This is a genomic window from Streptomyces mutabilis, from assembly GCF_014649815.1.
GTDB classification, from domain to species: Bacteria; Actinomycetota; Actinomycetes; order Streptomycetales; family Streptomycetaceae; genus Streptomyces; species Streptomyces mutabilis.
Map to the genome: position 1 here is coordinate 57,063 of NZ_BMTT01000007.1, position 55,681 is coordinate 112,743.

General features: G+C 71.2%; 54 protein-coding genes, 1 tRNA gene and 3 pseudogenes (1 of these 58 running past the window's edge). 28 read left to right on the top strand and 30 right to left on the bottom strand.

Translation table 11 applies throughout. The features are described from left to right. Window positions 1-33: 33 nt before the first annotated feature. From IE142_RS16760 to IE142_RS16770, 3 genes and pseudogenes are all read right to left on the bottom strand, one after another. Window positions 34-525: pseudogene (locus IE142_RS16760) on the bottom strand (DUF2637 domain-containing protein); the annotation flags it as partial. Window positions 526-614: 89 nt separating this feature from the next. After that, complete coding sequence (locus tag IE142_RS16765) at window positions 615-1,502, bottom strand: DUF3558 family protein (protein ID WP_229830585.1); 888 nt, start codon at window positions 1,500-1,502, stop codon at window positions 615-617. A 117-nt stretch (window positions 1,503-1,619) separates the two neighbouring features. Continuing rightward, entirely contained in the window at window positions 1,620-2,498 is an 879-nt protein-coding gene (locus IE142_RS16770; RefSeq protein ID WP_191886526.1) for a DUF3558 domain-containing protein, read from the bottom strand. A gap of 204 nt (window positions 2,499-2,702) precedes the next feature. Here IE142_RS16770 and IE142_RS16775 point away from each other — a divergent pair, with 204 nt between their 5' ends. After that, the gene (locus IE142_RS16775; RefSeq protein WP_191886527.1) at window positions 2,703-3,896 is read left to right on the top strand and encodes an RtcB family protein; all 1,194 of its coding nucleotides are present in this window, start codon (window positions 2,703-2,705) and stop codon (window positions 3,894-3,896) included. A 12-nt stretch (window positions 3,897-3,908) separates the two neighbouring features. On the opposite strand, the gene IE142_RS16780 is transcribed toward IE142_RS16775, so the two are convergent. Continuing rightward, complete coding sequence (locus IE142_RS16780) at window positions 3,909-4,688, bottom strand: SDR family NAD(P)-dependent oxidoreductase (protein ID WP_191886528.1); 780 nt, start codon at window positions 4,686-4,688, stop codon at window positions 3,909-3,911. 54 nt (window positions 4,689-4,742) lie between these two features. Beyond that, the gene (locus tag IE142_RS16785; protein WP_043372042.1) at window positions 4,743-5,081 is read right to left on the bottom strand and encodes a YnfA family protein; all 339 of its coding nucleotides are present in this window, start codon (window positions 5,079-5,081) and stop codon (window positions 4,743-4,745) included. A gap of 104 nt (window positions 5,082-5,185) precedes the next feature. Here IE142_RS16785 and IE142_RS16790 point away from each other — a divergent pair, with 104 nt between their 5' ends. From IE142_RS16790 to IE142_RS16820, 7 genes and pseudogenes are all read left to right on the top strand, one after another. Then, window positions 5,186-6,295, top strand: a complete 1,110-nt coding sequence (locus tag IE142_RS16790) for an LLM class flavin-dependent oxidoreductase (RefSeq protein ID WP_191886529.1) — start codon at window positions 5,186-5,188, stop codon at window positions 6,293-6,295. Then, window positions 6,292-6,906, top strand: coding sequence for a CE1759 family FMN reductase (locus tag IE142_RS16795; protein WP_191886530.1), 615 nt, complete (start codon window positions 6,292-6,294; stop codon window positions 6,904-6,906). The genes IE142_RS16790 and IE142_RS16795 overlap by 4 nt, the downstream gene beginning before the upstream one ends. Before the next feature lie 61 nt (window positions 6,907-6,967). Beyond that, entirely contained in the window at window positions 6,968-7,690 is a 723-nt protein-coding gene (locus IE142_RS16800) for a response regulator transcription factor (protein WP_191886531.1), read from the top strand. Continuing rightward, complete coding sequence (locus IE142_RS16805) at window positions 7,691-9,124, top strand: sensor histidine kinase (RefSeq protein ID WP_191886532.1); 1,434 nt, start codon at window positions 7,691-7,693, stop codon at window positions 9,122-9,124. 200 nt (window positions 9,125-9,324) lie between these two features. Next, window positions 9,325-10,446: pseudogene (locus IE142_RS16810) on the top strand (IS630 family transposase). Window positions 10,447-10,534: 88 nt separating this feature from the next. Beyond that, window positions 10,535-11,065, top strand: coding sequence for a S1 RNA-binding domain-containing protein (locus IE142_RS16815; RefSeq protein ID WP_229830588.1), 531 nt, complete (start codon window positions 10,535-10,537; stop codon window positions 11,063-11,065). Window positions 11,066-11,565: 500 nt separating this feature from the next. Beyond that, window positions 11,566-11,844, top strand: coding sequence for a heavy-metal-associated domain-containing protein (locus tag IE142_RS16820; RefSeq protein WP_191886534.1), 279 nt, complete (start codon window positions 11,566-11,568; stop codon window positions 11,842-11,844). A 72-nt stretch (window positions 11,845-11,916) separates the two neighbouring features. On the opposite strand, the gene IE142_RS16825 is transcribed toward IE142_RS16820, so the two are convergent. From IE142_RS16825 to IE142_RS16835, 3 genes are all read right to left on the bottom strand, one after another. Continuing rightward, window positions 11,917-12,423, bottom strand: coding sequence for a DUF4396 domain-containing protein (locus IE142_RS16825; protein WP_191886535.1), 507 nt, complete (start codon window positions 12,421-12,423; stop codon window positions 11,917-11,919). 111 nt (window positions 12,424-12,534) lie between these two features. Further along, on the bottom strand, window positions 12,535-13,218 hold the full coding sequence (locus IE142_RS16830; protein ID WP_191886536.1) for a DUF305 domain-containing protein: 684 nt from the start codon (window positions 13,216-13,218) through the stop codon (window positions 12,535-12,537). Between the two features lie 140 nt (window positions 13,219-13,358). Next, window positions 13,359-13,811, bottom strand: a complete 453-nt coding sequence (locus IE142_RS16835; protein WP_440862272.1) for a DUF6153 family protein — start codon at window positions 13,809-13,811, stop codon at window positions 13,359-13,361. 270 nt (window positions 13,812-14,081) lie between these two features. Here IE142_RS16835 and IE142_RS16840 point away from each other — a divergent pair, with 270 nt between their 5' ends. Continuing rightward, the gene (locus IE142_RS16840; RefSeq protein WP_191886538.1) at window positions 14,082-15,356 is read left to right on the top strand and encodes an APC family permease; all 1,275 of its coding nucleotides are present in this window, start codon (window positions 14,082-14,084) and stop codon (window positions 15,354-15,356) included. Between the two features lie 35 nt (window positions 15,357-15,391). On the opposite strand, the gene IE142_RS16845 is transcribed toward IE142_RS16840, so the two are convergent. Next, on the bottom strand, window positions 15,392-15,775 hold the full coding sequence (locus tag IE142_RS16845; protein ID WP_229830590.1) for an Rv3488 family transcriptional regulator: 384 nt from the start codon (window positions 15,773-15,775) through the stop codon (window positions 15,392-15,394). Window positions 15,776-16,085: 310 nt separating this feature from the next. Between IE142_RS16845 and crcB (IE142_RS16850) the strand changes: the two genes are divergently transcribed. Together crcB (IE142_RS16850) and crcB (IE142_RS16855) are read left to right on the top strand one after the other, a co-directional pair. Continuing rightward, window positions 16,086-16,571 carry a fluoride efflux transporter CrcB gene (gene crcB, locus IE142_RS16850; protein ID WP_191886692.1) on the top strand — a complete coding sequence of 162 codons (486 nt, stop codon included), beginning with the start codon at window positions 16,086-16,088 and terminating at the stop codon, window positions 16,569-16,571. Further along, on the top strand, window positions 16,568-16,942 hold the full coding sequence (crcB, locus tag IE142_RS16855) for a fluoride efflux transporter CrcB (RefSeq protein ID WP_191886539.1): 375 nt from the start codon (window positions 16,568-16,570) through the stop codon (window positions 16,940-16,942). The genes crcB (IE142_RS16850) and crcB (IE142_RS16855) overlap by 4 nt, the downstream gene beginning before the upstream one ends. A 115-nt stretch (window positions 16,943-17,057) precedes the next feature. Here the strand turns inward: crcB (IE142_RS16855) and IE142_RS16860 are convergent, their stop codons facing one another. The 7 genes from IE142_RS16860 to IE142_RS16890 all read right to left on the bottom strand — a co-directional run bounded on the left by IE142_RS16860 (window position 17,058) and on the right by IE142_RS16890 (window position 24,442). Continuing rightward, on the bottom strand, window positions 17,058-18,578 hold the full coding sequence (locus IE142_RS16860; RefSeq protein WP_191886540.1) for an alanine/glycine:cation symporter family protein: 1,521 nt from the start codon (window positions 18,576-18,578) through the stop codon (window positions 17,058-17,060). Window positions 18,579-19,561: 983 nt separating this feature from the next. Then, on the bottom strand, window positions 19,562-20,149 hold the full coding sequence (locus IE142_RS16865; protein ID WP_191886541.1) for a hemerythrin domain-containing protein: 588 nt from the start codon (window positions 20,147-20,149) through the stop codon (window positions 19,562-19,564). A gap of 12 nt (window positions 20,150-20,161) precedes the next feature. Continuing rightward, window positions 20,162-21,361 (bottom strand): hypothetical protein, encoded by a 1,200-nt coding sequence (locus IE142_RS16870; protein WP_191886542.1) that lies wholly within the window; start codon window positions 21,359-21,361, stop codon window positions 20,162-20,164. 345 nt (window positions 21,362-21,706) lie between these two features. Next, window positions 21,707-21,982: an Lrp/AsnC ligand binding domain-containing protein gene (locus IE142_RS36715; RefSeq protein ID WP_229830592.1), complete on the bottom strand. Its 276-nt coding sequence runs from the start codon at window positions 21,980-21,982 to the stop codon at window positions 21,707-21,709. 62 nt (window positions 21,983-22,044) lie between these two features. Continuing rightward, window positions 22,045-22,383: an STAS domain-containing protein gene (locus IE142_RS16880; RefSeq protein ID WP_043372068.1), complete on the bottom strand. Its 339-nt coding sequence runs from the start codon at window positions 22,381-22,383 to the stop codon at window positions 22,045-22,047. Then, complete coding sequence (locus tag IE142_RS16885; RefSeq protein ID WP_191886543.1) at window positions 22,380-23,639, bottom strand: PP2C family protein-serine/threonine phosphatase; 1,260 nt, start codon at window positions 23,637-23,639, stop codon at window positions 22,380-22,382. The genes IE142_RS16880 and IE142_RS16885 overlap by 4 nt, the downstream gene beginning before the upstream one ends. Then, entirely contained in the window at window positions 23,639-24,442 is an 804-nt protein-coding gene (locus IE142_RS16890; RefSeq protein ID WP_043372072.1) for an alpha/beta fold hydrolase, read from the bottom strand. Before IE142_RS16890 ends, IE142_RS16885 begins: the two co-directional genes overlap by 1 nt. Before the next feature lie 445 nt (window positions 24,443-24,887). Here IE142_RS16890 and IE142_RS16895 point away from each other — a divergent pair, with 445 nt between their 5' ends. The 6 genes from IE142_RS16895 (at window position 24,888) to IE142_RS16920 (ending at window position 31,148) form a co-directional block, all read left to right on the top strand. Continuing rightward, window positions 24,888-25,091, top strand: a complete 204-nt coding sequence (locus tag IE142_RS16895) for a cold-shock protein (RefSeq protein WP_191886544.1) — start codon at window positions 24,888-24,890, stop codon at window positions 25,089-25,091. Window positions 25,092-25,712: 621 nt separating this feature from the next. Then, complete coding sequence (gene ctaD, locus IE142_RS16900; protein WP_191886545.1) at window positions 25,713-27,422, top strand: aa3-type cytochrome oxidase subunit I; 1,710 nt, start codon at window positions 25,713-25,715, stop codon at window positions 27,420-27,422. Continuing rightward, window positions 27,419-27,793: a hypothetical protein gene (locus IE142_RS16905; protein ID WP_191886546.1), complete on the top strand. Its 375-nt coding sequence runs from the start codon at window positions 27,419-27,421 to the stop codon at window positions 27,791-27,793. Before ctaD ends, IE142_RS16905 begins: the two co-directional genes overlap by 4 nt. 156 nt (window positions 27,794-27,949) lie before the next feature. Next, window positions 27,950-28,483: a hypothetical protein gene (locus IE142_RS16910; protein WP_191886547.1), complete on the top strand. Its 534-nt coding sequence runs from the start codon at window positions 27,950-27,952 to the stop codon at window positions 28,481-28,483. Window positions 28,484-28,948: 465 nt separating this feature from the next. Then, window positions 28,949-30,196, top strand: coding sequence for a hypothetical protein (locus IE142_RS16915; RefSeq protein WP_229830595.1), 1,248 nt, complete (start codon window positions 28,949-28,951; stop codon window positions 30,194-30,196). A gap of 751 nt (window positions 30,197-30,947) precedes the next feature. After that, window positions 30,948-31,148: a hypothetical protein gene (locus IE142_RS16920; RefSeq protein ID WP_229830597.1), complete on the top strand. Its 201-nt coding sequence runs from the start codon at window positions 30,948-30,950 to the stop codon at window positions 31,146-31,148. A gap of 615 nt (window positions 31,149-31,763) precedes the next feature. Here IE142_RS16920 and IE142_RS16925 read toward each other — a convergent pair. From IE142_RS16925 to IE142_RS16935, 3 genes are all read right to left on the bottom strand, one after another. After that, window positions 31,764-31,836: transfer RNA gene (locus IE142_RS16925), tRNA-Arg, on the bottom strand. Window positions 31,837-31,880: 44 nt separating this feature from the next. Beyond that, window positions 31,881-33,497, bottom strand: coding sequence for an IclR family transcriptional regulator domain-containing protein (locus tag IE142_RS16930; RefSeq protein WP_191886548.1), 1,617 nt, complete (start codon window positions 33,495-33,497; stop codon window positions 31,881-31,883). A 68-nt stretch (window positions 33,498-33,565) separates the two neighbouring features. Continuing rightward, window positions 33,566-34,855, bottom strand: coding sequence for a M6 family metalloprotease domain-containing protein (locus IE142_RS16935; protein ID WP_191886549.1), 1,290 nt, complete (start codon window positions 34,853-34,855; stop codon window positions 33,566-33,568). Between the two features lie 290 nt (window positions 34,856-35,145). Between IE142_RS16935 and IE142_RS16940 the strand changes: the two genes are divergently transcribed. Further along, on the top strand, window positions 35,146-35,799 hold the full coding sequence (locus IE142_RS16940; RefSeq protein WP_191886550.1) for a TetR/AcrR family transcriptional regulator: 654 nt from the start codon (window positions 35,146-35,148) through the stop codon (window positions 35,797-35,799). 158 nt (window positions 35,800-35,957) lie between these two features. Continuing rightward, complete coding sequence (locus IE142_RS16945) at window positions 35,958-37,502, top strand: MFS transporter (RefSeq protein WP_191886551.1); 1,545 nt, start codon at window positions 35,958-35,960, stop codon at window positions 37,500-37,502. A gap of 100 nt (window positions 37,503-37,602) precedes the next feature. Here the strand turns inward: IE142_RS16945 and IE142_RS16950 are convergent, their stop codons facing one another. Beyond that, complete coding sequence (locus IE142_RS16950) at window positions 37,603-38,127, bottom strand: MarR family winged helix-turn-helix transcriptional regulator (protein ID WP_370466361.1); 525 nt, start codon at window positions 38,125-38,127, stop codon at window positions 37,603-37,605. A gap of 107 nt (window positions 38,128-38,234) precedes the next feature. On the opposite strand from IE142_RS16950, the gene IE142_RS16955 reads away from it, so the two are divergent. Beyond that, window positions 38,235-38,996 (top strand): dioxygenase family protein, encoded by a 762-nt coding sequence (locus IE142_RS16955; protein ID WP_191886694.1) that lies wholly within the window; start codon window positions 38,235-38,237, stop codon window positions 38,994-38,996. A 21-nt stretch (window positions 38,997-39,017) separates the two neighbouring features. Here the strand turns inward: IE142_RS16955 and IE142_RS16960 are convergent, their stop codons facing one another. Further along, entirely contained in the window at window positions 39,018-39,536 is a 519-nt protein-coding gene (locus IE142_RS16960; RefSeq protein WP_191886695.1) for a GNAT family N-acetyltransferase, read from the bottom strand. Between the two features lie 222 nt (window positions 39,537-39,758). Between IE142_RS16960 and IE142_RS16965 the strand changes: the two genes are divergently transcribed. Then, window positions 39,759-40,757, top strand: a complete 999-nt coding sequence (locus tag IE142_RS16965; protein ID WP_191886553.1) for a sigma-70 family RNA polymerase sigma factor — start codon at window positions 39,759-39,761, stop codon at window positions 40,755-40,757. Between the two features lie 445 nt (window positions 40,758-41,202). Beyond that, the gene (locus tag IE142_RS16970; protein ID WP_370466362.1) at window positions 41,203-41,898 is read left to right on the top strand and encodes a TetR/AcrR family transcriptional regulator; all 696 of its coding nucleotides are present in this window, start codon (window positions 41,203-41,205) and stop codon (window positions 41,896-41,898) included. 159 nt (window positions 41,899-42,057) lie between these two features. Here the strand turns inward: IE142_RS16970 and IE142_RS16975 are convergent, their stop codons facing one another. After that, window positions 42,058-43,029, bottom strand: coding sequence for a helix-turn-helix transcriptional regulator (locus IE142_RS16975; protein WP_191886554.1), 972 nt, complete (start codon window positions 43,027-43,029; stop codon window positions 42,058-42,060). A 63-nt stretch (window positions 43,030-43,092) separates the two neighbouring features. On the opposite strand from IE142_RS16975, the gene IE142_RS16980 reads away from it, so the two are divergent. The 5 genes from IE142_RS16980 to IE142_RS17000 all read left to right on the top strand — a co-directional run bounded on the left by IE142_RS16980 (window position 43,093) and on the right by IE142_RS17000 (window position 48,949). Beyond that, window positions 43,093-44,634 (top strand): MFS transporter, encoded by a 1,542-nt coding sequence (locus IE142_RS16980; RefSeq protein ID WP_191886555.1) that lies wholly within the window; start codon window positions 43,093-43,095, stop codon window positions 44,632-44,634. A 226-nt stretch (window positions 44,635-44,860) separates the two neighbouring features. Further along, window positions 44,861-45,622: a DeoR/GlpR family DNA-binding transcription regulator gene (locus IE142_RS16985; protein WP_191886556.1), complete on the top strand. Its 762-nt coding sequence runs from the start codon at window positions 44,861-44,863 to the stop codon at window positions 45,620-45,622. Beyond that, window positions 45,619-46,566, top strand: a complete 948-nt coding sequence (gene pfkB / locus IE142_RS16990; protein WP_191886557.1) for a 1-phosphofructokinase — start codon at window positions 45,619-45,621, stop codon at window positions 46,564-46,566. The genes IE142_RS16985 and pfkB overlap by 4 nt, the downstream gene beginning before the upstream one ends. Next, the gene (locus IE142_RS16995) at window positions 46,563-46,862 is read left to right on the top strand and encodes a hypothetical protein (RefSeq protein WP_191886558.1); all 300 of its coding nucleotides are present in this window, start codon (window positions 46,563-46,565) and stop codon (window positions 46,860-46,862) included. The genes pfkB and IE142_RS16995 overlap by 4 nt, the downstream gene beginning before the upstream one ends. Next, window positions 46,859-48,949, top strand: a complete 2,091-nt coding sequence (locus IE142_RS17000; RefSeq protein ID WP_191886559.1) for a PTS fructose transporter subunit IIABC — start codon at window positions 46,859-46,861, stop codon at window positions 48,947-48,949. The genes IE142_RS16995 and IE142_RS17000 overlap by 4 nt, the downstream gene beginning before the upstream one ends. 92 nt (window positions 48,950-49,041) lie before the next feature. Here the strand turns inward: IE142_RS17000 and IE142_RS17005 are convergent. From IE142_RS17005 to IE142_RS17015, 3 genes and pseudogenes are all read right to left on the bottom strand, one after another. Beyond that, window positions 49,042-49,792: pseudogene (locus tag IE142_RS17005) on the bottom strand (DUF6227 family protein). A 177-nt stretch (window positions 49,793-49,969) separates the two neighbouring features. After that, complete coding sequence (locus tag IE142_RS17010) at window positions 49,970-51,193, bottom strand: L,D-transpeptidase (protein ID WP_191886560.1); 1,224 nt, start codon at window positions 51,191-51,193, stop codon at window positions 49,970-49,972. 147 nt (window positions 51,194-51,340) lie between these two features. Further along, complete coding sequence (locus IE142_RS17015; RefSeq protein WP_191886561.1) at window positions 51,341-52,372, bottom strand: P1 family peptidase; 1,032 nt, start codon at window positions 52,370-52,372, stop codon at window positions 51,341-51,343. Between the two features lie 357 nt (window positions 52,373-52,729). On the opposite strand from IE142_RS17015, the gene IE142_RS17020 reads away from it, so the two are divergent. Then, a complete protein-coding gene (locus IE142_RS17020) occupies window positions 52,730-52,906 on the top strand; it encodes a hypothetical protein (protein ID WP_191886562.1) in 177 nt (58 codons plus the stop codon). A 19-nt stretch (window positions 52,907-52,925) separates the two neighbouring features. On the opposite strand, the gene mscL is transcribed toward IE142_RS17020, so the two are convergent. The 5 genes from mscL to IE142_RS17045 form a co-directional block, all read right to left on the bottom strand. Beyond that, window positions 52,926-53,396, bottom strand: coding sequence for a large conductance mechanosensitive channel protein MscL (mscL, locus tag IE142_RS17025; RefSeq protein ID WP_191886563.1), 471 nt, complete (start codon window positions 53,394-53,396; stop codon window positions 52,926-52,928). Window positions 53,397-53,507: 111 nt separating this feature from the next. Further along, entirely contained in the window at window positions 53,508-53,987 is a 480-nt protein-coding gene (locus IE142_RS17030; protein ID WP_191886697.1) for a hypothetical protein, read from the bottom strand. A gap of 351 nt (window positions 53,988-54,338) precedes the next feature. Beyond that, window positions 54,339-55,181 (bottom strand): S-methyl-5'-thioadenosine phosphorylase, encoded by an 843-nt coding sequence (locus IE142_RS17035; RefSeq protein WP_191886564.1) that lies wholly within the window; start codon window positions 55,179-55,181, stop codon window positions 54,339-54,341. Window positions 55,182-55,263: 82 nt separating this feature from the next. Next, window positions 55,264-55,587, bottom strand: coding sequence for an FmdB family zinc ribbon protein (locus IE142_RS17040; RefSeq protein WP_191886565.1), 324 nt, complete (start codon window positions 55,585-55,587; stop codon window positions 55,264-55,266). Window positions 55,588-55,655: 68 nt separating this feature from the next. Next, window positions 55,656-55,681, bottom strand: the 3' end of a protein-coding gene (locus tag IE142_RS17045) for an MFS transporter (RefSeq protein ID WP_191886566.1). 1,291 nt of this gene lie beyond the right edge of the window; 26 of the gene's 1,317 nt are visible here — the last part of the coding sequence; its start codon lies beyond the right edge, outside the window; it ends in the stop codon at window positions 55,656-55,658.

Here is a 55,681-nt window from a genome sequence, read left to right on the forward strand (position 1 = left end):
CCGAATGTCCCTGGCAGGTCAGATTGGCATAGAGATATTCATGCGCCGCCACAGCAGGAAGGTCGGCCCCGGCGAGAGGATCCAGCGGGTGAGGCGGACGCCCTCCATGTGCTTGTCGGCGGTGATGTCCGCGATCCGCCCGATCGCGTGCCGGGCGGCCTCGACGGACACCACGAACAGCACCGGGATCACCCCGTGCATGCCCACACCCAGTGGGTCGGGCCAGGCCGCCGCGCCGTTGAACGCGATCGTCGCCGCCGTCAGCAGCCAGGCCGTCTGCCGCAGCAGCGGGAAGGGGATGCGGATCCAGGTCAGCAGCAGGTCGAGCGCCAGCAGTACGCAGATGCCCGCGTCGATGCCGATCGGGAAGACGTAGCTGAAGTTCCCGAAGCCCTTCTGCAGGGCCAGTTCCCGCACCGCCGCGTACGAACCCGCGAAGCCGATCCCGGCGATGATGACGGCGCCGAAGACGACCATGCCGATGAGAACGCGATGCGTCCGGGTCAGCTGTAGTGGCGCGGCCACCCGTACTCCCTTCCCAGTGCCGGTTGTTGCGCGCAACAGGGTGGCACATGTGTGCGGGGGACGGGTGGCCGGTGGGGCGGTACGGCCCGTCAGCTCCTCTTCGACGAGGACTTGCCCGACTGCGCATCCGAGTCGGAGTCGGAACCCGTGTCGGAGCCGGAGCCCGAACCAGAGCCCGAGCCGGCGCTCGACTCGGACGGCGAGGAACTCGACGAGCCGGCGCCGTTGGCCTTCATCACCGAGGCCACCGCCTCCTTGGCCGCCTTCTGCGCGTCCTTGCCCAGGTCGCCCGCGTCCGGCGTCTCGTCGCCCGCCAGGCCCGCGCCGTTGTAGTCGACCGTGACGACGACGTTCTCGACGCGCGCCACGACCGTCTGCTGCTTGAAGGTGCCTTCCTTCTTCTTCAGGTCGTAGCTGACGATCGCGGCCTCGTCGCCCGTGCGGCTCACCGGTGTCGTCTTCACGCCCTTCGCGTTCTCGGTGCTCTGGGCGTCCTGCAGCTGCTTCGTGTAGTAGTCCCGCGCCAGCTTGTCGCCCGCGCCGCGCGTCTGGTCCGACTCGAAGCGCAGCATCGACACACTCAGCCAGCGGAACTGGGAGCCCTTCACGCCGTTGTCGTCGAGGCTGTCCCAGGAGCAACCGCCGCGCGTCGCCGTGTCGTTCGAGGCGCCCTCCTTGCCGTCGTCGGCCTTCGGCACCAGCTCTTCCAGAGTCTTCTTCGCCAGCACCGAGCACGGCTCCGGAAGCTTCCCGTACGCCGCCGCCTGGACCGTCGGGGACGGCTTCGCGGACTCGGAGGCGGTCGGCTTCTGAGCCGCCTCGTCCTTGCCGGCGTCGGAGCCGGAGTCCGAGGAGCAGCCGGCTGCCACCAGCATCACGGGGACGGCGGCCGCGCAGACAAGGGCGCGGGTGAGTCGCTTCGCACGCTGATTCTGCTGGTCACGCTGGGCTCGTCGCTGCATGGTTCCTTCACTCATGGCACTCGTGGTTCCTGCGTTCGGAACGGGTCCGAGGGGTCACGGTACGCGGTGAGGAAACCGTGTGGTTCCTCTTCAGGTGCTTCACGCGCGGCCACAGGGAAGCCCTCGCCGCGCTCAGCCACCCAGTGAATCGGCCAGCTGAGAAGCCAGTTTCCGCGCCTTGTCCTGCATTTCCTCGCTGTCCGGCACGACTCCGAGCGTCGCCGACTGCTCCGCGTACTCGACGGTCACCACGACGTTCGACGTGCGGAACGCCACAGTCACCGTGCGCCGCTTCGCCGTGGAACCCGAGCTGCTCAGTTGGTCGTCCACGAACGCCTCGTCACCCAGGTCGTCGAGGAGCCGGGGCTGGAGTTCGGCGGGCGTGGCATCGGCGGAAGCGCTCGACGAGGGCGCGGTGGCCGAACCGGAACCCGAGGCGGCGGGGGCGGAGGGCGTGCCGCTCGGGCCGGCGGTCGATTCCCCGGACGACGGGGCGCCGGAGGAAGGGGACCCGGACGGGGACGAGGAGCCGGAGGCGGACCCGGAGCCCGAGGCCACCGGCTCGGGCAGGTCGGCCTCCTCCACCTGCTCCGCGAAGAGCTGCTCGGCCTCGCTGTCGTCGCTCACGGAGTTGTCGTACGACACGATCCGCTGGAGGTCCACGAAGAGGTGGTTGGTGGCGTCCGCCGACTCCACCTTCCAGCGGCAGCCCACCTTGCGGTCCGTGTCGTAGGCGAGCGTCGGCTCACCCGCGTACGCCTTCCGGCGCTGTTCCTCGTCCGCGATCTCCTTGATGCCCGGCAGCAGCGAGTCGAGCGCCTTGTCGCCGACCGCGCCGCACGGCTCGGGGAGGGTGCGGTACCTGCCGGGCTCGGCCGCCTCGGTCGCGACGCCGGGCCGGCCCGGGTTGGAGTCGTCCGCCGTGGCGCCGTCACCCGAGCCGCCGGTGCAGCCGGCCAGCAGCACCGCCAAGCAGACGGCGACGCCGGGTACGTAGGCCTTCCGCTGCACGGTGCGGCTCCTCTCGCCGGTGTGGCTGTGGTCGGTACTCCAGTGTCCCCGCTGGTTATTCGCTTGCCGCGCGGGGGCGCCCCCTGGAGACAATGTGTATCGCACGCGTCGCCGTGAACGCCGGTCAGCCGTCCCTTTGGCTGCCCTTGGCGCCGGTATTTCGCTTTGAGACTTCTGATTGTTTTCCGGGGGAATGAGGACGATATGTCGTACGTGGAGATGCCGGGCGCGAAGGTGCCGATCCGCATGTGGACCGACCCGGCGACGGTCGAGGAGGGCGCGCTCCAGCAGCTGCGCAACGTCGCGACCCTGCCGTGGATCAAGGGCCTCGCGGTCATGCCGGACGTGCACTACGGCAAGGGCGCGACGGTCGGGTCCGTGATCGCGATGCGGGGCGCGGTGTGCCCGGCGGCGGTCGGCGTGGACATCGGCTGCGGGATGTCGGCCGTGAAGACGTCCCTGACGGCCAACGACCTGCCGGGCGACCTGTCGCGGCTGCGCTCGAAGATCGAGCAGGCGATTCCGGTGGGGCGGGGGATGCACGACAGTCCCGTCGATCCGGGGCGCATCCACGGGCTCGCGACGGCCGGGTGGGACGACTTCTGGGGGCGGTTCGACGGGGTGGCGGAGGCGGTCAAATTCCGTCATGAGCGGGCCGAGAGGCAGATGGGAACGCTCGGAAGTGGCAACCATTTCGTCGAAGTTTGCACGGATACGAACGGTTCTGTGTGGCTCATGCTCCACTCCGGCTCCCGCAACATCGGCAAGGAACTCGCCGAGCACCACATCGGCATCGCCCGGAAGCTTCCGCACAACCAAGGTCTGATCGACCGCGACCTCGCTGTGTTCGTCGCGGACACCCCGCAGATGGCGGCTTACCGCAACGACCTGTTCTGGGCGCAGGAGTACGCGAAGTACAACCGCACGCTGATGATGGGGCTCCTCAAGGACGTGGTCCGCAAGGAGTTCAAGAAGGCCAAGCCGGTCTTCGAGCCGGAGATCAGCGCGCACCACAACTACGTGGCCGAGGAGCGCTATGACGGGATGGACCTGCTCGTCACCCGCAAGGGCGCGATCCGGGCCGGTTCCGGCGAGTACGGGATCATCCCCGGCTCCATGGGCACGGGTTCGTACATCGTGAAGGGACTGGGGAACGCCGAGTCCTTCAACTCCGCCTCCCACGGCGCCGGCCGGCGCATGAGCCGGAACGCCGCCAAGCGCCGCTTCTCCGCCAAGGACCTGGAGGAGCAGACGCGGGGCGTGGAGTGCCGCAAGGACTCCGGAGTCGTGGACGAGATCCCGGGCGCGTACAAGCCGATCGAGCAGGTCATCGACCAGCAGCGCGACCTGGTCGAGGTCGTGGCGAAGCTGAAGCAGGTCGTCTGTGTGAAGGGCTGACGCGGGGCGCCGCTACGCCTCCCGGTGCACCTTCGTGTTCGAGGCCTGGGCGCGGGGGCGGACCACCAGGAGGTCGATGTTGACGTGGGCGGGGCGGGTGACCGCCCATGTGATGGTGTCGGCGACGTCGTCGGCGGTCAGGGGGGCCGGGACGCCGGCGTAGACCTTGGCCGCCTTTTCCTCGTCGCCGCTGAAGCGGGTGAGGGCGAACTCGTCGGTCTTGACCATGCCGGGCGCGATCTCGACGACGCGGACCGGACGGCCGACGATCTCCAGGCGCAGGGTCTCGGCGAGGACGTGTTCGGCGTGCTTGGCGGCGACGTAGCCGGCGCCGCCCTCGTAGGTGGCGAAGCCGGCGGTGGAGGAGACGACGACCACCGTGCCGTCGCCGCTCGCCTCCAGCTTGGGGAGCAGTGCCTGGGTGAGGTTCAAGGTGCCGAGGACGTTCGTCTCGTACATGCGGCGCCAGTCCTCGGGGTCGCCGGTGGCCACCGGGTCGGCGCCGAGCGCTCCGCCGGCGTTGTTGACGAGGACGCCGATCGTCTTGAAGGCGGTGGCGAACTCGTCGACGGCCGCGCGATCGGTGACGTCCAGCGGGTAGGCCGTGGCCTTGTGGCCGGCCGCCTGGATCTCCTCCGCCAACGCCTCGATGCGGTCCTTGCGGCGGGCGGTGAGGACGACGCGGTACCCGGCGGCGGCGAGCTGCCGGGCCGTGGCGGCGCCGATGCCGCTGCTCGCACCGGTGACGACGGCGATGCGGGAGGCGGCGGACGGGGCGGCTGCGGTGGCCATGGGCTGCTCCTGTTGCGTGACGGGTGCGGTGCGGACGGTCGCCGACCAGGGTAGTCAGCCGCCGTTGCGGGGCGCCCACATGATCACGGCCATCCCCGCGAGGCAGACCAGTGCTCCGGTGATGTCCCAGCGGTCGGGGCGGTAGCCGTCCGCGACCACGCCCCACAGGATGGAGCCGGCCACGAAGATCCCGCCGTACGCGGCGAGGATGCGGCCGAAGTGGGCGTCGGGCTGGAAGGTGGCGACGAAGCCGTAGGCGCCGAGGGCGAGGACCCCGCCGGTGGCCCACAGCCAGCCGCGCTGTTCGCGCACGCCCTGCCAGACCAGCCAGGCGCCGCCGATCTCGAAGAGGGCGGCGACGACGAAGAGGGCGGCGGAGCGGAGGACCAGCATGGGGGCAGCTTGGCACGGGGAGGAACGGGGGGCGGAATAACGTCCGGGGGTCCACCGTTCCACGAGTATAGTTGAACCGTCAACAACTCGGAGGTTGAGCGACCATGCAGTTCGGCATCTTCACCGTCGGCGACGTCACCCCGGACCCGACCACGGGCCGGACGCCGACGGAACGTGAGCGGATCAAGGCCATGGTCGCCATCGCGCTGAAGGCCGAGGAGGTCGGCCTGGACGTCTTCGCGACCGGCGAGCACCACAACCCGCCCTTCGTGCCCTCGTCCCCGACCACGATGCTCGGCTACATCGCGGCCCGCACCGAGAAGCTGATCCTGTCCACCTCCACCACCCTCATCACCACGAACGACCCGGTGAAGATCGCCGAGGACTTCGCGATGCTCCAGCACCTGGCCGACGGCCGGGTGGACCTGATGATGGGGCGCGGCAACACCGGGCCGGTGTACCCGTGGTTCGGCAAGGACATCCGCGAGGGCATCAACCTCGCGGTCGAGAACTACGCCCTGCTGCACCGCCTGTGGCGCGAGGACGTCGTGAACTGGGAGGGGAAGTTCCGCACCCCGCTGCAGGGCTTCACGTCCACGCCCCGCCCGTTGGACGGAATCGCGCCGTTCGTCTGGCACGGCTCGATCCGCTCGCCGGAGATCGCCGAGCAGGCCGCGTACTACGGCGACGGCTTCTTCCACAACAACATCTTCTGGCCCGCCGACCACACCAAGCGCATGGTCGAGCTGTACCGCAACCGCTACGCCCACTACGGGCACGGCACCCCGGAGCAGGCGATCGTCGGCCTGGGCGGGCAGGTGTTCATGCGGAAGAACAGCCAGGACGCGGTGCGCGAGTTCCGCCCGTACTTCGACGTCGCCCCCGTCTACGGGCACGGGCCGTCGCTGGAGGACTTCACCGCGCAGACGCCGCTCACCGTGGGCTCGCCCCAGCAGGTGATCGAGAAGACGCTCGCCTTCCGCGACTACGCCGGTGACTACCAGCGCCAGCTGTTCCTGATGGACCACGCAGGACTGCCCCTGAAGACCGTCCTGGAGCAGCTCGACCTGCTCGGCGAGGAGGTCGTACCGGTACTGCGCGAGGAGTTCGCCAAGAACCGCCCGGCGAACGTGCCGGACGCCCCCACGCACGCCTCCCTGCTGGCCACCGCCCGCAAGGAGCGCGAGGACCGACAGGAAGGAGTACGGGCATGAAGCTCGTCGTCGTCTCGGCGGGACTGAGCGTCCCGTCCGCCACCCGGCTGCTCGCCGACCGCCTGGCCGCCGCCACCGCCGACCGGGCACCGGCCGAGGTCCAGGTGGTCGAGCTGCGTGACCTCGCCGTGGAGATCGCCCACACCTTCACGAACGGCTTCCCGGGCCGCAACCTCGCCGCCGCCTTCGACGCGGTGGCGGCGGCCGACGGCCTGATCGCGGTCACGCCGGTGTTCTCCGCGTCGTACAGCGGGCTGTTCAAGTCCTTCTTCGACGCGCTGAGCGTCACCGACGAGAACGCCCTCGCCGGGAAGCCGGTGCTGATCGGCGCGACCGGGGGCACGGCCCGGCACTCCCTGGTCCTGGACCACGCCCTGCGGCCGCTCTTCGCCTACCTCAGGGCCGTCGTCGTCCCGACCGGCGTGTACGCCGCCTCGGAGGACTGGGGCGCCGAGGGCCTGGACGGGCGGATCGCGCGGGCGGCCGCCGAGCTGGCCACGCTGTCGGGCGGGCTGTCGGCGGCCCCGGAACCGGCCGGGAAGCCGGCGGACGACGCCGTCGAGGTCGTCCCCTTCGAGGAACGCCTCGCGGCGCTGCGGCCCGCAGGGTGAGAACCCGGTGAGAACCCCGGCCGTCCGGTCGTGGGCCCGATCGCCTTGGCAGACTGGACGCGTGCCCCGGACTGTTCTGCTCGCCGAAGACGACCGCGCGATCCGGCACGCCCTGGAGCGTGCCCTCACCCTGGAGGGCTACCGGGTCACCGCGGTCGCCGACGGCACCGAGGCGCTGGCCCAGGCGCACAGCGGCCGGCCGGACGTGCTCGTGCTGGACGTGATGATGCCGGGCATCGACGGCCTCCAGGTCTGCCGGGAGCTGCGCGCCGAGGGCGACCCCACGCCGATCCTGATGCTGACGGCGCTGGTGGAGACCGCCGACCGGATCGCGGGCCTGGACGCGGGCGCCGACGACTACGTGGTGAAGCCCTTCGACGTCGAGGAGGTCTTCGCCCGGCTGCGCGCCCTGCTGCGCCGCACCGACCGTGAGGAGACGGACACCGCCTCCCCGGGGGCGGACCCGGAGCGCGAGCCGGACGCCCGCTACCTGGAGGCGGCCGGGCTGCGCATGGACCCGCAGGCCCGCCGCGCCTGGCGGGACGAGCGCGAGCTGGAGCTGACCCGCACCGAGTTCGAGCTGCTGGAACTGCTGGTGCGCAACGCGGGCATCGTGCTCGACCACGCCACGATCTACGACCGCATCTGGGGCTACGACTTCGGGCCCGGCTCCAAGAACCTCGCCGTCTACGTCGGCTACCTGCGCCGCAAGCTGGACCAGCCGGGCGCGCCGCAGCCGATCCAGACCGTGCGCGGGGTGGGTTACGTGCTGCGGGAGGACTGAGTGGGCCCCTCCCCGCTCGGGCGCCGGCCCCGGCTGCTGTCGCTGCGGACGACGTTCGCGGTGTCGTTCGCGGCGGTCACCGCCGTGGTCACGGTCCTGGTCGGGGTGCTGTCGTACAACGCGGCGGCCCGGCTGGTGCGGGTGGACCAGGAGTCCGTCTTCGCGCAGGTCGTGCAGGACCTGCGGGCCGAGGTGCGGGAGCGGCGGATGTCGCCCGGCGACTTCTCCTCCTCCGCGCCGGGCCACGAGATCGTCCGCCCGGCCCGCACCGACGTGCAGGTCCTAGGGCCGGACGGTGAGGTCTCCGACTCGGCCGTTCCGCGACTGCCGGTCACCGACGCCGACCGGCGGAGGGCCCACGCCGCCGCGGCCGGGCGGACGGTCGAGCACGAGGACGTCGGCGTCGGCGACGACGTCTTCCGTGTCGCGACGGTGTCCCTGGGCGGCGGCCGGGGCGCCGTGCAGGTGGCGCAGGAGTTCAGCGACACCGAGGACCTGCTGCGGGCGCTGCAGCGGCGGACGCTGCTGCTCATGGCCGCGGTGGTGACGGCCGCCGGGCTGTTCGGCTGGTGGCTGGCGCGGCGCATGACCCGGCGGTTGGTGCTCCTCACCTCCGCCGCCGAGGACGTCGCCCGTACTCGCCGGCTCGGTGTCGAGGTGCCGGTCACCGGCCCCGACGAGGTGGGCCGCCTGGGCCGCGCCATCGACCTGATGCTGGTCCGCCTCGCCCAGTCGGAGGAGGACCAGCGGCGTCTGGTCCAGGACGCGGGCCACGAGTTGCGGACGCCGCTGACCTCGCTGCGGACGAACATCTCGCTGTTGCGCAGGATGGACGAGCTGCCGCCCGGCGCACGCGAGGAACTCGTCGCCGACCTGGGCCAGGAGGCCCGCGAGCTGACCGACCTGGTCAACGAACTGGTCGAGCTGGCCGCCGGGCAGTCCGCCGGTGAGCCCCCGCAGCGGGTCGACCTGGCCCGGATCGCCCGCGACGTGGCGAGCCTTGCCCGGCGCCGTACCGGGCGGGAGATCGGGGTGAGCGTCCGGGGCGAGACGGTGACGGAGGGCCGGCCCGCGATGCTGACCCGTGCGCTGTCCAACCTGGTGGAGAACGCCGCGAAGTTCGACCCGGGCGGAACCGGCCCCATCGAGGTCGCCGTCGCCGGGCCGGCCCTGGAGGGCCCGGTCCGCGTCGAGGTCCGCGACCGCGGACCGGGCATCGCCGAAGCCGATCTGACCCGGGTCTTCGACCGCTTCTTCCGCACCGCCGGCGCCCGCTCCCGGCCCGGTTCCGGCCTCGGGCTGTCCATCGTGCGGGAGGTGGCACTGGCGCACGGGGGAGCGACGTTCGCCTTCCGGAGGGACGGAGGCGGGTCGGTGGTCGGGTTCACGGTGGGCGGGTGGCCCGCGGGGGGCCGGGTCGGGGACGGTGACTGAGGGCAGGGCGTCCCTAGTGACGGGGCGCTACTGGTGGCGGGGGTTCGGGGCGTCCGTGGTGACCTGAGGCGCCGTCGCCGGAAAGGCCGTGGTCACTGGTCGTGCCGTAGCCGCTAGTGCTCTGGCCGCATAGGTTGGCCGGTTTGGTGATCGCGGCGGTTGGATGGGGGGTGACGTCCGTTCTGACCGCTGGAGGTGCGATGGCCGAGCCTGTTCGTGTGCGCAGACTGACCGACCAGGAAGGGCAGAAACTGCAGCAGATCGTGCGCCGGGGCAGCACCAACTCGGTGCGCTACCGGCGCGCGATGATGCTGCTGGCCTCGGCCGGCGGGAACCGGGTGCCCGTGATCGCCCAGCTGGTGCAGGCTGACGAGGACACCGTCCGGGACGTGATCCACCGGTTCAACGAGATCGGCCTGGCCTGCCTGGACCCTCGGTGGGCGGGAGGCCGTCCCCGCCAGCTCAGCCCTGACGACGAGGACTTCGTCATCCAGACGGCCATCACCCGCCCGACCAAACTCGGCCAGCCCTTCACCCGCTGGTCCCTGCGCAAGGTCGTCGCCTACCTGCGCAAAGCCCACGGTCACGTGATCCGGATCGGCCGCGAGGCGTTACGCTGCCTGCTCGCCCGCCGCGGCGTGACCTTCCAGCGCACCAAAACGTGGAAGGAATCCCCGGACCCTGACCGCGAGGCGAAGCTGGACCGGATCGAGGAGGTCCTCGACCGCTTTCTCGACCGGGTCTTCGCCTTCGACGAGTTCGGCCCACTCGGGATCCGTCCCACCGCGGGCTCGGGCTGGGCCGAGCAGAAGCGCCCCGACCGGCTGCCCGCCACCTACCATCGCACCCACGGCGTGCGGTACTTCCACGGCTGCTACTCGGTCGGCGACGACACCCTGTGGGGCGTCAACCGCCGCAGAAAGGGCGCCGCCAACACGCTGGCCGCGCTGAAGTCGATCCGTGCCGCCCGACCCGACGGCGCCCCGATCTACGTGATCTAGGACAACCTGTCCGCCCACAAAGGTGCCGACATCCGTCGCTGGGCGGGGAAGAACAAGGTCGAGCTGTGCTTCACCCCGACCTATGCATCCTGGGCGAATCCGATCGAAGCCCACTTCGGACCGCTGCGGCAGTTCACCATCGCCAACTCCCACCACCCCAACCACACCGTCCAGACACGGGCCCTGCACGCCTACCTGCGCTGGCGCAACGCCAACGCCCGCCACCGTGACGTCCTGGCTGCCGAACGCAAGGAACGCGCCCGCATCCGCAGCGAGAAAGGCATCCGCTGGGGCGGACGTCCTCTCAAGACCGCAGCGTGAGCGCACTTCCTACCCACTGCGCAGCTCCTCGTGAAAGGCTTGGAGCATGATGGGTGGACCGTCTGAGAACCCAGAACTCTGGGCATTCTTGGAGTCACTGCGCCGCGGCGAGTTCCTTTCCGGCACCGTCACAGCGATCGAACAGTTCGGAGTGTTCGTGGCGCTGGATGACGGACCCGACCACCCGGTCTTCCCCGGCGTCGGGTTCATCTCCTTCGCTGAACTGTCCTGGCGCCGCTTCGAGGCAGCCACCGACGTCGTGCAGGTCGGGCAGCGCGTCTCATGCGAGTTCCTGCAGTTCGACACATGGAACCTGGAGGCCAGACTGTCCTTGAAAGCCACACAGCCGGACCCCTTTCAGGTATTCGCCGACACCATCGCGGTGGGGCAGAAACTGCCTGGTCGGGTCACCGCGCTGATCCCATTCGGCGTCTTCGTCCAGGTCGCCGACGGGATCGAGGGACTGGTTCACCTGCGCGAGCTCGCCTGGACACCGGTGGAGACTCCAGCAGATGTCGTCCAGGTCGGTGACGAGATCACGGTGGTCGTCACCGAAATCGACCCAGAGCGACGCAGGCTATCCCTCTCCCGACGGCAAAGCTCATCCGCCGGCGTGTGACGCGTTGCGTTCCTGCTCGACGGTTCCCTTGCGAGAGTGCTCCTGAACGTCTGCTCAGCCAAAGGAAGACATACGCCCCAGGCCGGTGAACCTTTGCGGTCACAGCACTAGCCGCCGGTGGTGCACCTGACGTGCCGTCGGTCGTGCCACCCGGCAGGCCGTCGGTCGTGCCGTAGGCGCCGTCCGTCCCGTCGGACGAGTCGTCGTCGGTCCCGCCGGGTCCCCGCTGAAGGCGCCGCCCAGCGTGCCGCAACGTCGAAGCCGCCGGAGGACGACACCGTGTCGCCGCCGCCGGCCGTGCCGAAGGCGACGACGAGGACCGCTGCCAGGAGGAACGGGGCGCCGACGGCGACCAGCGCCCGGTCGCGGATCCGTCCTGGCGCGGGCGCGAGGCCCGGGGCGGGGCAAAAACCGGTGTCGCGGGTACCCCCTAGGGGTATACATTAGAGGCGTCCACTGTACCCCTGGGGGGTACCGCCGATCGTTTGTCCGGAGGAACCATGTCCTGCTGCACTCCTGACGGCAGCTGCTCCACCGCCGCCACCACCGCCACGGCCGCCGAGGGTGTCACCACCGTGTACGCCGTCTCCGGCATGACCTGCGGACACTGCGAGGCCACGCTCACCGAGGAGATCGGCGCCCTGGACGGCGTACGGGCGGTCGAGGTCGACCGCGGGGCGGGCCGGGTCTCCGTCACCACCGCGGGTGAGCCCGACGACGCGCTGCTGGCCCGGGTCGTCGACGACGCCGGGTACGAGCTCACCGGTCGCGCGGTCTGAGGGGCCCGACCCGCACAGAAGCCGGGCCCGCTCCCGGGCCCGGCTTCCTCGTCCGGCGACGCGGCGGTCGGGTCAGTGGTAGGCGTGGACCACGGCGTGGCCCTTGCCGCGGCCGATCATCCACTTGTTGACCGGCGTGGTGATCAGGAACGCCACGGCGAACCCGCCGATCAGCGCGTACCAGAACAGTCCGTCCGACAGGTGTGCGTCCAGCGCCCCCGGCGTCAGCGCGATGATGCCGTTGTCGACCAGCTCCATCACCGCGATGGACACGGTGTCGGCGGCCAGCGCCACCTTCACCGCGGCCTTCAGGGACACTCCCGCGCGGACCACGGCGAAGAGGGTGAAGGAGTAACCGAACACGAAGGCGAGGGAGATCGCCAGGATCATCGTCGGCGCGTTGCCCCACATGAGGGCCGTGCCGATGACCATGCCGAGGATCTCGCCGATGGCGCACCCGGTGAGGCAGTGCAGGGTCGCCCGCACCGCCGTCGCCCAGGTCGCGCCGTGCGCGGTGCCGGAGTGGTGCCCCCGGTGCGCGGGGGTGTGCTGCTCCTGGCGCGTGTGGTGATGCTCCATGACCGTTCAACCCCAATCGACGTCCCGTGGGGCGGGGTGGGCCCCACGGGCGGGAACCATATACCCCCTAGGGGTATTCCGTACTCCCGTGACGGATGCCTTGGCGGCGGATCATCCCTTGCCGAGCAGCCGCTTCATGCGCTCGATCTCGGCGCTCTGGGACGTGATGATCTCTCCGGCCATCCTCTTGGCCGGCGCGTGCGCGCCGTCGGCCTGCTCGGCCCTCGCCATCGCGACCGCGCCTTCGTGATGCCTGATCATCAGCTCCAGGAAGGCGGTGTCGAACGCCTCGCCCGAAGCGTTTTCGAGCCCACGCATCTCCCGGTCCGTCATCATGCCGTCCATGCCCTCCATGCCCTCCATGCCGTCCATGCCGTGCGTGGAGTGGTCCATGGCGGCGCCGTCGGCGGGCACCTCCTCGCCCCACGACGTGAGCCAGCCGGACAGTGTCCTGATCTCCGGGTCCTGGGCCTTCTTGATCTCTGCGGCCAGCTTCTCGACCTCGGGGGACCCCGCCCGCTCGGGCGCGAGGTCGGCCATCTCGACGGCCTGGCGGTGGTGGGGGACCATCCCCTTCGCGAAGGCAACGTCGGCGGCGTTGTGCCGGCCCTGCGAGTCGGGCGCGGAGGCCGAGGCCGAGGGTGAAGCGGAGGCCGAGCCGTTGTGGCCGCCGTGTCCGGCGGAACCGCCGGTGTCGCCGTCGTCGGCTCCGCCACAGGCGGCCAGGACCATTGCCGCCGCGCCGGCGGTGACTGCGGCGGCGGTACGGCGTACGAGGGAACGCTTGCGCTTCATAATGGTGCGACTCCTTCCCGCGCGCCGTTCGCGGCGCGCGGTCGAGCGGATGTGAGGGCGTGCGGCGGCACGGCACCCGTCACCCGGTGGAAGCCGGGACAGCCGGAGATCACCGGTGCGTGGGATGCCGTGCGGCCGCTCTATATCCGCAGGAGCTGGAGTTCGGAGAGGTCGGGCGGCCCCCGCACGTCCCCGGGCGCTCGCACGGCCGCCACGGCGGGCGAAGCGGCGGCCGGTGCGTCGGAGGCGGCGCCGGTAAGGGCCGGCGGCGTGTAGGCGGAGGCGGTCCCGGTGGCCGCGCACGTCCCGTCGGCGTGAACGACATGACCCGTTCCACCGTCCGTGTGCGCGCAGGCCCGATCCGCGTACGGCGCACCGTCGGTGCCGTACGTCTGCCGCGCACCGTCCGTGCCGTGTGCACCGAACGCTTGCGGCGCATCGTCCGTCCCGGGTGCTCTGCCCTCGTGCGGTACACCGTCCACGGCGCTCATCGCCCGCACGCGTCCGGGGTCCGTGTGTCCGGGGTCCGCGTGTCCCGTCGGCACCCCGGGGGCCAGGCCGTGCATGCCGAGCAGGCCGGCCAGTACCGCCATCACCAGCAGCGTGAGCAGCCGCCCGGCCGGGCGGCTGATCGACGGCGCGCTTCTGGTCACGCAAGCCATGCTACGGGTCCGGGCCGGGAAGCACGCGGCGGCCGGCGGGCACTCCGCCGCGGCCGGTCCCGAGGGGGGAAGTCCGAGAGGAGAGGGGGAACGACGTACTGGTTCGGCACCGGAAGTTCACCGTCGAGTCGTGCGGCTCCTATATCGTCAGCCGATATCGGGGGCCGTAAGACATGGGGCCGGGCCGTGAGGAGTGGGCCGATGGGTGAGTCTTCGACCGCCACGGGAACGCCGGACGAGCTGCGGCGGCGGCTGGGCGTGTCCGACGCCGTGACGATCGGGCTGGGCTCGATGATCGGCGCGGGCATCTTCGCGGCCCTCGCCCCGGCCGCCCGCGCGGCCGGCTCCGGGCTCCTGATCGGGCTGGCGGTGGCCGCCGTGGTGGCGTACTGCAACGCCACCTCGTCCGCCCGGCTCGCCGCCCGTTACCCGGCCTCCGGCGGAACCTACGTCTACGGCCGGGAACGCCTCGGGCCGTTCTGGGGCCACCTCGCCGGCTGGGCCTTCGTCGTGGGCAAGACCGCCTCCTGCGCGGCCATGGCCCTGACCGTCGGCGCGTACGTCTGGCCCGGCCAGGCGCACGCCGTCGCGGTCGCCGCGGTGGTGGCGCTGACCGCGGTGAACTACGCCGGGGTGCAGAAGTCGGCGTGGCTGACCCGCGCGATCGTCGCCGTGGTCCTGGCGGTGCTCGCCGCCGTGGTGATCGCGTCCCTCGGTTCCGGCGCCGCGGACCCGGCACGCTGGGACGTCGGGGGCGACGCCACCGCCGGCGGGGTGCTGGAGGCGGCGGGCCTGCTGTTCTTCGCCTTCGCCGGGTACGCGCGCATCGCCACCCTGGGCGAGGAGGTCCGCGACCCGGCCCGCACCATCCCCCGCGCCGTTCCGCTCGCGCTGGGCATCGCGCTCGCCGTGTACGTCCTCGTGGCACTCGCCGTCCTGTCGGTGCTCGGCCCCGAGGGGCTGGCGGAGTCCGCCGCTCCGTTGGCGGACGCCGTACGGGCCGCGGGCGCCGACTGGCTGGCACCGGTCGTGCGGGCGGGAGCCGCGGTGGCCGCGCTCGGCTCGCTGCTGGCACTGATCCTCGGCGTCTCGCGCACCACCCTGGCCATGGCCCGCGACCGGCACCTGCCGCACGTGCTGGCCGCCGTCCACCCGCGGTTCGAGGTCCCGCACCGTGCCGAGCTGCTGGTCGGCGCCGTGGTGGCCGTGCTCGCCGCGACGACGGACCTGCGCGGGGCGATCGGCTTCTCGTCCTTCGCGGTCCTCGCGTACTACGCCGTCGCCAACGCCGCCGCGTGGACGCTGACCCCCGGGGAGGGCCGCCCGCGGCGCGCGGTTCCGGCGGCCGGGCTCGCGGGCTGTCTGCTGCTGGCGTTCACCCTGCCGGTCTCCTCCGTGATCTCCGGGGCGGCGGTGCTCGCCGTGGGCGTCACCGCGTACGGCGTCCGCCGCGCGCTCGCCTCCCGCGGCGCGTAGCCACGTCGGGCCCCCGGCGCGGCGCCCAGCCGGCCTCAGGTCCCCGGCCGGCACGCAGCCACGTCAGTCCCCGGCGCGCGGCCGGGTCGGGGCCGCTCGTCGCCGAGCACCTCGCGGGCCAGCTCCTCCAGGGCCCTGCGGGCCTCGGCGAGGGCCGCCCTCCCCGCCTCGGTCGCCCGATAGACGCGGCGCGTGCGGCCGTCCACCACGCGCTGCTCCGAGGTGAGCAGTCCGTCCGCCTCCAGGCGATGCAGCGTCGGGTACAGGGTGCCGGGACTGATCCGGTACCCGTGCCGGACCAGTTCGCCGGTCATCCATGCGCCGTGGATCTCCTCCCGGGCCGCGTGGTGCAGGATGTGCAGCCGCACCGCGCCCCGCTGGAACTCCCGCACCCGGCCCACCTCCGGCAGTGACGACACCGATATCGGACATCGAGTCTACGAGGCCCGGGGCGCCCGGCCCGGGCCTCGCGCGGGCGAGCTGGGCTACCCTGGGGCGGCAGCGGCCGGCCCGGTCCGGGCGGTCGCGCGGCGGTGGGGCTCGCCGTACCCGAACCGCGGCACCGACGCCGCCAACAGTCCCTACTGGTGACCAGGACCGTCCGCATGCCCGGGCGGCCGCACGAGTAGGAGAGCCGCGTTGCCGAAAGCTCCTCGCAAGCCCCGCGCCGCGAGCCACGACAGCCCCGAACTCGTCGAACCCGCAGAGGCGGTCGACTCCTCGGAGGTGATCGACTCCTCCGAGCCGATCGCCCCCTCGGAGCCCATCGACCCCGACATCGACCTGTCGGTGCCCGCCCAGCGGCGCGAACTCGTCGACGGACAGGCCCCCGTCCTCGCGGCGGTCGCGGTCGGCGGCGCCCTGGGTGCCGCGGCCCGCTACGGCGCCTCGCTGCTGTGGCCCACGGCGGCCGGTGCCTTCCCCTTGACCACCTTGCTGGTCAACGTGACCGGTTGCGCGGTGATCGGCGTCTTCATGGTGCTCATCACCGACGTATGGGCCGCCCACCGGCTGGTACGCCCCTTCTTCGGCACCGGCGTCCTGGGCGGATTCACCACCTTCTCCACCTACGCCGTGGACGTCCAGCACCTGATCGGCTCCGCCGAGGCCGGCACGGGCCTGGCCCACCTGGCCGCCACCGTCATCGCCGCCCTCGCGGCGGTGTGGTGCTCGGCGAGCCTCACCCGCCGCCTGATCTCCCGGAGGCAGAAGTGAACTGGCTGCTCGTCATGGCCGGTGCCATGGCCGGGGCACCGCTGCGGTACCTGGCCGACCGCGCGCTCCAGACCCGGCACGACGGCGTCTTCCCGTGGGGCACCTTCACGGTCAACGTCGTCGGCTGCCTGATCCTCGGCACGCTCGCCGGCGCGGCCACCCACGGCGCCGCCTCCGACTCGCTCCAGCTGCTGGTCGGCACCGGGTTCTGCGGAGCGCTGACCACCTACTCCACGTTCTCCTACGAGACTGTGCGGCTGGCCGAGAAGGGCGCGAGGTTCCTCGCCGCCGCCAACGTCGTCGCCGGGGTCGTCGCCGGCCTGGGCGCCGCCTTCCTCGGAGCCGCCGTCGCGGACGCCGTGTGGGGCTGACCCGTTCGCCGGGTACGGCGAGAGGGCCCGTGCTCACCAAGGCGCGGGGTGAGCACGGGCCCTCCCCCCAGCCTTCGGCCGGGGGTGCCCGAGGAGCCGGTCCGCGTGAGGCGGATCAGACGGTGGTCTTCTCCGGCTCCTGGTCGTCGCCGCCCCCGGTGCCGCCGCCCGCCTTGCGGGCCCGGACGAACTCCGTGAACGAGTCGAGTTCGCGCTTGACGACGGGGGCGAGGAGGTAGAGCCCGATGATGTTGATGACGGCGAGCGAGAACAGGACCGCGTCGGCCAGGTCGATCAGGGTCTGCAGCGTCAGCAGCGATCCGGCGATGGCGAAGACGGTGTAGAGGATCTTGTACGTGACCTCGCTGGTCCGGCTGCGGCCGAAGAGGTACGTCCACGCCTTGAGGCCGTAGTACCCCCACGTGAGCACCGTGGAGATGGCGAACAGCATCACCGCGACGGTCAGGACGTACGGGAACCAGGGCATCACCGTCTCGAAGGCGTCGGAGGTGATGGTGACGCCGCCGATGTCCTCGCCGAGAGAGGCCGGGTTGGCGATGACGATGGTCAGCGCGGTCATGGTGCAGATGACGACGGTGTCGATGAACGGTTCCAGCAGGGCGACCAGACCCTCGCTCGCGGGGTGCTTGGTCTTGACCGCGGAGTGGGCGATCGGGGCGGAGCCCAGGCCCGCCTCGTTGGAGAAGGCGGCTCGCTTGAAGCCGATGATCAGCGCGCCGAGCACACCGCCGGCGACACCCTGGGGGTTGAAGGCGCGTTCGACGATGGCGGTGACGGCGTCCGGGACGGCGGTGACGTTCGCCAGGATCACGACCAGGCAGGCGACGATGTAGATGCCGGCCATGGCGGGAACGAGCCTGCTGGTGACGTTGGCGATGGAGCGGATGCCGCCGAGGAGCACGATGCCGACCAGCGCGGCGACCAGGATGCCGAAGAACAGGGCGCCGGCGGAGGAGCCGATGGCGCCGTCCTCGCCGCCGGTGACGGAGACCAGCTGCGCGTAGGACTGGTTGACCTGGAAGAGGTTGCCGCCGAAGAGGCCGAAGAAGAGGATCATGAAGGAGGCGAGGACCGCGAGGACCTTGCCGAGGGTCCGGCCGTTCTTGCCGAAGCGCTCGGCCAGGCCCTTGGGCAGGTAGTGCATCGGGCCGCCGGACACGGTGCCGTCGGCGTGCACCTCGCGGTACTTCACGCCGAGGGTGACCTCGACGAACTTGGTGGCCATGCCGAGCAGGCCGCACAGGATCATCCAGAACGTGGCGCCGGGGCCGCCGATGGAGACGGCGACGGCCACGCCGGCGATGTTGCCGAGGCCGACCGTGCCGGAGACGGCGGCGGTCAGCGCCTGGAAGTGGTTGACCTCGCCGGCCGAGCCCTTCTCGTCGTACTTCCCCCTCACCACGTCGACGGCGAGTCGGAACTTGCGGATCTGGATGAACCCGAACCAGCCGGTGAAGACCAGGCCGGCGACGACGAGCCAGGTGACGATGAGGGGCAGGTCGGTGCCGCCGACGGGAACGGCGTAGAAGACGACCTCTCCCAGCCAACTGGCTATGGGTTCGAAGAATCCGCTGACGGCTTCGTCGACGGACTTGGTGACGGATTCGAGTGACACTTGGCTACCTCGTGGAGCGGTGCCGACGGGCCGGGGGCTCCCGCCGGGGGAGGGGAAGGGCGGTCTCTGAGCGAACGTCGTTGTCCGGTGGGCGAACCCGGCCGCACGGTGCGGTTCCGGACCGTGATCTCGCCGGGTGGTGCTGCTGATGGCTGCCGTCCCTCCACAGCGTGGTGGTGGGCCCAGTCACCTGCGGAGTTGCGACGTTCTACCACGACTTTGCCGAGAGTTTAGTGATACAAGTCACATAACCAACCGTGACCAGCCAAAATCTCGGTACGTGAGACCGGACCGTTATGGGGACGCCGGGATACGTGCAATGCACACTTATGTCTCCCCGGGCGTCGATCTCGGCGGCGAGGGCCTCGATGCCGGTACTGGTCGCATCGCGGATGGGGTCCGACGGCCCTCTGCCCGTGTCCGGGGCGCGAGGGAGCCCGTCAAGGAGGGGCCGAGGCCGCCCGTTCTGCCCGCCTCGGCACCCGTGCGAACCTTCGCTGAGCCGGGACGAGGCCAACCGGCTGCTTGGTCTGGTGTCCCGGCATGGGGCGGGAGCAGGGAACGAGCACGCCGCCCGGACCCCGCAGGATCCGTCGCTCCCGTGCTGTTCGAAGAGGCGGTCAACGCCCCGGACGACGCTGTACGTGCCTGTGCTGCGTCGGCGTCCGACACACCTGCCCTCGACATCGCACCGCGCGTGGCATGGGCTGATCGCGACACCGGGCGGTCTGCGGGACGCGGCGGAACACGCGCCACAGGGCGAGGGCGCCGGGTGACCCTGCCGCATGGTCGGCCGAGGAGTGGACCACGCGCGCCTTCAGGACGTGATGGCAGGCCGGCGGCGATCCGACGGTGCGGCGAGGAGCTCTCGGATCAGTGACTCGTCGATTTCATGAGCTTCTCCCCTCCACGGTCCGTCTGCGGACCGTGGAGGGGAGCGTCCCGGGCCCATGAGCCCGGCCCGGGACGCGGATGTGCCGAACCTACTTGCCCATGGCTTTGCGGACGGTGTCCTTGGTGCGGTCCATGAGTGCAGCGACCGGTCCCAGGGCCATGTTCTTCGCTCCTGACTCGACGCCCGGGTGGGGCCGGGTAGGGGCCATCGCCTCGGCGGCCTTGATGGCCTTCGCCATCGCGGCGAGACCGGTGACGTCGGTGCTGCGGCGGATGTGGGTGAACTCGTAGCGTTCCTCGGCCCGGGCGTGGGCCTGGACGTCCTGGCGCAGCCTGAGCAGCCGGGGCATGAACTTCGGGTCGTCGGTGTCCATCTCGTCGAGCCCGGCCAGCGTCTCCTTGGCCGCCTTCTCCTCGGCGAGACGGTCCTTCACCACCTGCTCGCCGCCGGGAAAGCCCTTACGGGCGAAGGGGTGCACGACCTCTTCCTCGGCGGTCTCGTGCACCGCCAGCAGCCGCACCAGGCGGCGGAAGGCGTCCCGGCGTTCCTCACCCGTGCTCGCCTCGACCTCGTCGAAGAGGTTGCGGATGTCACCGTGCTGGCGCATCAGCAACGCGACGACGTCATCGTCCCTGGCCATGTCGTCCCCGGCCTGCGGGGTGTGCAGCTCGGACATGTCGACCCTCCCCTACTTCTCGCGCTGCGTCGGGTCGGGGTGCTCGCCCTCGGTCTGGACGCGGTACTCGCGGCCGAACATCTCGTCGTGCTCGGTCATGACCCGGTCGCTCGGAGGTGCCTCGCCGCCGTGGATCTGCTCCTGCATCTTCTCGAACCGCTCGTGCGCCTCACGTACGTAGCCGGCGCCGAGCGTGGTCAGGTCCATCTGCGTGTCGAGCAGCTCGCGCAGGTAGCCCTTGTTCGGCTCGAAGGTGAGCACGTTGGGCAGCTCGGGGGCGAGCACGGAGGCGGGATCGCGGCCGTCATGGCGGCGCATCAGGTCGCAGGCGGCGTGCAGGTGCTCCAGCTCCATGTTCAGGTGCAGCTCCCAGATCGCCTTGACCTTGGGGTCGCTCTCCTGCTCCATGAAGGAGTAGTAGAGGTAGCACTCGTTGTACTCGTGGTTGACCAGCTGCTCCCACCACGTCTCCCCCGGGTCCACGAGGGACTCGTAGTGCGTGACGTGCTCCTCCTCGATCAGCCCGATCTCCTGGTAGAGCTGACGGGCGATCGGCTCCATGTAGGTGGGGCCGGTGTTCATGTAGAAGTTCATGGTCTGCTGCTCCGCCGACATGATCGTCAGCGCGTGCAGCTTCGAGAGCGGGTCGGTCTGGTCCTTGGCGTACGGGTCGCGGACGTTGTCGACCGGGTTCCGGTGGTGGAACCGGGTGGGCCGGCCGGGCATGACCTCGGTCAGGTTGTCGACGATCGACTCCGCCTTGCGGTGCTCGATCATCTCGTACAGGTTCGCGTACCGGTACAGATGGTCGAAGTCCTCCAGCACACCGAACTGGTACGCCTGCTTCAGGTACGGGTCCGGCTCCATCCGCGCCACCCACGCCGTCAGGTCCACCGCGACCTGCTCGTACGCGATCGTCGTCTCCAGCACCGAGGAGACACCCGGCAGCAGCCAGTTCACCACCTTCTGCTGCTGTGCCTCGATGTAGCGCACCCGCGCCAGCTGCCGCTTGACCTCCGGATCGACCGTGTTCCGCGCCAGCTGGTGGCTGAACAGGATCGCCTCCACCTCGATCCCGTTCATCGTGATGATCCGGCAGCGGGTGTACGGGTCGCAGTGGTCCGGGTCGATCGGATCCACGTTCAGCTCACGCCAGCTGCGTAGCTGGCGGTCCAGCGGGATACCCCGCTGCTCCAGGGGATTGAACGTCATGGGGCGTGCCTCCTGAGAACGAGGGGGATCCGCGCGCCGCTGGGGGTACCCCGTTTCAGGCGACGAGCACAGACGTGGTCCTCAGTCTGTTCACGACGGGCACTTTCCAGCCACCGCACACACCCGCAGGCCGCTCGGTTCCCCCTCTAGTGGGCCAATAGAGCGTGCGGTGCCGTGCTCATCGGCGAGCGTGTCCGCGCCTCACCGGCTCATGGACGGCAGCCGGTCGTCGACCTCCCGACGCCGACTGCTCAAGCGGCTGCGGCCGGTGGTCGGGGATCGGGGTGGTGACTGCCCGGGCGGGTGGTCTGTCCTGGACGACGTCCTTCATGACGAGGGTGCAGGTCAGACACTGGACGCCGGAAAACCGGGCGAGCTGCTGGTCGACAGCTCCTGTGAGGAGGCCAGGTCCGTGGCCGTGACGCGCAGGAGGTGGTCGGGCTCGCCGAACAGGCGCTGGGCCCGCGGGACGTGCGGGACGGCGGTCACGGCCTTCGCGAAGGCTGTGACGGTGGCGGGCGCCGGCGCCCTGTTGGTCGTGGTGACGGATCCGGTGCCGGAGGGTGGCCGCGACGGCGACGAGGAGCTGCCTGCCAGCCGCCCGCCAACAGCCCTGACCACCGCAGTTGCCCCCGCTCGATCGTCAGACCCCCGCTCATCGAAGTCGTGTCGTCTTCCGCGGTTCAGGGCCGGGTGGCGGCGTCGCTGTCGGGGTGGAGGGGGAAGATCTGGTCGAGGCCGACCATGCGCAGCACACGGAGGGTGTTGGCGGGTACGGCGGCGAGTGCGATGTCGGCATGGAAGGCATCGGCGTGGTTGCGGGCTGCGATCAGGGCGGTGATGCCGCTGGAGTCGCAGAACGTCATCCCGGCCAGGTCGAGGACGAGGCGCTGGCCTGGGCGGAGGGTGAGTGCGGTGAGCCGTTCGCGCAGCTCACCGACGGTGGTGTAGTCGAGGTCCCCGAAGATGCCCAGTACGGGACCGGTGGCGGCGTCTCGGGTGGTGATCCTCATCGGGTTCATGCGTTTCTTCTTGTCGGTGGAGGTGAGGCGGGCACGCCGAGGGCGAGGAGAGCGGTGTCGTCGTCGAGGCCGTCACCCAAGTCGTCCAGCAGGTCCGTCAATGCGCGGATGACGGATGGCGCGGACTTGCCCGCGTGACTGGAGGCGAACTCGAGCAGGGCCTCGTCCCCGTAGAGGGAGGTGCGGTCCTCGCCCGTGCGGGCCTCGGTCAGTCCGTCGGTGTACAGAACAAGGGCGTCGCCGGGGCCGAGCGTGGTGGTGGCGGCGGTGAAGGGTGCGGTCGGCAGGACGCCGACGAGGAGGCCGCCGGGGGTGGGCAGGTAGTCGGCGCGCAGGACGAGCGCCGGCGGGTGGCCGCCGGAGGCGATGCGGACGGTGGCTTCTCCCGTTGTGGGGTGGGGCTCGAGAGTGCCGAAGATGGTGGTGCAGTAGCGCGGGTCGTCACCGGTGTAGCGCTCGTGAAGTACGTGGTTCAGCGTCTTCAGCGCGGCAACGGGATCGGGGTCGTGCAGGGCTGCGGCCCGCAGGGTGTAGCGGATCAGTGAGGTGACGGCGGCAGCCTGTGGGCCCTTGCCGCACACGTCGCCGAGGAAGAAGGCGAAGCGATCGCCGGCGATGGCGAAGAGGTCGTAGAAATCGCCGCCGAGCCGATCCGGAGAGGCGGTGCGGTAATGGGCTGCCGCTTCCATCCCAGGCACCGAGGGCAGGGTGGCGGGCAGCAGCGACTGCTGCAGTACCGCCAGCGCGTCCTGCAGCCGGGCCCGGTCGGCCTCCGCCTGCTTGTGTGCCTGCTCGGCCGCTCTACGGGCCCGCAGGAGCTCCTGCTCGTACGCACGGCGGTCCCGGGCGTCGAAGACCGTGGTGCGGATCAGCAAGGGCTCGCCGTTCCCGCCGTGCTTGACCACGGAGGACACGAGTACTGGGATACGGCCGCCTCCGGCCTGCTTGATCTCCAGGGCTATGCCGCTGATCTCGCCCCGCATCTGCAGCAGGGGGGCGAAGTGCGTCTCGTGGTACAGCTTGCCGCCCACGGTCAGCAGGTCGGTGAAGTGCATCCGGCCCACCACCGCGTCGGCCTCCAGGCCGATCCAGTCCAGGAGGGTCGCGTTGATCTTGGCGATGGTGCCGTCCATCAGCGTGGACAGATAACCGCAGGGCGCGTTCTCGTACAGTTCCTCGACGCTGTCCTCCAGCAGGGCGGCGAATGGCGCAGACGACTTCTTCCCGCAGTCGGGGTCCGGCCCGTTGCGGCACATCACCGCAGGCGCGCAAGGAAGTCGGTGATCGCCCCGTTGGTGGCCTCGGGCGCGGAAAGGTGTGGACAGTGCCCCGTGGCATCGAGCGTGACCAGCTCGGAGCCCGCGATCATCTGGTGAACGAAGGCGCCGACCTCCCGGGGGGCGATCACATCCTGGGTGCACTCCAGGATCAGTGTCGGCACCGTCACGGCCTTCAGGTCGTCCCGCGAATCGGACAGGAACGTGGTGCGGGCGAAGACCCGTGCCATGTCCGGGTCGGTGGCGCAGAAGCTGTTCGTCAGTTCCTCACCGAGCTCGGGCCGGTCCGCGTTCCCCATGATCACGGGCGCCATCGCAGCCGACCAGCCCAGGTAGTTCGATTCCAGGGACTCCAGCAGTTCGTCGATGTCTTCCGCACTGAAGCCGCCCCGGTAGCTCGCGTCGTCGATGTACCGCGGAGACGGCGCGACCATCACCAGCGCCCCGATGCGCTCCGGAGCCGTTCCGGCGGCCAGCACGCCGATCATCGCGCTGACCGAGTGGCCCACGAACACCGCATCGCGCAGATCGAGCGCTTCGCACACCTCCACCACATCACGGGCGTAACCGTCCAATGAGGCGTAACGGCTTTCGGAGAACGCGGACAGGTCGGAGCGGCCCGCACCGACGTAGTCGAACAGCACCACCCGGTAGTCCTCAGCCAGAGCAGGCACGGTCAGACGCCACATGTTCTGATCACAACCGAACCCATGAGCCAGCACCACCGCCCGGCCACGGGGGTTGCCGGTGACGGTGACATTGTTGCGGCGTTCGATATCCATGTCCCCACTCTCTCAGGCTCCGGCCCGCTCTTCCGCACAGCAGCCGATCACCGGGCGCCAGTAGCCTTCGCCCGACATGGCGCCCTGTGGAACTGCGCATCGTTCGGTGTAACTCCCGATCATGGAAAATGCGGCGATGACCAGTGAGAACGTGTGTCCGAGCCCGCAGCGGCCTCGGTGCTGGGCGCTTTCGGGCAGCAGGGAGTCAACGCGTCGACCCGGTCAGCGCCGACGGCCCGCAATCAGGTGGATGAGGTTCGTCCGGCACTCGGTGCCGGATGCTGACCATGGCCAGAGGCCCGCCAGTAGCAATCATCTGCAGGTTCACATCCGAACCGGGTAGGCGGGACCTCAAGGGGTACTCGAAGATGCAGCTCCTGTTACCCAGGGGCTGGAACACGCTCGGAGCTGGGCTGTTCCCGGGAATGAATGAAGGATCGACAGTATGGCCAGCGGCACCGTGAAGTGGTTCAACTCTGAAAAGGGCTTCGGTTTCATCGAGCAGGACGGCGGAGGCCCGGATGTCTTCGCGCACTATTCCGAGATCAGCGGCAGTGGGTACCGCGAACTGACAGAAGGAGAGCACGTCACCTTCGAGATGGGGCAGGGGCAGAAGGGCCCGCAGGCGCAGAACATCGTCCGAGGCTGACCGGTGGGTTGATCCGGCGAGGCGGTCCGGTGGTCCGGCGGCCGCCTCGTCGGCGTTGCGGCGACCAGAGCGGCTCGTCCTGAAGACCAACTTGACGAACCCCAGCTCGGGGCCACACGTGGGGCGCCGCTGCCATCCTGTCGAAGGGTGGCTTGCAGGTGGAGCAGGGGCCTGTTGGGCGGCGGCGATCTGCTGGTCGTGATGGCCTGGTCGTGGTGGCGGAGCAGGTGCCAGCGGGTGGCCGCGATGGTGACCGGGAACGCGGTTCGAGAAGCGTCGCCGGCGACGGACCGTCGCTTGGTGCGGGCTCGCGGAGCGTCGCCCGTGTGGCGCTTCGCAGGGCGCGGGCGTGGTCGTATTCCGCCCGGGCATCTGCCGACCGACGGGGCCGGTTCGGGGCGAGGCGGGGCCGTGAAGTGCGAGGAGCCCTCCGGCACGTCACCCGCCCGACTGAAATATGCGGCCGTTCGGCCCGAGATGGGCCGCGTGCGGGCGCGGTCGCGTACCGGACGGGACTAGGTTCCACGAGGGTTGGCTCAGCGCTGCCCGAAACGCGGGGCCGGAGAGGCGGACCGTCGCCGTCGAACGGCCGACCAGGCGCTCTGTCGAGTGAGGAACGTGATGGCGACCCATACCGAGCCGGTGGCTCCCGTCCCGGTGGCCGAGCGCCGTGGCCGGGGCCACGTGGTGGTCACTTGGTTGACCACGACCGACCACAAGAAGATCGGTCACCTTTACCTGATCACCTCGTTCGCGTTCTTCCTGGTCGGGGGAGTGCTGGCGATGATCGTGCGGGCGGAGCTGGCGCGGCCCGGGCTCCAGATCGTGTCGGCCGAGCAGTACAACCAGTCGTTCACCATGCACGGCACGATCATGCTGCTGCTGTTCGCCACTCCCACGTTCGCCGGTTTCGCCAACGCGATCATGCCGTTGCAGATCGGGTCCCCGGACGTCGCGTTCCCGAGGCTGAACATGCTGTCGTACTGGCTGTTCGCCTTCGGCGGCCTGATCGTGCTCGGCAGCTTCCTCACCACGCAGGGCGCCGCCGACTTCGGCTGGACCGCCTACCCCCCGCTGAGCGGGGGCGAGCGCACCCCGTACACCGGGGGCGACCTGTGGATCATGGGACTGGCGCTGTCCGGTTTCGGCACCATCCTCGGTGCGGTCAACTTCATCACGACCATCATCTGCATGCGGGCGCCCGGCGTGACCATGTTCCGGATGCCGATCTTCACCTGGAACGTGCTGCTGACTTCGGTGCTCGTCCTGCTGGCCTTCCCGGTGCTGGCGGCCGCCCTGCTGGTACTGGAGGCGGACCGCCAGTTCGGCGCCCACGTCTTCGATCCGGAGACTGGCGGGGCGATCCTCTGGCAGCACCTCTTCTGGTTCTTCGGTCACCCCGAGGTGTACATCCTCGCCCTGCCCTTCTTCGGGGTGATCACCGAGATCATCCCGGTCTTCTCGCGGAAGCCGATCTTCGGTTACATGGGCCTGATCGGTGCCACCATCGCCATCACCGGCCTGTCGGTGACGGTGTGGGCGCACCACATGTTCGCCACCGGAGCCGTGCTGCTGCCGTTCTTCTCGTTCATGAGCTTCCTGATCGCCGTCCCCACCGGGGTGAAGTTCTTCAACTGGATCGGCACGATGTGGCGGGGCTCCCTGTCGTTCGAGCCGCCGATGCTGTGGGCGGCCGGCTTCCTGGTCACGTTCCTCTTCGGCGGCCTGACCGGCGTGCTGCTGGCCTCCCCGCCGATCGACTTCCACGTCACCGACAGCTATTTCGTCGTGGCCCACTTCCACTACGTCCTCTTCGGCACGATCGTGTTCGCGATGTTCGCGGGGTTCAGCTTCTGGTGGCCGAAGATGACGGGCACCATGCTCGACACCCGGCTGGAGAAAGTGCACTTCTGGACACTGTTCGTGGGCTTCCACACGACGTTCCTGGTCCAGCACTGGCTCGGCACCGAGGGCATGCCCCGCCGCTACGCCGACTACCTCGCCGCCGACGGCTTCACCGCACTCAACACCATCTCCTCCATCGGTGCCTTCCTCCTGGGCCTGTCCACGCTGCCCTTCCTCTACAACGTGTGGAAGACCGCCAAGCACGGCAAGCGGATCGAGGTCGACGACCCCTGGGGGTACGGACGCTCGCTGGAGTGGGCCACCTCCTGCCCGCCGCCCCGCCACAACTTCGTCACCCTTCCCCGGGTGCGCTCCGAGTCTCCCGCCTTCGACCTGCACCACCCCCACCTGGCCAGCCTCGACCAGGCGGAGAACACCGGGCAACGCGACGCGCTGGACACGAGCGGTCACAAGGGCGAGAGATGACGAACCCGGACGTCCGTGGTCCGTTCCCCGGTCCGGCCTCGGCCATCGCGGCGGAGGCGGAGGGCTTCCTCTTGGCCCGGCAACACCGGCACGACGCACACCGGGAGGCTCAGGCACTCTGCCAAGCCCTGCCCTGGCTGACCACCGCCCAGGCGGAGGACCTCACGCGGCACTACGTCAGCCGCCGCCTGCGCCTCTCGCGTCAGCTGTTCGAGGCAAGCCTGGAACGTGCCGAGGAGCTGAGACGGGAGTACGAGGACCGGTACCTCCAACTGCGACGCGACCTGCTCAGACGGTATTGCGTCTGGGCGTCGTGCGGGCTGGCCTGCGCGGCAGGTGTCAGCGGTGTGCTGTGCACTTTGGCCCGATGAGCGGGCGCGGGACGGCCTGCCTCCGTCTGTGAATGCCCTCCGCATCCGTGACTCGCGGCCGCCGTCCGGCCGCCCGCGGCCTCCCGGACAAGCCGCTGGCGGCCTGACGAGGCCGGGGAGTAGGTGAGCCGGGGCGCGCTGGGTACTCGCTGCGGCATGATGAAGCGCGCGTTGTGGCAGGGGCTGCTGGCCGGTACGACCGGAGTGCTGGTGATGACGCTGGGCGAGAAGGCGGAGCAACGGCTGACCGGCCGGCCCGACTCCCACGTCCCCGCCCGCACCCTGAGACGCCTCACCGGCATGCGGGAGAACCCGGGTCGCCAGCCCGTGCCGGTGAACCTGGCCATGCACGTCGGCCAGGGCGCCCTCCTCGGCGTGCTGCGGTCGGTGATGGCACACGCCGGGCTGCGCGGGCCCTGGTCGTCGGGGAAGTTCGCCGTCGTCCGGCTCACCAGCGACCAGATCCTGGAGAACGCCACCGGCGTCGGCGCCCCACCCGAAACCTGGCCGCGCCGCGAACTGGTCGTCGACCTGCTGCACAAGACGGTGTACGCCTTCGCCACCGGTGCCGTCGCCGATGCCCTGGCCGCGCGGTCGGGCCCCGGCCCGGGGCAGCGTCATGCGTCGGTTCACACCGGCCGCCACGCGGACATCGGTCCCGTGCCGCGCGACCAGGGCCGGGGGCGGTAGCGCCGCCCGAGGGCTGATGGCGGTCGTGCCGCCTCGGTAACGGGCCCAGGGACGCGCGAGGTACTGCGAGAGGTTCGTCCCGGTCGAGCGGGCCCCGGCACCCGGGGTGTCGGGTGACGACGGAACAGGCATCCGTGATCACCTGATCGGCGGTCCAGCCGAAGGGTGCGGTCTCCGTCATCAGCGCTTCGTTGTCCGGTCCGCGGGCCGTCGCCGAGCCGTGCGCAGAAGCCAGGTCGGGTCCATGCGTCCTTGACGTGCGGCAGGTGTCAGCAGTCGTACAGTCGCCGGGCGACCCAGACCCGCACGGGGCCGCTCCCCCGACCAGCCATCGCGATCCAGCGGGCTGGCCGACGGGCCCGGCAGCTTGATCCCGGTCGGATCGTTCGTACTCGTCAAGACTGCTGAACGTCGGCAGGCCGACGGTCTTGATCATGGTGGGATGGTGCCGGTGGCAGTGAGGCGGTGGACAGAAGGGAGTCGTTCCCCGGTACGCGCTCCGGGCAACCGGTGGCAGGCTGCGACGAGGGCGGCGTCAACGTCGCACGCATCGCTCACGCGCTGCCGGCGCTGAGCAGCGGCGTGGGTCAGACCTGGCCGAGGTCCATCTCCACCGGGAAGGTGGCCGTCACCCGGGGAACCGGTCCGCACACCGCGGCGTCGGTTACGCATGTGACTGAAGTGACGCCCACCCTGCCCGCCGACCACAGCGAACTGATCTCCGACCTTTCAGGGATCATCAGCGACTACCCCTCTGTGGACCCGGAACCGGCCCTCGCTGTCCTTGCCGGTGACGCGGCGGAGACGCTCGACCGCAACGGCACTCCGGAAGGACGCCGGGAGCTGACCGGGTACACGATCCTGCTGTATGCCACCTGCGGGTACGTCTCGGCACGCATCTTCAGCAAGTCGCTGTACACGACGTACACGGAGGTCCTGGACGGGATCCGCGCCACGCTCGACCCGACGTCCTGTACCTGCCCGGCCGGAGCCCACCCTGCGGATCTGGACTCGGAGTACGGTGCCGAGGCCGGGGTGAGCATGCTGACCGAGGCCGGCCGCGCCGTATTCGCCGAGGACTGCGGTCTCAATGACGAGGAACTGGCCGCGTTCGACTGCGAGGGGTTCCTCGCCGGCCTCGCCGACCAGGCCGCCGCCCACATACGCGAGGCACACCAGGAGATATTCGGCGACATCGACGTCTCCCACCTCGACGCGCAGTTCATCCGCGACGGCGGCGGCGTGGACGTCGTCGCCATGCAGGAGTCGATCCGGCGTACCTGGGAGGACAACACCGGCCCAGTCGCCTTGTGGTCCGCCCGCCGCTGGCTGTCCGGGCAGGTGCGGGACGAGGAACGGCTCGGCCTGTTCCTGTGCATGTGGATGGGCATCGCCCAGACGTACGAGGGGCTGCCGCCCTCGTACGCCCGCGATCTGGCCGCGGCCCTCGACACCATCGACCTGGACGTCTCCTGCGAGCACTCCCGTCACCCCTGGTCCACCGCCGAGGCCACCGTGCAGTCCCGGTACCGCGCGGTGGTCCACCTGTACGCGCCCGAGGAACACCCGGACACCCCCGTACCCGCCGAACTCTCGGCCCGCGAGCTGTGGGACTGCCCGGGGCAGTACGCCGAGCTGGCACGCAGCGCACTGGTGAATGTCAAGGGTTGGCGTCACATGCGCGGCGGCGAGGACGAGGACTGGGAAGGCTGAGCGGTTCCGGTGCACCACCGGTCGCGTGAAGCTGCCTGAACCCCTCCTCGTGCTGTTCCCGGGATGTTCCCATCGAGCGAAGGGCCCTCCGTGGTGTCCACGGAGGTCCCATGGTGGCCTCTGACCTGTGTTTCTCTGTGCGCCTTCGTGAGTCGCTTCCGCACCTGCCGGTATAATTGGGGAATTGACCCCGGGTCAGCGCCGTGACGCGTTGTGCCCCCGGCAGGGTTCGAACCTGCGACACCCGCGTCAGGAGTTCGGTCCGAGCCCGTCCCAACTGCTGTTGTGGACTGGTGCGGCGGCCGGACAGAGACGCTGATGTACGTCGCTGACCGGCCTCGTTGATGACAGCCGTGGATGTCGATCCGAGCGATCCAGGCTTCACCTCTTGCTCCTCATCTGGGTTGGTAGTCCCAGAAGCAATAGGCGCACGCGCCACGTCCCTCCGCCGTTGCTTCGGCCAACGCGACACGACGCCGAGGATGAGTGTCCATACCCACACTCAGGGCGTACTCCTGCCCATCCTCCAGGGCCTTACAGGCCGAAGAGCGGTGGAAGACCTCGCCCCCGGCTGTGATGTAGACGAACTTGACCAGGCCCTCGGGGACAGGAGCGCAGTCCACGCACTGTTGGACAACTAAGTCGTGCATGCATCGCTCGTCCATGCCGCCAGGTTAGTCAGCGGGTCTGACGGGACCATCACGACTACCTCCACCGCTACTTCGAGATTACCGCCCGCGCCATCGACGGATTGGAGAAGGCCCTGGCCGGCCTCGGCCTCCTGGACGACGCCCTCGCCCTGGACCTGCGCAAACCCCAGGACTACTTCCACCGCGTGTGGTCCACGGCCTTCCGCGCCGCCGACCTCGCCGACGCGGGCAACGACGAGCAGGACGAGTACAGCGATACGTGCACAACCGAAGGCGACGCTCTCGAACAGGACATCGCATGAAGACCGCAGTGGTTCCATAACCCCGCACGGCCGCTGCCCTGGCCGCCCGCTGCCACGAGACCGAGACTGCCCTCCAGCGGGTCCGCGAAGCCATCACCCGACTCCGGCGCGAGAAGGCCCAGGTCAGCGTCGCCGCCGTCACCCGATCGTGCGGCAGACTCTCTCGTCGGCGGGTGGTACATGTGAGGCGTGGTCTGCAGGAAGCTGCCAAGCGGCTCCAGCATCAGGACGCCGCGGCCGCTAAGCAGGCGCTTACGAATGGCATCGACCTTGCTGAACTGCGTAACAAGGCGCAAGAGGCAGGCTTGGATCCGAATGAGGTTGTTGCCGGATACGAGGAGTTGCGGGACTCACAGTGTCTGTTGAGGACGTGCTCAAGATGTTGAGCCGGGCTCCCATCACAGGCTGAACAACTCGGCTCCGCCTACGGATCCTCGCCATTCGCGAGGTGCGTGAGTGGCGGCCCCTCATGAGGCGATCATGCTTGTGGGCCAAGTTTCTCGGCGCGGTTGCTCTCAACTCGTGAGTGCGCGTACTGGCACGCGTGTGGCACGACCCCGGACACGACGAAGGGCCAGCGGGAGGAAACCCCTCCTGAGCCGGCCCTTCTCTCTGTGCCCCCGGCAGGATTCGAACCTGCGACACCCGCTTTAGGAGAGCGGTGCTCTATCCCCTGAGCTACGAAGGCATGGCGGCAAGGTGCGGTGCCGCCGCCGACAGTGTAGCGGTTGGTCAGGCCAGGGGGACCGTGCGGAAGCGGCCGGCGACGCGTAGGTCGGCCTCGATGCGGGCGGCGGTTTCGCGGAGGGGCGGGAGGACGTCCGTCACGCAGGCCGCTGCCGTGCGGCGGGCGGCGTGCATCGCCACGTTCACCGCGGCGACCACCCGGCCCTCCCGGTCGTGGACCGGGACGGCGAGGGAGCGCAGGCCGGCCTCCAGTTCCTCGTCGATCAGGGAGTAGCCCGCCGACCGGGTCTCCGGGAGGGAGAGGAGGACGCGGCCCAGGGAGGTCGTCCGGGCGGGGAGGCGGGTGCCGACCGCGATCCGGGCGCTCAGCACGCGGCTCACGGATGCCCTGGCCGTGTACTGGATCTCCTCGCCCGAGTCGGACAGGACGGCCAGTGCGGTCGACTCGTGGACGCGGGCGGCGAGGGCGGTCAGGTGGGGCTGGGCGATCTGGGGGAGGGAGGTGCGGGAGAGGGGTGGGAAGCCGAGGGAGAGGACCCGGGGGGTGAGGGTGAAGGCGTGGTCGGGGGTCTGCCGTACCAGGCCCGCGTGTTCGTGGGTGATCAGGGCCCGGCGGGCTGTCGCCCTGGCCAGACCCGTCGCCTTCGCGACCTCCGAGAGGGTCAGCTCCGGGCGGTCCTCGCCGAAGGCCGTCAGTACGGTGAGGCCGCGGGCCAGGGATTCGACGAAGTCCCGGCCGAGTTCCTGCTTCGACGCGCCCGTCCAGGCGGCCAGGCCGGCCGGGGGCGGGCCCGGTCGCGGGGGCGGGGCGGCGCGCAGGTCGTCCTCCATCGACCGCACCGCCACGCGGAGGCGGGGCAGCAGGGTCGTGCGCAGGTCGTCCGCCGTGTGGCGGCTGGTGTGGCTCACCACGCTCGCCACGCAGGCCGGGGCGCCGGTGCGGGGGTCCCGCACGGGGACGGAGACCGCGACCAGGCCCGGTTCGATCAGCTGGTCGTCCAGGGACCAGCCATCTGTGGCCGCCTTGGCCGTACGGTGCTCGAAGTCCTCCTGGGGCGTGGGGTGTTCGGTCGGGGGGACGGCCGGGAAGCCGCGGTCTCGGGGGTCCGCCGCTCTGCGGGCGCGCCAGTGCTGCCAGTCGGCCTGCGTCCACTTCGTGGCGAACAGCGGGCCCGGCGCGGTGCGTTCGGCGGGGAGGAGATCGCCGATGCGGAAGCTGAGGGACATCGCGCGGCGGCGCGTGGCCTGGTGGATGAAGCGGATGCCGTCGCGGTCGCCGACCGCCAGGGACACCGACTCGTCCAGTTCGTCGGCCAGGGCGTCGGCGCGGGCGGACAGCAGGGCGGGGAGGCGGAGGGCGGCGAGGTAGGCGTTGCCCAGTTCCATCAGGCGGGGGGCGAGGGCCACGTCGCGGCCGTCGAGGCGGACGTAGCCCATGCGGGCGAGGGTGGCCGTGACGCGGTCGACCGTGGAACGGGCCAGGCCGGTGGCCTTCTCCAGGCCGCTGAGGCTGAGGGTGCCGTCGTCCGCGTCGGTCAGGTGACGGAGTACCGCGATGCCGCGCAGCAGGGGGGCGACCGCCTCGGCCGGTACGTCCGCCCGCCCGGACGGTGCGGCGGCGGGCCCGTTCTGCGGGATGTCGTTCGTGGCGTCGGCGAGCATCGGGTCTCCGGTACGGGGGTCGCGGCGGGCCCGCCTACCGTAATGCCGCCGGATGTGGGCGCCGGTCGTCACCTGCGGGTGACGCTCACCTGGTGGTCGCCCTTCGCGTCCGCTCCCGAGACCGCGATCGTGATGCCGTGGCGCGGGTCCTTGAAGGTCTCGCCGGGGGTGAAGGCCGCGTCCGACAGCTCCGCGTGGACGTTCGGGGCGCGGGTGCAGCCGCCGCTGTCCCGGCGGGAGTCGTAGACCGTCACCGGGCCCATGCCCGTGTCCACGTCCGCGTCGACCTTGTAGACCAGGACGCCCGGCCGGCACACCACCTCGTCGTTGCCGCCGGGGGTGCGCAGTTCGACCGCGTACCCGGACTCGGCGTCCAGCGGGACGACCACCAGTTTGTCGCCGCCCTTGCGGGCCAGCGGGGTCAGTGTGTACTCCGTCGTACCCGGTGCCGACGCGCAGTGCACCTGAGTGCGGTCCAGCCAGCCCAGCTTCCACTTGTGCCAGCCCAGGAGGTCGTTGTTGGCGCCCCAGTCCTCGCTCATGATGTCCCAGTGGCCGACCGCGCCCCCGCCCTCCTGGGTGTAGAGGTCCGGGAGTCCGAAGACGTGGCCGTTCTCGTGGGGGAGGACGCGGTAGCCGGTCTCGTCGTAGGAGCCGGAGCCGTCGTCCTGGCGGGAGTAGACGAAGGAGGCGTTGGCGACCGGGACGCCGTCGGCGATCGGCGCCTCGTGGTTGCCGGCGAAGGTGACGGACAGGACCGTGTCCAGGGCGGAGGGGCCGGCGTTGGGGGTGACCAGCACGTTCAGGAGGTCGTACGCGCGGAAGTCGACCTTCGCGTCGGCCCGGGTGACCAGGTCCTCGACCAGTTCGCGGTAGCCGGGCTCGAAGGGCGCGCCGCGCTCTATGCCGTACTCGGCGAACGACTTCGGCATGCGCAGCCAGTCCCGGATCGGTGTCTCGGGGCGGTAGTCGAGGCGGCCGTAAGAGCTGGTGCGGAACCACTCCTCGGTCTGCGGGAAGAACTCCGCGTACCGGTCGAGCGCCTTGCCCTCGCCGGGGGCGTCGGAGAAGTCGATCATCAGGGTGAGGGCGCGGACGGTGCCCGTGGAGCGGGCGTAGCCGGCGGAGGTGGGGACGCCCTCGGACATCTGGATCTCGGGGCCGCCGCTGATCATGCAGGGGCCGTGCGCGGAGGAGCGGGAGAGGGGGGCCGGGCCGGGGCCCGCCGCGGTGGTGCCGGGGGCGAGCCGGCCGGTGCCCGCCGAGGTGCTGACCGCGAAGGTCACGGCGGTGACGGTCGCGATCGCGGCCACTCTGCGCGGGCGTATGCGGCGGCTCGGCTGCGGCTGCGGCTGCATGCGGACCTCCCGGGCCACGGCAGCCGCCCGACTTCGGCTGCACCCTTGGGCTCACCCTGTGCCGAGGGGTGGGCGGGCGCGCGCTGGAGGAGCCGATCGTGGGTTTCTCGCCGGTAGCGGCCGATCGGGGGACCGCGGGTCACTCCTGGGCCCTCGCATGTGACTCAGGTCACGGCGGGTTTTTTCGGGGACGGGAAATAACCGGGGATCGTTTCCCCGTTTGGTCATGTGTCCAGGCGAAACGGGGATTCCCTCCCCGGATCGCCAACCCGACGTCCGAGGAGTACGCCGTGCAGACCGCAACCCCCGAGCAGCGGAAGGCGACCCGGCCCCGCGCCGACGCCCTGCGCAATCGGGAGCGGATCGTCGCCGCCGCCCGGGAGATGTTCGTCGAGCACGGGCCCGACGTGCCGCTCGACGACGTCGCCCGCCGGGCCGGGGTCGGCAACGCCACGGTGTACCGCAACTTCCCCGACCGAGACGCCCTCGTCCGCGAGGTCGTCTGCTCGGTCATGGACCGCACGGCACGGGCGGCCGAGCTCGCGCTCGCGGAGACCGGCGACGCGTTCGAGGCGCTGGAGCGCTTCGTGCACGTGGCCGCCGACGAGCGGATCAGCGCCCTGTGCCCCATGGTGTCCAGCACGTTCGACCAGCACCACCCCGACCTGGAAGCGGCGCGCGAACGGGTCGAGCGGCTCGTCGCCGAGGTCATGGACCGGGCGAAGGCGGCCGGTCAGCTCCGCGCCGACGTGGGCGTGGGCGATCTGATGATCGCCGCGGCCCAGCTCAGCAGGCCCCCGGCCGGTACGGGGTGCCTGAGTGCCGACCGGTTCGTCCATCGCCACCTGCAGCTGTTCCTGGACGGGCTGCGGGCTCCGGCCCGATCCGCCCTGCCGGGCACGGTCGTGACCATGGAGGATCTGCGCCGGCCCTGCGACCCGTAGTTCCGCGAAGATCCGCCGTCTGACGCAGGCGAAGACGGCACAGAAGCCACAAGACTCACCGTCCGACCGGAGGGCGGCGGCTCCCGCAGCCGTCGCACCGGTCCAGTCGTCCCTTTGCTCACCTTTTTCCGTCACGAAGTCCCGAAGTGGGTATCCCCATGTCTCAATCAGCCGTCCAGGCCTCCGGCGTCACCGACGCCCCGGACGCCGGCCGCTGGAAAGCGCTCGTCTTCATCGCGCTCGCCCAGCTGATGGTCGTCCTCGACGCCACCATCGTGAACATCGCCCTGCCCTCCGCCCAGCAGGACCTCGGCATCTCCGACGGCAACCGGCAGTGGGTCGTCACGGCCTACGCCCTCGCCTTCGGCGGTCTGCTGCTGTTCGGCGGCCGGATAGCCGACCTGTGGGGCCGCAAGCGCACCTTCGTCGTGGGCCTGGCCGGCTTCGCCGTCGCCTCGGCGCTCGGCGGTGCGGCCACCAACGAGGCGATGATGTTCGGCTCCCGCGCCCTCCAGGGCGTCTTCGGCGCCCTGCTCGCGCCCGCCGCGCTCTCCCTGCTCGCCGTGATGTTCACGGACGCCAAGGAGCGTGCCAAGGCCTTCGGCATCTACGGTGCGATCGCCGGTGGCGGTGGTGCCGTGGGTCTGATCCTCGGCGGTTTCCTCACCGAGTACCTGAACTGGCGCTGGACGTTCTTCGTCAACATCCCGTTCGCGGTGGTCGCCGCGGCCGGTGCCTACTTCGTCGTCCGTGAGCCTAAGGGCGCCCGCAACCGCTCGCCGCTCGACATCCCCGGCGTGATCCTCTCCACCCTCGGTCTGGTCGCGCTCGTCTACGGCTTCACCCGCGCCGAGTCCGAAGGCTGGAGCGACGCGGTGACGGTCGGCATGTTCGTCGGCTCCGCCGCGCTGCTGCTGGCCTTCGTGGTCGTCGAGTCGCGGGTGAAGGCCCCGCTGCTGCCGCTGCGCGTGATCACCGAGCGCAACCGGGGCGGGGTCTACCTCTCGCTGGGCCTGGCGATCATCGCGATGTTCGGCCTGTTCCTCTTCCTGACCTACTACCTGCAGATCGTGAAGGGCTACACGCCGGTCAAGACCGGCTTCGCCTTCCTGCCGATGATCGCGGGCATGATCACGGGGTCCACCCAGATCGGCACCCGCCTGATGACGCGGATCGCGCCCCGGCTGCTGATGGGCCCCGGCTTCCTGGTCGCCGCAGTCGGCATGCTGCTGCTGACCCAGCTGGAGATCGACACCTCGTACGCCGCAGTGCTGCTGCCCGGCATGCTGCTGCTCGGTCTCGGCATGGGTACGGCGTTCATGCCGGCCATGTCCATGGCCACGCAGGGCGTCGAGCCGCGGGACTCCGGTGTCGCCTCGGCGATGGTCAACACCTCGCAGCAGGTGGGCGGTGCGATCGGTACGGCGCTGCTGAACACCATCGCCGCCTCGGCCACCACGTCCTACGTCGCCGACCACATCGGCGGTGCGGCCACCCGGTCCCAGCAGCAGCTGGTCCAGCTGGAGGGGCAGGTGCAGGGCTACACCAGCGCGATCTGGTTCGCCGTCGGCATCCTGGTGGTGGCGGCCGTGATCGCCCTGACCTTCGTCAACGCCGGGCGTCCGGGCGGCAGCGCCGTCACGGGTTCCGGTTCGGGCGACGCGGCCGAGGAGGAGCTGCCGGTGCCGGTCGTCGCCCACTGACGACGCCGGACGCGGTACCCCTCGGGCCCCTGTTCCATCCGTGCGCAGGGGAGGGGACGCCCCTCGCGCACGGTTCCCGGGACCTGCCCCGGCCGCGCGTTCAGCGCAACCAGGGCAGGTCCGCCCCCGCTTCGCGGGGCTGAAGTCCCTCGGCGACGATCCGCATGATCTCGCCGAGGGACTTCTGCTGTTCCGGGGTGAGGCGGTCGAACACGGCCTGGCGTACGGCGTCCACGTGGCCCGGCGCGGTCCGGCGCAGCACCTCGTACCCCTCGTACGTGAGGATGGCGAACTGGCCCCGCTTGTCGGAGGGGCAGTCCTCGCGGCGCACCCAGCCGTTCTTCTCCAGCCGGGCGACCGCGTGCGAGAGACGGGAGCGGGTGATCTTGGCGTACCGGGCCAGCTCCGTCATCCGCAGCCGTCGGCGCGGTGACTCGGCGAGCTTGACCAGCAGGCCGTAGTAGACGTGCGGCATGCCCGCGTCGCGCTGGAGCTGGCGGTCGAGGTGGTCCTCCAGGAGGGTGGCCGCCTCGATGTACGAGCGCCAGACGCGCTGCTCCTCGGCGGTGAGCCAGCGGGGCTCGTCGGCGGAGGGCGGGATGGGTGCCGTGTTCATGTATGCCATCGTACGAGTCCTTGAACTTTAAACAAGAAACCCTTAAATTCGACGATGGACAGCTTGAGAATTCAAGTAACTGGAGCCGTATCGTGCCCGCCACCGCCCAGGAGCGCATGCCCGCCCTCTACCTCAGCCACGGCGCCCCTCCCCTCGCCGACGATCCCGTCTGGCCCGGCGAGCTCGCCGCCTGGGCCGCCGCGCTGCCCCGGGCCAAGGCGATCCTCGTCGTCTCCGCCCACTGGGAGGAGGCCCCGCTCGCCCTCGGCGCCACCCGCACCGTCCCCCTGGTCCACGACTTCTGGGGTTTCCCCGAGCACTACTACCGCGTGCGCTACGAGGCCCCCGGCGCCCCCGCGCTCGCCGAGTCCGTACGCAAGCTGCTGCGTGCCCCCGGCACGCCGGTGCAGGACGTGCCCGACAGGGGCCTCGATCACGGTGCCTACGTGCCGCTCGTCGAGATGTACCCCGGGGCCGACATCCCGGTCCTCCAGGTCTCCATGCCGACCCTCGACCCGGCACGGCTCATGGAGATCGGCCGCAGGCTCGCGCCGCTGCGCGACGAGGGCGTGCTGATCATCGGCTCCGGCTTCTTCACCCACAACCTGGCCGCGCTGCGCCAGGCCGGCGTGCCCTCCTGGTCCGCCGAGTTCGACGACTGGGGGCGGCGCGCGCTGGACGCCGGGGACGTGGACGCGCTGCTCGACTTCGCCCGCAAGTCCCCGGCGGGCACGCTCGCCCACCCGCGCACCGAGCACTTCGCCCCGCTGTTCGTGACGATGGGGGCGGCGGACGCGGCAGGCGAGCTGGATCTGCGGCGGTCGGTGATCGACGGGTTCTGGATGGGGCTGGCCAAGCGGTCGGTGCAGTTCGGCTGAGCCCCCGTCCCAGGGGGCGGACTAGAGCGACTTCTCGTACCAGGCCACGTCCCAGTACCGGCCGAACTTGCGGCCCACCTCGCGGTACGTGCCGACGTGCCGGAAACCGAAGCGCTCGTGCAGCCGGGTGGAGGCCTCGTTCGGCTGGGCGATGCCCGCGTACGCGCGGTGCAGGTCCTCGCCGGCCAGGGCCTCGAAGAGGGCCGTGTAGAGCAGGGTGCCGATGCCGCGGCCGCCGGAGTGCGGGGCGACGTAGACGGTGGTCTCCACGGAGGTGCCGTAGGCGGGCTTCGCGCGATAAGGACTGGATGTGGCGTACCCGAGGATTTCCTGTGACTCGGCGTCCGTGGCAACCCTGAGCGGGTACGGACCGTCTTCAGGGTGGGAGAGCAGCCAGGGGCGGCGCTCCTGCGGAGTGAACGGCTCGGTGTCGAACGTGATGGGCGTCTCACGTACGTAGTGGTTGTAGAGGTCGGTGAGGGCCTTGAGGTCGTCCTCGATTCCCGCCCTGACCTGGACCTCCGTGCGTCCCGACCGCATCATGCCTCCTCGTGTGGCGGCACAGGGTACTGCATGATCAGAAAAATCGGGGGGCGGGTTGGGAATTCTGTCCGGATTCCAGTCGTTGTTTCCATCGGATGCAGGGCACCCGAGGAGAGTCCCGGGAGAGGCCGGAGAGCAGTTCCGGGACCGGAGACAACGCCGGACGGTGCCGAACGTCCACAGGACCACCCGCTGAACCACCATCGCAAGGGAGCACGCATGGCAACCCGTGCCGTCGCCCGTCGTAAGTCCGCCACCGGCGAGACGGCCGACGCGGCAACCAGCGTCCGCGCAGGCAGCGGCGAGCTCGCCGACCGCGATCTGGTCGGCATGTACCTCGACGAGATCGCACGGACACCGCTGCTCGACGCCGCCAAGGAGGTCGAGCTGTCCCAGACCATCGAGGCGGGTGTGTTCGCGCGGCAGGTACTCGAAGGCTACGAGGAGACCGGGGCGGATGCCACCCGAGAGGAGCTCCGGGCCCTGATCGACGAGGGCGAGCGGGCGAAGGACGTCTTCATCCGCTCCAACCTCCGCCTGGTGGTGGCGGTCGCCCGCCGCTACCCGCGCAGCGGCCTGCCGCTCCTCGACCTGATCCAGGAGGGCAACGCCGGCCTGGTCCGCGCGGTCGAGAAGTTCGACTACCGCAAGGGCTTCAAGTTCTCGACGTACGCCACCTGGTGGATCCGTCAGGCCATCACCCGCTCCATCGCGGACCAGTCGCGCACCATCCGGCTGCCCGTCCACCTGGTGGAGGAGCTGGGCCGCATCCGGCGCGTGCAGCGCGAGTTCAACCGCGAGTACGGGCGCGAGCCGGAGCCCGCGGAGATCGCCGCCGAGCTCGGTTCGACGCCGGAGCGCGTCACGGACGTCCTCGACTGGGCCCGCGACCCCGTCTCGCTGAACATGTCGGTGGACGACGAGGGCGAAACCCAGTTCGGCGACCTGCTGGAGGACACCTCCGCCGTGTCGCCCGAGCAGTCGGTGATGACGCTGCTGCGCAGCGAGGAGCTCGACGACCTCATCGGCCGCCTCGACCCGCGCACGGCCTCCATCATCAAGATGCGGTACGGCATCGAGGACGGCCGGGAACGTACGCTGACCGAGGTCGGCAAGGAGCACGGCCTCACTCGTGAGCGCATCCGGCAGATCGAGAAGCACGCGCTGCTCGAGCTGAAGAAGCTGGCCCGCGACACCGGCTTCGAGGCGGCGGCGTAGGCGGCGCGGCGGGCAGGTGACCGGCCCGCCGTGATGAGGGGGCGTGACGTGACGCGTGGGGCGTACGCCGGTGGCCGAACCCCGCGCAAACATGGCCGTACAACGCTGCTTCAACCGGAGGAGGCCCGGGAACAAGAACTTCGGGCCCAGTATTTCGGCCCGGGGCAGCCGCTCCGGACGGAGCTCCGCCCTTCCGGACCACGTCCCGACGCACTCCCCCCGGCGCCGGGACTTCCCGAGCCGGGCTCGGCGCCTCTCCCCCCGGGACGCCGCAGCCCGGCTCCTTCTGTTCCCCGGGCCGCCTGACCGCCCGGCCGCATGACCGCCTCCGCGCGGGCCACGACGCGTGGCGAAGGCCGACGAAAAGAGGCGGGGCACCCCGGACCTGAACCCCGGGGTGACCCGCCGGATGGCAGATTCTGTCACAGCGGCATAATCTGCCGAAGTGAGCAGCACCCCGGCCTCTTCCGCGCCAGCATCGTCCACGCCCGGCGCCGGGCACGTCTCCCTGACCGAGCGGCGCAAGGCCGAGACCCGGATGGACATCGCCCGCGCGGCGGCCCGCCTCTTCGTGAGCCAGGGCCTGCGTGCGACCCGGGCGGAGGACATCGCCCGGACCGCCGGAGTCGCCCCGCGCACCTTCTACCGCTACTTCGCGACCAAGGAGGAGGCCGTCGCCCCGCTCTACGCCCTCGGCGCCGAGCGCTGGGCCGAGGCGGTGCGCGGGGCCCCGCCGGAGCTGTCCGTGCCCGACGCCCTGGAGCACGCCGTACGGCACACGCTGACGCCCGGCGCCGGGGTCTCGGCGGCGTCCTGGGAATGGGCCCGCACCGTGATCCGCCTGGCCTCGACCAGCCCGGCGCTGCGCAAGGTGTGGGCGGAGGTGTGCGTGACCGCTGAGCGCGGGCTGGTGGAGGCGCTGGCCGCGCGGCTGTCCGGCGGTGACGACAACGTTGCCGGGCGGCTGGTGGGCTCTCCGGAGCTGCGCTTCGCGGCCGCGGTGGCGGGGGCGGCGGTGCGGGTGGCGGTGGAGTACTGGGCGGAAGGACCGGAGGGGGCGGGGAGCCCCGTCGAAGCGGCGCTGCGGAATCTGGCGGGCGTGCGGGGGTTCGCCTGGGGGGCGTGCGGGGCGCCTGGGTGACGGGGCGGGTCAGGCCGGGCCGGGCGGGTGTCTCCGACGGTCGGAGTCGAGCGGAACGGGCTGTCGCCGACGGTCGGAACCGAGCGGCGGACGGAGGTGCCGTGGTCCGCGGCCCCGTGCCGGCGATGTGCCGGACGCGCCGAGCGGAAGGTGCGGTCTTCACTCACCGCCCGCCGCCCTCGCCAGTCGCGCCCCCAATTCCCGTACGCACTCCACCAGTTCCGCCGGCTCCCGGACCCGGAAGTCCACGCCCAGCATCGCGAGGCGTACCGCCATCCAGTCCACCGAGTCGGCGACGGTCGCCCGCAGCACGCACGACGTGCCGTCGTCCGCCGGCTCCGGGGGACCGAGCCACCGCGGCAACCGAGCGGCGACGACGTCGGCCGGCGCGTCGAAGGCGACCACGACGTCGTACGAGTCGCCGTGTCGCTGCATCGAGCGCCGCAGGTACTCCGCCGCGCTCCCGGTCGGCAGTTCCCGGGGTGCGAACCGCGCCCCGGTCGCGAACGGCTCGCTCACCCGGTCGACCCGGAAGGTCCGCCAGTCATCCCGGTCGAGGTCGTAGGCGATCAGGTACCAGCGGCGTCCCGTCGAGACCAGCCGGTACGGCTCCGTCACGCGCCGCGACTCGGTGCCGTCCCCCGCGCGGTAGGCGAAGCGCAACCGCTCGTGCCCGGCCACGGTGGAGGCCATGACGGTCAGCGTCTCCGGGGCGATGCTCGGCCCGTCCCCGCTGGTCAGCGGGGTCGTCGCGGTTTGGAGCGTGGCCACCCGGTGCCGCAGCCGCGACGGCAGCACCTGCTCCAGCTTGGCCAGCGCCCGTACCGACGCCTCGTCCAGGCCCTCGACCGCGTGCCCGGCGCCGGCGCGCAGGCCCACCGCGATCGCCACCGCCTCCTCGTCGTCGAGGACCAGCGGCGGCAGCGCCTTGCCGGCCACCAGCCGGTAACCGCCGTCGGCGCCCATGGTCGCCTGCACCGGGTAGCCCAGCTCACGCAGCCGGTCGACGTCCCGCCGGATCGTGCGGCGGGAGACCCCGAGCCGTTCGGCGAGTTCGCCGCCCGGCCACTCGCGGGGTGTCTGGAGGAGGGAGAGGAGCGTCAGGAGCCGGGCCGGAGTGTCCGTCGTCATGGTTCCCAGGATGGCGCCGCAGTAGGACCGGATCTGTCCTACTGGAGTCATAGCTTCACTGCCATGATCTCAACGCACACCCCGGACCCGTCACCGGCGGCGCCCGCCGCGGGCGACCGCCGTCGCTGGTACGCCCTCGCGATCGTGATGACCGCCGCGTTCATGGACCTGGTCGACGTCACCATCGTCAACATCGCTATCCCGTCGATCCGGCAGAACGAGGGCGCCTCCTTCAGCCAGATCCAGTGGATCACCGCCGGTTACGCCCTCGCCTTCGCGGCCGGCCTGATCACCGGTGGGAGGCTCGGCGACATCCACGGCCGCAAGCGGGTGTTCCTCATCGGTGTCGCGGGCTTCACCCTGGCGTCCGCGCTGTGCGGTTTCGCCGTGAACCCGGAGATGCTGGTCGCCTCGCGCATCCTCCAGGGCGCCATGGCGGCACTCATGGTGCCGCAGGTGCTGTCGATCGTGCACGCCACCTTCCCGGCGCACGAACGCGGCAAGGTGTTCGGGCTGTTCGGCGCGATCGTCGGACTCGGCGCGGTCTCCGGTCCGTTGCTGGGCGCCCTGCTCACCGAGTGGAACCTCTTCGGGCTCGAGTGGCGGCCCATCTTCCTCATCAATCTGCCGGTCGGCGTAGCCGCCCTGTTCCTCGGCGGCCGTTTCATCACCGAGTCCAAGTCGCCGCGCGCCCTGCGGCTGGACCTGGTCGGGGTCGCCCTGGTCACCCTCGGCCTGCTGATGCTGGTCTACCCGCTCACCCGGGGCCGTGAGCTGGGCTGGCCGCTGTGGGGGCACCTGTCGATGGCCGGCGCCTTCGTCGTGCTCGCGGTGCTGGTGGCGTACGAGAGGCGCAAGAGCGCGCGGGACGGGTCGCCGCTGGTCGAGCTGTCGCTGTTCCGAGTGAAGAGCTTCGCCGCCGGTATCGCCGTGCAGACCGTCTTCGGGGTGGTGCTCGGCATTTTTTTCCTGGTGTGGACGCTGTACATGCAGGTGGGGCTCGGCTGGACCGCGCTGCGGGCCGGGCTGACCGGCGTGCCGTTCTCGGTCGCCGTGTCGGTGGCGGCGGGGGTGTCGGTGCAGAAGCTGGTGCCGCGGTTCGGGCGCAAGGTGCTCCAGGCGGGCGCGCTGGTGATGGCGGCGGGAGTCCTGCTCTACCTCTGGGAGTCCGAGCACTACGGGCTCGGCATCACGTCCTGGCAGATGGCGCTGCCGCTCGTCGTCATGGGCGTCGGCATGGGGCTGATCGTCGCGCCGCTGACGGACGCGGTGCTGTCCCAGGTGCCGCGCGAGCACGCCGGGTCGGCGTCCGGGCTCATCAGCACCGTGCAGCAGATGGGCAACGCGCTCGGGCTCGGTCTGGTCTCCGTGGTCTTCTTCGGCGCGATGAGCGACGACCTGGCACCGGCCCGCATCGGCCCCGCCTACGCGGACGCCTTCCAGAACGCGCTGGGCTGGGTGGCGGCGGTACTGACCGTCGTCTTCCTGCTGATGTTCGCGCTGCCGAAGCGGCCGGCTCAGCACGTGGAGGGCGCCGCGGGGGAGGAGCCGGCGGGAGGTGCGACGGAGGGCACGGCGGCGGAGAAGGAGGCCGCGCTCGCCTGAGGCCGCCGTACTGCGAAGGGGAGGGCGGGTCCGGAGCGTCGGCACCGGACCCGCCCTCACGTGCGCTCCCGGGGAGCGGCCACAAGATGCCCGTTCATGCCCGGTCGTGCCCGACTGAGTTTGGATGCGTCCACTTGCTTGTTTACATTCCGGAAAACCGGGCGTAGCCTCCGGGATAAACCACAGGTTCGGGCATGGCTCGGTACAGGGCGGAGGCGAACGCGTCATGTACGCACCGGAGCGTCAGCAGGAGATCCTCCGGCTCGCGCGGGACGGCGGCCGGGTGGACGTGGTGTCGCTGGCGGAGGAGTTCCAGGTGACGGCGGAGACCATCCGCCGCGACCTCAAGGCCCTCGACCGGGCCGGTCTGCTCCGCCGCGTGCACGGCGGCGCGATACCCGCCGGGCGGCTCGACTTCGAGCCGGACCTCGCCGAGCGCGAGTCCACCGCGGCCGACGAGAAGGACCGGATCGCCAGGGCGGCCCTGGCGGAACTGCCCGCCGACGGCACGCTGATCCTCGACGCCGGTTCCACGGTGGCCCTGCTGGCCGCCGCGATCCCGCGTGAGGCCTCGCTCACCGTCGTCACCCACAGCCTGCCCATCGCGGCCCGCCTCGCCGACCACCCCGGCATCCAGCTCCACCTGGTCGGCGGGCGCGTGCGGCACCGTACGCGCGCGGCAGTGGACGCCTGGGCGCTGCGCGCGTACGGCGAGATCCGCGCCGACGTGGTGCTGGTGGCGGCCAACGGCTTCTCCGCCGAGTACGGCCTGACCACCCCCGACCTGGCCGAGGCCGCGGTCAAGCGGGCCGCCGTCGCCGCCGCCCGCCGCGTGGTGCTGCTCGCCGACTCCTCCAAGTACGGCCAGGAGCACTTCGCCCGCTTCGGCTCCCTCGACGACGTGGACCTGCTGATCACCGACAGCGGGCTGACCCCCGAAGACGCCACCGCCATCGAGCGCGACGGCACGGAAGTAGTACGCGCATGATCCTCACCGTCACCCCCAACCCGTCCCTGGACCGCACCTACGAGGTGCCCTCCCTCGACCGCGGCGAGGTCGTCCGCGCCAGGGGAGAGCGCGTGGACCCGGGCGGCAAGGGCGTGAACGTCTCCCGCGCGGTGACGGCGGCCGGCCGGCGAACCGTGGCGGTACTGCCGCTCGGCGGCCCCTCCGGGGCGCTCGTCTCCGAACTGCTCGACGCCCAGGGCATCGAGGTCGCGCCGGTGCCCATCGCCGGCGTCACCCGGGCCAACATCGCGCTCGCCGAGGCGGACGGGGTCCTGACGAAGATCAACGCACCGGGGCCCGAACTGTCGGCGGCCGAGCGGGAACTGCTTCTGGAGACCGTACGGCGCCAGTCGCCCGGCGCGGACTGGATCGCCTGCTGCGGCAGCCTGCCCCGCGGCCTCGCCCCCTCCTGGTACGCCGACCTGGTCGCCCGGGCGCACGCCGCCGGTGTCCGCATCGCCCTCGACACCTCCGGTCCCGCCCTGCTCCAGGCCCTGCGGGAGCGCCCCGACGTGGTCAAGCCGAACGCCGAGGAGCTCGCCGAGGCCGTGGGGCGTCCCCTGGTCACGGTCGGCGACGCGGTGAAGGCGGCGGAGGAACTGCGGGAGCTGGGCGCCCGGTCCGTGCTCGCCAGCCTCGGCGCCGACGGGCAACTCCTCGTGGACGACGCGGGCGCCTGGTTCGGCGCCGCCCGCGTGGACGCCGTGCGCAGCAATGTCGGCGCCGGTGACTCCTCCCTCGCCGGTTTCCTCGTCGCCGGGGGTTCGGGGCCGGGCGCCCTCGCCTCCGCCGTCGCGCACGGCGCCGCGGCCGTCCGGCTGCCCGGCAGTGTGATGCCGACGCCGGCCGACCTGGACCCGAGCGCGGTGACGGTCACGGCCGAGGTGCCGGTGGACCGCGTACTGAAGGAGCCGGCGTCATGACTTCCGCCCACCGAGTCGTCGGCCGGCTCGCCGGGGGCGGTCCCGGCCGGGGCGTCCACGCCTCGGTCCCCGGTGCCGTCCTCGGCCGCGGTGCCTCCGGCCCGTTCCCGGGTGCCGTCCCCGGCCCCGGCCGCGGTGCCTCCGGCCCTCTCCCCGACGCCGATCCGCACCGCGGCGTCCCCGGCTCGCTCGCCGGGGTCGTCGCCGAATCCCACCGCAGTGCCCCCGTCCCCCTCCCCGTTTCCGCCCAGCACCCCGCGTTCCGGGCGATACGCGAGCTAAGGAGCCCGCGATGAGCGAGATGATCACCGCGGATCTGGTCGACCTCGACCTGTCCGCCGACACCAAGGAAGCGGCGGCGCGCGCCCTCGCCGAGCGGATGGTGGCCCTGGGCCGGGTGACCGACCTGGAGGGCTTCCTCGACGACGTGGCAGCCCGCGAGGCGCAGATGCCGACCGGCCTCGACGGAGGCATCGGCATCCCGCACTGCCGCAGCGAACACGTCACCGAGCCGACGCTGGCCTTCGGGCGCAGCGCGGCAGGCATCGACTTCGGGGCGGCGGACGGCCCGGCCGACCTGATCTTCCTGATCGCCGCTCCGGCGGGCGCGGACGACGCCCACCTGACGATCCTGTCGTCCCTGGCGCGGCAGTTGATGAACGCCGAGTTCACCGACGCGCTGCGCTCGGTGGGCGCCGCGACGGCCGCCGCGGCGCTGATCCGCGGGGAGGAGCCGGACGGTGCCGAAGGCGTTCGAGAAGGCACCGAGGACTCCGTGGCGGTCCCGGCGGCGGCCTCCGCCGGGACCGCCACGGGCAACCCCGACGAGGCTCCCGGCGAGCCCGAACGCCCCTTCCGTGTCGTCGCCGTCACCTCCTGCCCCACCGGCATCGCGCACACCTACATGGCGGCCGAGGCGCTGGAGAACGCCGGCCGCGAGGCGGGCGTCGAGGTCGTCGTCGAGACGCAGGGCTCGGCCGGGTTCACCCGGCTCGATCCGGCGGTGATCGATTCGGCGGACGGCGTGATCTTCGCCCACGACGTGCCTGTACGCGACAAGGACCGCTTCGCCGGGAAGCCCACCGTCGACACCGGTGTGAAGACGGCCATCAACCGGCCCGGCGAGCTGATCGGCGAGGTCCGCGGCAAGGCGGCCCGCGGCGAGGTCACGGGGGCCGGTACGGCGGGTGCCGGCGGTGCGGGCGGTTCCTCCGGTGCGACGCCGGTCGAGCGCGGCGGCGGGTCCGGTGACGGGTACGGGACGAAGCTGCGCGTCTGGCTGATGTCCGGCGTCAGTTACATGGTCCCGTTCGTCGCCGCGGGCGGTCTGCTCATCGCCCTGGGCTTCGCGATCGGCGGCTACGAGATCAACAAGGCGCCCTCGGTGATGGACCACTTCGTGTGGACGCAGGCGGACAGCTGGGCGGCGCTGCTGTTCCAGATCGGCGGTGTGGCCTTCGCCTTCCTCGTCCCGGTGCTGGCCGGCTACATCGCCTACGGCATGGCCGACCGTCCGGGTCTCGTCCCCGGCTTCGTCGGCGGCTCGATCGCGCTGACCATCAATGCCGGATTCCTCGGCGGCCTGGCGGCGGGTCTGATCTCCGGTGCCGTGGTGATGGCGATCCAGCGGATACGCATCCCGGCGGCGCTGCGCGGGATCATGCCGGTGGTGGTGATCCCGCTGATCTCCTCGGCGGTCGTCGGTTTCCTGATGTTCGTGGTGATCGGCAAGCCCATCGCGTCCGCGCAGAAGGCGATGACCGACTGGCTGAGCGGCCTGTCCGGCGCCAACGCGGTCCTGCTCGGCGTCCTGCTCGGCCTGATGATGTGCTTCGACCTGGGCGGTCCGGTCAACAAGGTCGCCTACGCCTTCGCCACGGCCGGCATCGCGGTCACCGACCCGAGCGACTCGGCGATGAAGATCATGGCGGCCGTCATGGCGGCCGGTATGGTCCCGCCGCTGGCGATGGCCCTGGCCACGACCGTGCGCGGCAAGCTCCTCAACGCCGCCGAGCGCGAGAACGGCAAGGCCGCCTGGGTGCTGGGCGCCTCCTTCATCTCCGAGGGCGCGATCCCGTTCGCCGCGGCCGACCCGCTGCGGGTCATCCCGTCCTCGATGGTGGGCGGTGCGGTCACCGGCGCCCTGTCGATGGCGTTCGGCGCCACGCTGCGCGCCCCGCACGGCGGCATCTTCGTCGTCCCGCTGATCGGCAACCCGCTGCTCTACCTGGTCGCCATCGCCGCGGGCGTCTGCGTCACGACGGCCCTGGTGATCGTCCTCAAGGGTCTGCGCAAGTCGGCGTCGGCAGCGGCGGCACCGGGATCCGGCGGCGCGGACCCGTCGGCCTCGGCACCGGGGGCGAAGCAGCCGGTGGCCGCGTAAGGGACGGTCGCCGTCAACTGTTCACGGGCCGGGTCCGCAGGGGACCCGGCCCGGCGGCGTTCCCGCCGGGCAGCGCGGACCCCGACGAACCACTACTGGGAGACCTGCGCCGCGCGACGCTCCATCGCCCGGCGGGCGGTGTCCTCGCTGGCGTAGACCTCGCACATGTGCCGTCCGTCGGGCGTGGCCGTGTGCTCGACCTCCCAGAGCGAGACCTCCGCGCCGTCGCGCAGCAGGAACGCGTGCTCGTAGAGCGAGAAGCCGATCCGGGCGCTGCGAGCGCGGCCGGGGCCGCCGAAGGCCTGGGTGATCTGGTGCGCGGACGCCGTCGCCAGCCGGGCGGCGAGGTCGGCGCCGGGCCGGTCCGGGTTCTCCGCCCGGCGCAGCAACCGGCGGGCGTGATCCGCCGAGGCGTCGGGGACGTAGCTGTGCCGGGGGGGCGGGGGCCGGGGACAGCTGCACCTGCACCGGCAGTTCGAAGTCGGGGGTGTCCGGTGGCAGGGCCAGGCGGGCGGTGGCGGTGCGCAGCTCTTCCTCGTCGACGTACACCTCGTGCTGCGGTTCGCCGCCCGGGGTGGTGTTGTGGACGAGCTCCCAGAGCGTGACCGCCGAGCCGTCGGCGAGCAGCCAGGTGTGCCGGTACGTCTCGCGGTGCAGCCCAGCGCTGTGGTGCGCGGAGTGCAGTGCGCCGTCGTGCGCCAGCGCGCAGTCCAGTTGCCGTATCGTCTCGTCGGGCAGTTCGAACGAGTTCAGGGCGCGACCCAGCAGTCGCATGAGGTGCTCCTCCGGAGACTCGGGCGACTCGGGTGGTTCGTACGCTGTCGTCTCGTACGGAACGCTCAAGGCTTCTCCCGGCGTTGCTGCATGTCACCTTGTGGGTGCATACCGTAGCCCCTCGGTCGGACATCATGTCCGGGAACCGAGAAAACGTACGCACGAAAAACGCGCGGGCCGCGCGAAAAGTTCCCGCGCGGCCCGACGAACCGTCAAAATCCGCTGCTCAGCAGGCCGGTCGGCCGATCAGACGGCGCTTCCGGCGACCCACTCGCTCCACGCCATGTTCCAGCCGTTGAGCCCGTTGTCCGGTGCGATCGTGCCGTCCGGGGAGTTCTTGACGACCACGATGTCCCCGATGAGCGAGTTGTCGTAGAACCACTTGCCGTCGGTGGCGCCCTGACCGCCCTGGACGTCCCGCAGCCCGACGCAGCCGTGGCTGGTGCCCTGGACGCCGAAGGGCGGGTTGCCCTGGTTGTACCAGTAGTTGCCGTGGATGAAGGTGCCGGACCGGCTCAGCCGCATCGCGTGCGGCACGTCCGGGATGTTGTACTCGCCGCCGAACCCGACCGTCGAACCGTCCATGTGTGTCTCCAGGGACTTCTCGGAGATCACCATCTGCCCGTTGTACGTCGGGTTCTCCGCGCTGCCCGCGGAGATGGGGACGGACTTGAGCGTCTCGCCGTCCCGCACGACGGTCATGGTCTGGGTGTTCGCGTCGACCGTGGAGACCTGGGCGCGGCCCACGGTGAAGGTCACGGTCTTCTTCTGTACGCCGTGGACGCCGTTCGCGCCCTCCACCCCGTCCAGGTCGATCTTCATGGTGACCTTCGAGCCGGCCTTCCAGTACTCCTCGGGCCGGAAGTCGAGCCGCTGGTCGCCGAACCAGTGCCCGACCACCTGCTGCCCGCTGCTGGAGGTGACCGAGATGTGCGACTGCACGGTCCTCTTGTCGCTGATCGCCTTGTCGAACTTGAACGAAACCGGCATCCCCACCCCGACCGTGGTGCCGCCGTCCGGGGTGTACGTACCGATGAAGCTGTTGGCGGTGGAGACCGTGGTGAACACCGAGTCGGCGGCGGAGGTACGGCCGTCGGCGTCCTTCGCGGTCGCGTGGATCCGGTACTTGGTGCCCCGCTCCAACTGCTCCTTCGGCTTCCAGCTGCCGCCGTCGGCGGAGACCGCGCCCGGTACGGCCGCGCCCGTCTCCGCGACGGTCATCCTCACCTCGGTCAGCCGGCCGTCGCTGACCTTCACGCCGGTCGTGTTGATCGAGGCGCCGGTCGATCCGTCCTTCGCCGAGATCACGACCTCGGCGACCGAGGTCTTCGCGGAGTCCGCGCCGTCGTCGCCGCCCTTCTTGTCGTCGGCACTGGCGCTGCCGCCGCAGGCGGTGAGGGTGAGGGCGCCGACCACCAGGGCGGCACAGGCCCCCAGTACGCGCCGCGATGCTATGACCGGCCTTGTCACGAGCTGCTATAGGATGAGGTGTTGTGCGGTATTGCCTTCAACCCTGTAGAGGTGAGCGGGGGTCGGCCGGGTTCCCGTCGACCGCCCGGGACGCCGACGCGTGACAGAATCGGGACAATCACCCGCGCACGCGGCTCAACCGGCCTCCTACGCAGGCCCGTACAGCTCCTCGTACACCGGCCACGCCCCGCCCGGTCCGTCCACCGGCCCGGCGGTCCGCACGGCGCGCACGATCGCCCGCGTCACCACGTCGGCGCCCGCCGCAAGTACCTCGTTCAGCGCGAGCGGCTGCCCCGCGTCGAGCGGACGCTCCCCGGTCGCCAGGGAGAACACCGTGTCCCCGTCACTGAGCAGGTGCACCGGCCGCACCGCACGGGCGATGCCGTCGTGCGCGGTGCCGGCCAGCTTCTGCGCCTGCGCCTTGGACAGGTCCGCGTCGGTGGCGACCACGGCGAGCGTGGTGTTCAGCGGGGGCGGCGCGTTCCTCGCCGCGACCCCGGCGAGCCGCCGCCCGGCGGCCTCGTGCACCTCCGGCGCCGGATACCGCACCCGCCCGCCCCGGAACATCTCCCCGTACAACACCCCCGTCTCCGGGTCGGTCACCGACCCCGCCGCGTTCGCCACCACCAGCGCCGCCACCGTGATCCCCGAGTCCAGCACGGTGCTCGCGGTGCCCACCCCGCCCTTCATCGTGCCGACCACCGCTCCCGTGCCCGCGCCGACGCACCCCTCGGCCACCGGCGCACCCGGCGTGCTCGCGTGCGCCGCCTCCACCGCCGCCCGGCCGGTGGCCGCGTCGGGCCTGGCCCGGAAGTCACCACCGCGCCCCAGGTCGAAGACGCAGGCGGCGGGCACCACCGGCACCACGTGCGCGGGATCCGGGCCGACCCGCACGCCTCGGCCCCGCTCCTCCAGCCAGGCCATCACCCCGGACGCCGCGTCCAGCCCGTACGCGCTGCCGCCGGTCAGTACCAGCGCCTGGACCCGCTGCACCAGGTTGCGCGGATCGAGCGCGTCGGTCTCCTTAGTGCCGGGGCCGCCCCCGCGCACGTCCACGGCGGCTACCGCCCCGGCCTCCGGCGCGAGCACCACCGTGGTGCCCGTCAGCCACCCGTCGCCCCTGCGCGTCGCATGCCCCACCAGCACTCCGGCGACATCCGTCAATGCGTCGACTGTCATGCCGTCAGTCTGGGCCAGGGACTTCGTCTGCGGGAGCGGACGACACCGGTGGGTAACGGACAACACCGGTGGGGGACAACACCGGTGCGAGTGCGGGACCCGGTGGGGCGGAGGCAACCGGCGGGGCAGCGGAACCAGTGGGCGGCGCGGTGAGACTCGTACCGGCCGCGGTCCGTCAGGCTGCGCAGCGGAGGCTGGGCGCCGGGCGGACCGGAGGGGGCCCTGCGGAGGCCGGACTGTACACCATGGCTCCCAGCACAGCAGAGACGACGTGGATCTGCTTGCGGACGGCTCCGCCCGCCGGGGCGTGCCGGGCGGGCGGAGCACCGGCCACACGGCGGGCCGTACCCTGGAGACATGAGCAGCACCCCCGAACCCGAGCCCCGCACGCCCCGGTCGGCGCTGGTCTTCGACGACCCGCTGGACCAGCAGAGCTCGGACGACACGGACCGCGGCTGGGGCGGGCGGCCCGAGGGCGACAGCGCGGCCGACCTGAAGCGCTTCCTCGACGAGAAGCCGCCCCACCACCTGTGAGCCGAGGGGCGCGGCGCCCCTACGGGCGGTCGTGCCCCGACCCGCGCTGCGCGACCAGTGCGTCGCGGATCTCCTTGAGCACCTCCAGCTCGGAGACCTCCATGACCTCCTCCGCGCCCTCCTTCGCCTTGCGACGGGCCTCCTGCCGGGCCAGGTACTTCGACATGGGCAGGACCATCAGGAAGTAGACGACGGCCGCGGTGATCAGGAACGTGAGGGTGGCGCCCAGTACCGAGCCCCAGAGGATGCGCACGCCCGTCGCGCTGTCGCCGGTACCGGTGCACGGACCCTTGAGACAGGAGCTGTAGCTGTCCAGGCTCTGGGTGCCGAACGCACCGACCAGTGGGTTGATGACCCCCTTCACTACCGAGTTGACGATGTTGGTGAAGGCGGCGCCGATGACGACCGCCACCGCCAGGTCGATGACGTTTCCGCGCATCAGGAAGGCCTTGAAGCCATCCCAGACGCTCGGCTCCTTCTTCTCGCTCACCTCGGGGGCACTCCTTGACTGAACCGGGTGTGGAACAAAACGCTCCGCAACCTACGTCAGCGTTGGGCCACCCTGTCCAATCCGGCACCTTGAACGCGGGACTTGACGGGCTCAGCACAGCGTCACCGCGAGCCGTGCCGTGGCCGCCGCGCCGGCCAGCCGATGGGCGGTCGCGCGGGGCACCGAAACCACGACCAGCGCCCCGCCCGCAGCGGCCCCGTCCACGGGCTCCGGCACCTTCGCCACCCGCGCCCCGCGCGCGAGGACGGTCGCCTCGCCCGAGCCGCCGTCCGTGGCCGCGATGACGTCGACCCGGTCGCCGGGCCTGAGGAGACGCACCGTGGCGGCGTCGGCGATCCGCACCGGCGCCGACACCGGCTGCGCGCCGTGCCGCTCGCGTACCGGCTCGGTCACCGGATGCCCGCGGGCCCGCTGACCGCCCGGGGCGTCGGCTCCCGGATGCGGGCCCGCCGCCACCAGCGCCGCGGCGGTGACCGCCAGCCCGGCGGCGACTGCGCGTCGTCGGTGACGCAGGAGCCGGTGCAGTCGGTGCCGTCCGCCGCGCACCCGCACCGGGGCGAAGTGCGGCACCTCGCATGTGGGCGGAGCGTCGGTGCCGAGCGGCAGGGGGGAGGCAAGGGCGGAGCGGGACACGGTGACCACCACCTGTGACGAGGGATCGGCTTGCGCGTCCACGATGAGGCTTTTCGCCGATGCCCGCCGGAGCCCGTGCGCTACCGACCGGTTGTGGACAACTCCGCCACCCGAACGTGCCGCTCCGCCCCCGGGCGGGCTCATGCACGGCGTCACACGGTCGCGCACGGGCCGCACGGTCGCGCACAGGCCCGCAGGCCGCACGGCTCCGCAGATCCCGGCCCGGACCGCACACCTCTTCAGGCCCCGGCCCGCACCGCACGCCCCCGCTCCCCGCCGCCCCGGGCTCTACGGCAGCGCGATTCCCGGATCCATCCCGCCCAGCGCCGTCGCGCACAGGCAGTCCCGGTCGGCGGTCGGTGGCAGCGCGGCCACCGCGTCGAACAGGACGCCCCGCAGCCGGTCCACGTTCGCCGCGAACACCTGCAGTACCTCCTCGTGGGAAACGCCCTCGCCGCTCTCCGCGCCGGCGTCCAGATCGGTGACGAGGGTCAGCGAGGTGTAACAGAGCTCCAGTTCACGGGCGAGCGCGGCCTCGGGGTGGCCGGTCATGCCCACCACCGACCAGCCCTGCGCCCGGTGCCACAGGGACTCCGCCCGGGTGCCGAAACGGGGCCCCTCGACCACGACCAGCGTGCCGCCGTCCACCGGTTCCCAGTCCCGCCCCCGGGCCGCCTTCAGCGCGGCGGCCCGCCCGGTGGGGCAGTACGGGTCGGCCAGCGACACGTGCACCACGTCGGGCACCGTGCCGTCCGGCGTCGGCAGCCCGTCGAAGTAGGTCGAAGGCCGGGACCGCGTGCGGTCGACGAACTGGTCCGGCACCAGCAGCGTGCCCGGCCCGTACTCGGGGCGCAGCCCGCCGACCGCGCAGGGGCCGAGGACCTGGCGCACACCGGCCGAACGCAGCGCCCAGAGGTTGGCCCGGTAGTTGATCCGGTGCGGCGGCAGATGGTGTCCGCGCCCGTGGCGGGGGAGGAAGGCGACCCGTCGGCCGGCGACCTCGCCGAGGAACAGGGAGTCGCTGGGCGGCCCGTAGGGGGTGTCCACCTGTACCTCGGTCACGTCGTCGAGGAACGAGTAGAAACCGGAGCCGCCGATCACGCCGATCTCGGCATTCACCTTGTTCGCCATGACCGCACCCTAGCCGCCCCGGCCGACGCCGAGGACCCCGTCGTCGGTCGACGACGGGGTCCCGCGAGAAGCTGTGGAGGCCCTACGCGGCGGTGGTGCCGGCGGCGGAGGAGCTGCCGGAGCTCGACGACGAGCCCGAGCCCGACGACGAACCGGAGTCCGAGGGCGAGGAGTCCGCCGAGGACGACGCCGACTTGGCCGACGACGCCGGCGAGCTGCTGGACGAGCTGCCGCGGCTGTCGTTGCGGTAGAAGCCGGAGCCCTTGAAGACAATGCCGACCGCCGAGAACACCTTCTTCAGGCGGCCCTGGCAGTTCGGGCACTCGGTCAGGGCGTCATCGGTGAACTTCTGCACCGCCTCGAGGCCCTCGCCGCACTCGGTGCACTGGTACTGGTACGTCGGCACTTGTCTTCCTCCTGGCACTCTCACTCGATGAGTGCTAACGACGGTCCATAGTGACGCATTCCCCGGGATCAGTCCACTGCGGCGTGCTCCCGGT

Bases quoted from the DNA above. Each gene is read 5' to 3' on its own strand.
- pfkB (WP_191886557.1), top strand. From the start codon at position 45,619: ATGATCCTCACCGTCACCCCCAACCCGTCCCTGGACCGCACCTACGAG.
- IE142_RS16880 (WP_043372068.1), bottom strand. From the start codon at position 22,383: ATGAACCCGATGAGGATCACCACCCGAGACGCCGCCACCGGTCCCGTA.
- IE142_RS16935 (WP_191886549.1), bottom strand. From the start codon at position 34,855: ATGCAGCCGCAGCCGCAGCCGAGCCGCCGCATACGCCCGCGCAGAGTG.
- IE142_RS16950 (WP_370466361.1), bottom strand. From the start codon at position 38,127: ATGGCATACATGAACACGGCACCCATCCCGCCCTCCGCCGACGAGCCC.
- IE142_RS16820 (WP_191886534.1), top strand. From the start codon at position 11,566: ATGTCCTGCTGCACTCCTGACGGCAGCTGCTCCACCGCCGCCACCACC.
- IE142_RS16960 (WP_191886695.1), bottom strand. From the start codon at position 39,536: ATGCGGTCGGGACGCACGGAGGTCCAGGTCAGGGCGGGAATCGAGGAC.
- IE142_RS16785 (WP_043372042.1), bottom strand. From the start codon at position 5,081: ATGCTGGTCCTCCGCTCCGCCGCCCTCTTCGTCGTCGCCGCCCTCTTC.
- IE142_RS16870 (WP_191886542.1), bottom strand. From the start codon at position 21,361: ATGACGTTCAATCCCCTGGAGCAGCGGGGTATCCCGCTGGACCGCCAG.
- IE142_RS16890 (WP_043372072.1), bottom strand. From the start codon at position 24,442: ATGGATATCGAACGCCGCAACAATGTCACCGTCACCGGCAACCCCCGT.
- IE142_RS17000 (WP_191886559.1), top strand. From the start codon at position 46,859: ATGAGCGAGATGATCACCGCGGATCTGGTCGACCTCGACCTGTCCGCC.
- IE142_RS17020 (WP_191886562.1), top strand. From the start codon at position 52,730: ATGAGCAGCACCCCCGAACCCGAGCCCCGCACGCCCCGGTCGGCGCTG.
- IE142_RS16795 (WP_191886530.1), top strand. From the start codon at position 6,292: ATGAAGCTCGTCGTCGTCTCGGCGGGACTGAGCGTCCCGTCCGCCACC.
- ctaD (WP_191886545.1), top strand. From the start codon at position 25,713: ATGGCGACCCATACCGAGCCGGTGGCTCCCGTCCCGGTGGCCGAGCGC.
- IE142_RS16945 (WP_191886551.1), top strand. From the start codon at position 35,958: ATGTCTCAATCAGCCGTCCAGGCCTCCGGCGTCACCGACGCCCCGGAC.
- IE142_RS16980 (WP_191886555.1), top strand. From the start codon at position 43,093: ATGATCTCAACGCACACCCCGGACCCGTCACCGGCGGCGCCCGCCGCG.
- IE142_RS16895 (WP_191886544.1), top strand. From the start codon at position 24,888: ATGGCCAGCGGCACCGTGAAGTGGTTCAACTCTGAAAAGGGCTTCGGT.
- IE142_RS16835 (WP_440862272.1), bottom strand. From the start codon at position 13,811: ATGGCGGTACTGGCCGGCCTGCTCGGCATGCACGGCCTGGCCCCCGGG.
- IE142_RS16885 (WP_191886543.1), bottom strand. From the start codon at position 23,639: ATGTGCCGCAACGGGCCGGACCCCGACTGCGGGAAGAAGTCGTCTGCG.
- IE142_RS16790 (WP_191886529.1), top strand. From the start codon at position 5,186: ATGCAGTTCGGCATCTTCACCGTCGGCGACGTCACCCCGGACCCGACC.
- IE142_RS16825 (WP_191886535.1), bottom strand. From the start codon at position 12,423: ATGGAGCATCACCACACGCGCCAGGAGCAGCACACCCCCGCGCACCGG.
- IE142_RS16905 (WP_191886546.1), top strand. From the start codon at position 27,419: ATGACGAACCCGGACGTCCGTGGTCCGTTCCCCGGTCCGGCCTCGGCC.
- IE142_RS16865 (WP_191886541.1), bottom strand. From the start codon at position 20,149: ATGTCCGAGCTGCACACCCCGCAGGCCGGGGACGACATGGCCAGGGAC.
- IE142_RS16975 (WP_191886554.1), bottom strand. From the start codon at position 43,029: ATGACGACGGACACTCCGGCCCGGCTCCTGACGCTCCTCTCCCTCCTC.
- IE142_RS17035 (WP_191886564.1), bottom strand. From the start codon at position 55,181: ATGGCGAACAAGGTGAATGCCGAGATCGGCGTGATCGGCGGCTCCGGT.
- IE142_RS16910 (WP_191886547.1), top strand. From the start codon at position 27,950: ATGATGAAGCGCGCGTTGTGGCAGGGGCTGCTGGCCGGTACGACCGGA.
- IE142_RS16995 (WP_191886558.1), top strand. From the start codon at position 46,563: ATGACTTCCGCCCACCGAGTCGTCGGCCGGCTCGCCGGGGGCGGTCCC.
- IE142_RS16930 (WP_191886548.1), bottom strand. From the start codon at position 33,497: ATGCTCGCCGACGCCACGAACGACATCCCGCAGAACGGGCCCGCCGCC.
- IE142_RS16775 (WP_191886527.1), top strand. From the start codon at position 2,703: ATGTCGTACGTGGAGATGCCGGGCGCGAAGGTGCCGATCCGCATGTGG.
- IE142_RS16985 (WP_191886556.1), top strand. From the start codon at position 44,861: ATGTACGCACCGGAGCGTCAGCAGGAGATCCTCCGGCTCGCGCGGGAC.
- IE142_RS17015 (WP_191886561.1), bottom strand. From the start codon at position 52,372: ATGACAGTCGACGCATTGACGGATGTCGCCGGAGTGCTGGTGGGGCAT.
- IE142_RS16965 (WP_191886553.1), top strand. From the start codon at position 39,759: ATGGCAACCCGTGCCGTCGCCCGTCGTAAGTCCGCCACCGGCGAGACG.
- IE142_RS16840 (WP_191886538.1), top strand. From the start codon at position 14,082: ATGGGTGAGTCTTCGACCGCCACGGGAACGCCGGACGAGCTGCGGCGG.
- IE142_RS16765 (WP_229830585.1), bottom strand. From the start codon at position 1,502: ATGAGTGAAGGAACCATGCAGCGACGAGCCCAGCGTGACCAGCAGAAT.
- IE142_RS16955 (WP_191886694.1), top strand. From the start codon at position 38,235: ATGCCCGCCCTCTACCTCAGCCACGGCGCCCCTCCCCTCGCCGACGAT.
- IE142_RS16780 (WP_191886528.1), bottom strand. From the start codon at position 4,688: ATGGCCACCGCAGCCGCCCCGTCCGCCGCCTCCCGCATCGCCGTCGTC.
- IE142_RS16830 (WP_191886536.1), bottom strand. From the start codon at position 13,218: ATGAAGCGCAAGCGTTCCCTCGTACGCCGTACCGCCGCCGCAGTCACC.